Annotated in this window: 52 protein-coding genes, 4 tRNA genes, 1 pseudogene and 1 riboswitch (2 of these 58 only partly in view); of the genes and pseudogenes, 15 read left to right on the top strand and 42 right to left on the bottom strand. The window is 63.6% G+C overall.

Going from position 1 to position 56,673, the window contains the following annotated elements; genetic code table 11:
- The 4 genes from CTEST_RS01935 to CTEST_RS01920 all read left to right on the top strand — a co-directional run.
- A protein-coding gene (locus tag CTEST_RS01935) for an alpha/beta fold hydrolase (protein ID WP_236686118.1) crosses the window boundary here: on the top strand, window positions 1–343 show its final stretch. 722 nt of this gene lie to the left of the window's left edge; 343 of the gene's 1,065 nt are visible here — the last part of the coding sequence; its start codon lies off the left edge, out of view; it ends in the stop codon at window positions 341–343.
- Window positions 344–499: 156 nt separating this feature from the next.
- Entirely contained in the window at window positions 500–2,275 is a 1,776-nt protein-coding gene (locus CTEST_RS01930; RefSeq protein WP_236686117.1) for a ribonucleoside triphosphate reductase, read from the top strand.
- Window positions 2,250–2,912, top strand: coding sequence for an anaerobic ribonucleoside-triphosphate reductase activating protein (locus CTEST_RS01925; RefSeq protein WP_047252297.1), 663 nt, complete (start codon window positions 2,250–2,252; stop codon window positions 2,910–2,912). The genes CTEST_RS01930 and CTEST_RS01925 overlap by 26 nt, the downstream gene beginning before the upstream one ends.
- A complete protein-coding gene (locus tag CTEST_RS01920; protein ID WP_047252296.1) occupies window positions 2,909–3,550 on the top strand; it encodes a DUF1707 SHOCT-like domain-containing protein in 642 nt (213 codons plus the stop codon). Before CTEST_RS01925 ends, CTEST_RS01920 begins: the two co-directional genes overlap by 4 nt.
- A 277-nt stretch (window positions 3,551–3,827) precedes the next feature.
- Here the strand turns inward: CTEST_RS01920 and CTEST_RS01915 are convergent, their stop codons facing one another.
- The 3 genes from CTEST_RS01915 to CTEST_RS01905 all read right to left on the bottom strand — a co-directional run bounded on the left by CTEST_RS01915 (window position 3,828) and on the right by CTEST_RS01905 (window position 12,635).
- A complete protein-coding gene (locus CTEST_RS01915; RefSeq protein ID WP_047252295.1) occupies window positions 3,828–7,838 on the bottom strand; it encodes a DNA-directed RNA polymerase subunit beta' in 4,011 nt (1,336 codons plus the stop codon).
- A 63-nt stretch (window positions 7,839–7,901) separates the two neighbouring features.
- Entirely contained in the window at window positions 7,902–11,405 is a 3,504-nt protein-coding gene (gene rpoB / locus CTEST_RS01910; protein ID WP_201774826.1) for a DNA-directed RNA polymerase subunit beta, read from the bottom strand.
- 213 nt (window positions 11,406–11,618) lie between these two features.
- Window positions 11,619–12,635, bottom strand: a complete 1,017-nt coding sequence (locus tag CTEST_RS01905) for a DUF3068 domain-containing protein (protein WP_047252293.1) — start codon at window positions 12,633–12,635, stop codon at window positions 11,619–11,621.
- 578 nt (window positions 12,636–13,213) lie between these two features.
- On the opposite strand from CTEST_RS01905, the gene CTEST_RS01895 reads away from it, so the two are divergent.
- A protein-coding gene (locus CTEST_RS01895; protein WP_407919233.1) for an IS3 family transposase occupies window positions 13,214–14,406 on the top strand; the annotation gives its coding sequence in 2 pieces (ribosomal slippage) (window positions 13,214–13,498 and window positions 13,501–14,406; 1,191 coding nt in all).
- Window positions 14,407–14,438: 32 nt separating this feature from the next.
- Window positions 14,439–15,296, top strand: a pseudogene (locus CTEST_RS01890) (IS3 family transposase); the annotation flags it as partial.
- 32 nt (window positions 15,297–15,328) lie between these two features.
- Here the strand turns inward: CTEST_RS01890 and CTEST_RS01885 are convergent.
- From CTEST_RS01885 to rplJ, 4 genes are all read right to left on the bottom strand, one after another.
- Entirely contained in the window at window positions 15,329–15,628 is a 300-nt protein-coding gene (locus CTEST_RS01885; protein ID WP_047252292.1) for a hypothetical protein, read from the bottom strand.
- Between the two features lie 923 nt (window positions 15,629–16,551).
- On the bottom strand, window positions 16,552–16,740 hold the full coding sequence (locus CTEST_RS01875; RefSeq protein ID WP_047252291.1) for a hypothetical protein: 189 nt from the start codon (window positions 16,738–16,740) through the stop codon (window positions 16,552–16,554).
- Between the two features lie 268 nt (window positions 16,741–17,008).
- A complete protein-coding gene (rplL, locus tag CTEST_RS01870) occupies window positions 17,009–17,395 on the bottom strand; it encodes a 50S ribosomal protein L7/L12 (RefSeq protein WP_047254151.1) in 387 nt (128 codons plus the stop codon).
- 75 nt (window positions 17,396–17,470) lie between these two features.
- Window positions 17,471–17,986, bottom strand: a complete 516-nt coding sequence (gene rplJ, locus CTEST_RS01865; protein ID WP_047252290.1) for a 50S ribosomal protein L10 — start codon at window positions 17,984–17,986, stop codon at window positions 17,471–17,473.
- 431 nt (window positions 17,987–18,417) lie between these two features.
- On the opposite strand from rplJ, the gene CTEST_RS01860 reads away from it, so the two are divergent.
- Together CTEST_RS01860 and CTEST_RS01855 are read left to right on the top strand one after the other, a co-directional pair.
- Entirely contained in the window at window positions 18,418–20,064 is a 1,647-nt protein-coding gene (locus tag CTEST_RS01860) for an alpha,alpha-phosphotrehalase (RefSeq protein ID WP_047252289.1), read from the top strand.
- Window positions 20,061–22,079, top strand: a complete 2,019-nt coding sequence (locus CTEST_RS01855; protein WP_047252288.1) for a glucose PTS transporter subunit IIA — start codon at window positions 20,061–20,063, stop codon at window positions 22,077–22,079. The genes CTEST_RS01860 and CTEST_RS01855 overlap by 4 nt, the downstream gene beginning before the upstream one ends.
- Window positions 22,080–22,133: 54 nt before the next feature.
- On the opposite strand, the gene CTEST_RS01850 is transcribed toward CTEST_RS01855, so the two are convergent.
- From CTEST_RS01850 to CTEST_RS01800, 11 genes are all read right to left on the bottom strand, one after another.
- On the bottom strand, window positions 22,134–23,348 hold the full coding sequence (locus CTEST_RS01850) for an RtcB family protein (RefSeq protein WP_047252287.1): 1,215 nt from the start codon (window positions 23,346–23,348) through the stop codon (window positions 22,134–22,136).
- A 369-nt stretch (window positions 23,349–23,717) separates the two neighbouring features.
- Window positions 23,718–24,428 (bottom strand): 50S ribosomal protein L1, encoded by a 711-nt coding sequence (rplA, locus tag CTEST_RS01845; protein ID WP_047252286.1) that lies wholly within the window; start codon window positions 24,426–24,428, stop codon window positions 23,718–23,720.
- 77 nt (window positions 24,429–24,505) lie between these two features.
- The gene (rplK, locus tag CTEST_RS01840; RefSeq protein ID WP_047252285.1) at window positions 24,506–24,940 is read right to left on the bottom strand and encodes a 50S ribosomal protein L11; all 435 of its coding nucleotides are present in this window, start codon (window positions 24,938–24,940) and stop codon (window positions 24,506–24,508) included.
- Between the two features lie 207 nt (window positions 24,941–25,147).
- Window positions 25,148–25,957, bottom strand: coding sequence for a transcription termination/antitermination protein NusG (gene nusG / locus CTEST_RS01835; RefSeq protein WP_047252284.1), 810 nt, complete (start codon window positions 25,955–25,957; stop codon window positions 25,148–25,150).
- A gap of 109 nt (window positions 25,958–26,066) precedes the next feature.
- Window positions 26,067–26,405, bottom strand: a complete 339-nt coding sequence (gene secE, locus CTEST_RS01830; RefSeq protein WP_047252283.1) for a preprotein translocase subunit SecE — start codon at window positions 26,403–26,405, stop codon at window positions 26,067–26,069.
- 137 nt (window positions 26,406–26,542) lie between these two features.
- Window positions 26,543–26,615: transfer RNA gene (locus tag CTEST_RS01825), tRNA-Trp, on the bottom strand.
- A gap of 79 nt (window positions 26,616–26,694) precedes the next feature.
- Window positions 26,695–26,769 (bottom strand) — tRNA-Met (locus tag CTEST_RS01820).
- Between the two features lie 60 nt (window positions 26,770–26,829).
- A tRNA-Thr gene (locus CTEST_RS01815) sits at window positions 26,830–26,902 on the bottom strand.
- Window positions 26,903–27,038: 136 nt separating this feature from the next.
- A complete protein-coding gene (locus CTEST_RS01810; protein WP_047254150.1) occupies window positions 27,039–27,449 on the bottom strand; it encodes a VOC family protein in 411 nt (136 codons plus the stop codon).
- Between the two features lie 406 nt (window positions 27,450–27,855).
- Window positions 27,856–27,940, bottom strand: a tRNA-Tyr gene (locus tag CTEST_RS01805).
- An 83-nt stretch (window positions 27,941–28,023) separates the two neighbouring features.
- Entirely contained in the window at window positions 28,024–29,040 is a 1,017-nt protein-coding gene (locus CTEST_RS01800) for a polyprenyl synthetase family protein (RefSeq protein ID WP_047252282.1), read from the bottom strand.
- A 104-nt stretch (window positions 29,041–29,144) separates the two neighbouring features.
- Between CTEST_RS01800 and CTEST_RS01795 the strand changes: the two genes are divergently transcribed.
- On the top strand, window positions 29,145–30,410 hold the full coding sequence (locus CTEST_RS01795; protein ID WP_047252281.1) for a geranylgeranyl reductase family protein: 1,266 nt from the start codon (window positions 29,145–29,147) through the stop codon (window positions 30,408–30,410).
- Window positions 30,411–30,688: 278 nt separating this feature from the next.
- On the opposite strand, the gene CTEST_RS01790 is transcribed toward CTEST_RS01795, so the two are convergent.
- From CTEST_RS01790 to CTEST_RS01765, 6 genes are read right to left on the bottom strand one after another with little or no spacing between them, the layout of a single operon-like run.
- Complete coding sequence (locus CTEST_RS01790; RefSeq protein WP_047252280.1) at window positions 30,689–31,390, bottom strand: demethylmenaquinone methyltransferase; 702 nt, start codon at window positions 31,388–31,390, stop codon at window positions 30,689–30,691.
- Between the two features lie 26 nt (window positions 31,391–31,416).
- A complete protein-coding gene (locus CTEST_RS01785; RefSeq protein ID WP_047252279.1) occupies window positions 31,417–32,616 on the bottom strand; it encodes a glycosyltransferase family 4 protein in 1,200 nt (399 codons plus the stop codon).
- 57 nt (window positions 32,617–32,673) lie between these two features.
- On the bottom strand, window positions 32,674–33,063 hold the full coding sequence (locus tag CTEST_RS01780; protein ID WP_047254149.1) for a DUF3592 domain-containing protein: 390 nt from the start codon (window positions 33,061–33,063) through the stop codon (window positions 32,674–32,676).
- A 35-nt stretch (window positions 33,064–33,098) separates the two neighbouring features.
- A complete protein-coding gene (menD, locus tag CTEST_RS01775) occupies window positions 33,099–34,724 on the bottom strand; it encodes a 2-succinyl-5-enolpyruvyl-6-hydroxy-3-cyclohexene-1-carboxylic-acid synthase (protein ID WP_047254148.1) in 1,626 nt (541 codons plus the stop codon).
- An 11-nt stretch (window positions 34,725–34,735) separates the two neighbouring features.
- Window positions 34,736–35,197, bottom strand: a complete 462-nt coding sequence (locus CTEST_RS12990) for a hypothetical protein (RefSeq protein WP_052844266.1) — start codon at window positions 35,195–35,197, stop codon at window positions 34,736–34,738.
- A gap of 9 nt (window positions 35,198–35,206) precedes the next feature.
- Entirely contained in the window at window positions 35,207–36,205 is a 999-nt protein-coding gene (locus CTEST_RS01765; protein ID WP_047252278.1) for an o-succinylbenzoate synthase, read from the bottom strand.
- Window positions 36,206–36,242: 37 nt separating this feature from the next.
- On the opposite strand from CTEST_RS01765, the gene CTEST_RS01760 reads away from it, so the two are divergent.
- The 3 genes from CTEST_RS01760 (at window position 36,243) to menE (ending at window position 38,900) form a co-directional block, all read left to right on the top strand.
- Entirely contained in the window at window positions 36,243–37,178 is a 936-nt protein-coding gene (locus tag CTEST_RS01760; RefSeq protein ID WP_047252277.1) for a 1,4-dihydroxy-2-naphthoyl-CoA synthase, read from the top strand.
- Window positions 37,178–37,708, top strand: coding sequence for a uridine kinase family protein (locus tag CTEST_RS01755; RefSeq protein ID WP_047252276.1), 531 nt, complete (start codon window positions 37,178–37,180; stop codon window positions 37,706–37,708). Before CTEST_RS01760 ends, CTEST_RS01755 begins: the two co-directional genes overlap by 1 nt.
- A 73-nt stretch (window positions 37,709–37,781) precedes the next feature.
- A complete protein-coding gene (gene menE / locus CTEST_RS01750; protein ID WP_083985391.1) occupies window positions 37,782–38,900 on the top strand; it encodes an o-succinylbenzoate--CoA ligase in 1,119 nt (372 codons plus the stop codon).
- Here menE and CTEST_RS01745 read toward each other — a convergent pair.
- Window positions 38,897–39,763 (bottom strand): hypothetical protein, encoded by an 867-nt coding sequence (locus CTEST_RS01745; protein WP_047252274.1) that lies wholly within the window; start codon window positions 39,761–39,763, stop codon window positions 38,897–38,899. The genes menE and CTEST_RS01745 overlap by 4 nt on opposite strands.
- Window positions 39,764–39,882: 119 nt before the next feature.
- Here CTEST_RS01745 and CTEST_RS01740 point away from each other — a divergent pair, with 119 nt between their 5' ends.
- Together CTEST_RS01740 and CTEST_RS01735 are read left to right on the top strand one after the other, a co-directional pair.
- Window positions 39,883–40,788, top strand: coding sequence for a 1,4-dihydroxy-2-naphthoate polyprenyltransferase (locus CTEST_RS01740; protein WP_083985390.1), 906 nt, complete (start codon window positions 39,883–39,885; stop codon window positions 40,786–40,788).
- The gene (locus CTEST_RS01735; protein WP_047252272.1) at window positions 40,788–41,723 is read left to right on the top strand and encodes an AEC family transporter; all 936 of its coding nucleotides are present in this window, start codon (window positions 40,788–40,790) and stop codon (window positions 41,721–41,723) included. Before CTEST_RS01740 ends, CTEST_RS01735 begins: the two co-directional genes overlap by 1 nt.
- Here the strand turns inward: CTEST_RS01735 and CTEST_RS01730 are convergent.
- Complete coding sequence (locus CTEST_RS01730; RefSeq protein ID WP_236686157.1) at window positions 41,720–41,977, bottom strand: DUF4229 domain-containing protein; 258 nt, start codon at window positions 41,975–41,977, stop codon at window positions 41,720–41,722. The genes CTEST_RS01735 and CTEST_RS01730 overlap by 4 nt on opposite strands.
- A 152-nt stretch (window positions 41,978–42,129) precedes the next feature.
- Between CTEST_RS01730 and CTEST_RS01725 the strand changes: the two genes are divergently transcribed.
- Window positions 42,130–42,453 (top strand): hypothetical protein, encoded by a 324-nt coding sequence (locus CTEST_RS01725; protein ID WP_047252270.1) that lies wholly within the window; start codon window positions 42,130–42,132, stop codon window positions 42,451–42,453.
- 6 nt (window positions 42,454–42,459) lie between these two features.
- Here CTEST_RS01725 and CTEST_RS01720 read toward each other — a convergent pair whose 3' ends face one another.
- The 16 genes from CTEST_RS01720 to hemB form a co-directional block, all read right to left on the bottom strand.
- The gene (locus CTEST_RS01720) at window positions 42,460–42,744 is read right to left on the bottom strand and encodes a helix-turn-helix domain-containing protein (protein WP_047252269.1); all 285 of its coding nucleotides are present in this window, start codon (window positions 42,742–42,744) and stop codon (window positions 42,460–42,462) included.
- A gap of 134 nt (window positions 42,745–42,878) precedes the next feature.
- Window positions 42,879–43,241 carry a DUF488 domain-containing protein gene (locus tag CTEST_RS01715; protein ID WP_047252268.1) on the bottom strand — a complete coding sequence of 121 codons (363 nt, stop codon included), beginning with the start codon at window positions 43,239–43,241 and terminating at the stop codon, window positions 42,879–42,881.
- A 9-nt stretch (window positions 43,242–43,250) separates the two neighbouring features.
- Window positions 43,251–43,619, bottom strand: a complete 369-nt coding sequence (locus CTEST_RS01710) for a VOC family protein (protein ID WP_047252267.1) — start codon at window positions 43,617–43,619, stop codon at window positions 43,251–43,253.
- A 74-nt stretch (window positions 43,620–43,693) separates the two neighbouring features.
- A complete protein-coding gene (gene ccsB / locus CTEST_RS01705; protein ID WP_047252266.1) occupies window positions 43,694–44,710 on the bottom strand; it encodes a c-type cytochrome biogenesis protein CcsB in 1,017 nt (338 codons plus the stop codon).
- A gap of 106 nt (window positions 44,711–44,816) precedes the next feature.
- The gene (locus CTEST_RS01700) at window positions 44,817–46,463 is read right to left on the bottom strand and encodes a cytochrome c biogenesis protein ResB (protein ID WP_047252265.1); all 1,647 of its coding nucleotides are present in this window, start codon (window positions 46,461–46,463) and stop codon (window positions 44,817–44,819) included.
- Window positions 46,464–46,508: 45 nt separating this feature from the next.
- A complete protein-coding gene (locus tag CTEST_RS01695) occupies window positions 46,509–47,321 on the bottom strand; it encodes a cytochrome c biogenesis CcdA family protein (protein ID WP_047252264.1) in 813 nt (270 codons plus the stop codon).
- On the bottom strand, window positions 47,321–47,914 hold the full coding sequence (locus CTEST_RS01690; RefSeq protein WP_047252263.1) for a TlpA family protein disulfide reductase: 594 nt from the start codon (window positions 47,912–47,914) through the stop codon (window positions 47,321–47,323). Before CTEST_RS01690 ends, CTEST_RS01695 begins: the two co-directional genes overlap by 1 nt.
- Before the next feature lie 5 nt (window positions 47,915–47,919).
- A complete protein-coding gene (locus CTEST_RS01685) occupies window positions 47,920–48,522 on the bottom strand; it encodes a histidine phosphatase family protein (RefSeq protein WP_047252262.1) in 603 nt (200 codons plus the stop codon).
- An 11-nt stretch (window positions 48,523–48,533) separates the two neighbouring features.
- A complete protein-coding gene (gene hemL, locus CTEST_RS01680) occupies window positions 48,534–49,850 on the bottom strand; it encodes a glutamate-1-semialdehyde 2,1-aminomutase (RefSeq protein ID WP_047252261.1) in 1,317 nt (438 codons plus the stop codon).
- A gap of 47 nt (window positions 49,851–49,897) precedes the next feature.
- A complete protein-coding gene (locus tag CTEST_RS01675) occupies window positions 49,898–50,212 on the bottom strand; it encodes a DMT family transporter (RefSeq protein WP_047252260.1) in 315 nt (104 codons plus the stop codon).
- Window positions 50,213–50,229: 17 nt separating this feature from the next.
- A riboswitch (guanidine-III (ykkC-III) riboswitch) is annotated at window positions 50,230–50,294 on the bottom strand.
- 12 nt (window positions 50,295–50,306) lie between these two features.
- Window positions 50,307–51,692 carry a protoporphyrinogen oxidase gene (locus CTEST_RS01670; protein ID WP_047252259.1) on the bottom strand — a complete coding sequence of 462 codons (1,386 nt, stop codon included), beginning with the start codon at window positions 51,690–51,692 and terminating at the stop codon, window positions 50,307–50,309.
- Entirely contained in the window at window positions 51,692–52,756 is a 1,065-nt protein-coding gene (gene hemE, locus CTEST_RS01665; RefSeq protein WP_162488750.1) for a uroporphyrinogen decarboxylase, read from the bottom strand. The genes CTEST_RS01670 and hemE overlap by 1 nt, the downstream gene beginning before the upstream one ends.
- Before the next feature lie 54 nt (window positions 52,757–52,810).
- Window positions 52,811–55,438 carry a heavy metal translocating P-type ATPase gene (locus CTEST_RS01660; RefSeq protein WP_047252257.1) on the bottom strand — a complete coding sequence of 876 codons (2,628 nt, stop codon included), beginning with the start codon at window positions 55,436–55,438 and terminating at the stop codon, window positions 52,811–52,813.
- 23 nt (window positions 55,439–55,461) lie between these two features.
- Window positions 55,462–55,962: a hypothetical protein gene (locus tag CTEST_RS01655; RefSeq protein ID WP_144413196.1), complete on the bottom strand. Its 501-nt coding sequence runs from the start codon at window positions 55,960–55,962 to the stop codon at window positions 55,462–55,464.
- Window positions 55,963–55,971: 9 nt separating this feature from the next.
- Complete coding sequence (locus CTEST_RS01650) at window positions 55,972–56,508, bottom strand: hypothetical protein (protein WP_052844264.1); 537 nt, start codon at window positions 56,506–56,508, stop codon at window positions 55,972–55,974.
- A protein-coding gene (gene hemB / locus CTEST_RS01645; RefSeq protein ID WP_260452726.1) for a porphobilinogen synthase crosses the window boundary here: on the bottom strand, window positions 56,501–56,673 show its final stretch. The gene runs 829 nt beyond the window's last position; only the last 173 of its 1,002 coding nucleotides appear in the window; its start codon lies beyond the right edge, outside the window; it ends in the stop codon at window positions 56,501–56,503. The genes CTEST_RS01650 and hemB overlap by 8 nt, the downstream gene beginning before the upstream one ends.

Here is a 56,673-nt window from a genome sequence, read left to right as displayed (position 1 = left end):
CTTGGCCACGTATGAGGCCGCGGCCGCTTCGGCCGACCCGGCCAGCCGTATCGACCTGTCCGGCTTCTCGGGGCACGGCCTGCTTTTCGCCGGCGATCAGGACGCCATGTGGCAGGCAGCGACAGCCGCCCGCAACCTCGAGGCCACCAATCCCCGGCTGGAGGCAGTGGTCTACCCGGGCGCGGGCCACCTATTCTCCGAGGATGTGGCCGCCGCGATCGGCCCCAGTTGGAAAACTATGCTGGGCGGCACCATCGAAGGTAACCGGCAAGCTAGCCGAGAATCGGGTGCTTTGTTGCGTGAGCGCCTTGCCGAATGGCACCCCTCCCCCACTCAGGGGTAAGACGCGAACGCGCAAGATACTCCTCCCTTCCCCCTAGACACCACCCCGCCACCCACAACATGTTGTGGTTCGGCAGACCACCATGGGCAGATGTTGCGCCTATCGCCGCGGTCACATTTACTTACAGGTCTGTAATTCCAACTTATGGTTGATGCCGTGACTTCCCACCGCATCGACCCATCCGCTCTCATCGAGAACTACCTCGACCGCTCCGATTGGCGAGTCAACGCCAACGCCAACCAGGACTATTCCCTCGGCGGAATGATCCTCAACTCCGCCGGCGCCATCACCGCGAACTACTGGTTGGACAATGTCTTCTCCCCCGCCGCTGGTCGCGCACACCGCGACGGGGACCTCCACATCCATGACCTCGACATGCTCTCGGGCTACTGCGCCGGTTGGTCCCTGCGCCAGCTACTGGAGGAAGGCTTCGGCGGTGTCCCCGGCACCACGTCCTCGCTCCCGCCCCGGCACTTTTCTTCTGTCTGCGGGCAGATTGTCAATTTCTTCGGCACCCTGCAAAACGAGTGGGCTGGTGCGCAGGCGTTTTCCTCCTTCGATACCTATCTCGCACCTTTCGTCCGTCTCGATTCCTTGACGTTCGACCAGGTGCGCCAGTACCTCCAGGAGTTCGTGTTCAACCTCAACGTCCCTTCCCGCTGGGGCACGCAGACCCCCTTCACCAACCTCACCTTCGATTGGGTCTGCCCGGCTGATCTCCGCGATCAGGTCCCCTTCATCGGCAATGAACCCGTCGACTTTACTTACGGGGACCTGCAGGCCGAGATGGACCTCATCAACCGGGCATTCATCGAGGTCATGGGTGACGGCGACGCCGAGGGCCGCCCGTTCACCTTCCCCATCCCCACCTACAACATCACGCCCGATTTCGATTGGGATAGCCCCAATGCGCAGGCGCTCTTTGACATGACCGCCCGCTACGGTCTGCCCTACTTCCAGAATTTCCTCAACTCCGACCTCGATCCCGGCATGATCCGCTCGATGTGCTGCCGCCTCCAACTCGACCTGCGTGAGCTGCTCAAGCGCGGCAACGGGCTCTTCGGTTCCGCCGAGCTCACGGGTTCCATCGGGGTGGTCACCCTCAACTGCGCCCGCCTGGGCTACGTCCACGCGGGGGACGAAGCCGCCTTGTTGGCGGCTGCAACGGAGCTGGTGCGACTGGGCGTCGATACGCTGGAGCGACGACGGGCTTTCGTAGCCGGGGCCCTCGACCGCGGTCTCTACCCATACACGAAGCGCTGGCTGCCCAACCTGGACAATCATTTCTCCACCATTGGCGTCAATGGCTGCAATGAGATGATCCGCAACTTCACCCGCGGGGCTTACGACCTCACCGATCCGCAGGGTCACGCGCAGGTCGCGCGCTTGCTCGATCACCTCAACGCCCTGTTGGTGGCGGCCCAGGAGGAGACCGGCCACCTCTACAACCTGGAGGCCACCCCCGCCGAGGGCGCGACCTACCGCCTGGCCAAGGAGGACCGCAAGCGCTTCCCCGACATCATTCAGGCTGGGTCGGACGAGGAGCCCTATTACACCAACTCCTCCCAGCTGCCCGTGGCGCACACCCCGGATCCCTTCGCCGCGCTCGCCGCCCAGGAGGACCTGCAGGCCAAGTACACCGGCGGCACCGTGCTCCATCTCTACATGGGCGCCGCGATGAGCTCGGGCGAGGCGTGTGCGGCGTTGGTGCGGCGCTCCTTGGAGACGTTCCGCCTGCCCTACCTCACCATCACGCCGACGTTTAGCATTTGCCAGGACCACGGCTACCTCTCCGGCGAGCACCCCACCTGCCCCTTGTGCGGTGAGCCCACCGAGATGTGGACCCGCGTGATGGGTTACTTCCGGCCAGTCCAGAGCTTCAATATTGGCAAGAAAGGCGAGTTCCGTGAGCGCGTCTATTTCCGCGAATGACCTGCCCATCGCCGGCCTCATCCCCTTCTCCGCCACCGATTGGCCCGGCCGCCTCACGGCGACAGTATTCACCCAAGGGTGCCCACTGCGCTGCACCTACTGCCACAATCCACAGCTTCAGCAGTTTCGTCCCGGCACCGTCTCCTGGCACGAGGTCACCCAGCTTATCGACGCCCGCCGTGGCCTCCTCGACGCCCTCGTCATCTCGGGTGGCGAGCCCGTGAGTTCCCCAGCGTTGCCCGCCGCCATCCGCGCCGCGCATGCGCTGGGCTTCCCGGTCGGCCTGCACACCAGTGGCTACGCACCCCACCGCCTGCGACGTCTTCTGGCGGACCCGGAGACCAGGCCCGACTGGATCGGCCTGGACATTAAGGGGCTTCCGCTCGATCTGCCACCGGTGGTCGGCTGCACTCCGCGGGTGGCGGAAGCAATGTGGGAGTCCCTGGCGGCGGTAGTAGCGTCGGGCGTCGAAACGCAGGTCCGGACCACGGTCTGGCCGGGGTCTGCGCTGGAAGCGCATCTGCCGTACCTGCAGGAACGCGTCGCCGACTACGGTGCATCTCTCGTCGTGCAATCCGCCCGCGGCTGCGATGCCTCCGGTTTCTACCTAAACAAGACCGTAGTATCGAGGGCATGACCGACAATCCTCACATCCGCGCCAGCGACGACGAGCGCAACCGGGTCATTGCCGCGCTTTCCGAGGCTTTCGCCCAAGGCCGCATCGATTACGCGGAGCTCGACGAACGCACCGAGCAGGTGTGGCGCTGCCGGTATCGCGAGGAATTGATCACCCCTCTGGAGGATCTCTTCCCCGATCCCACGGTGGTCCTCGATACTGCTGTGCCCGCCGTCATCCCCCACCGCGCCGTCTCCCCGGCATCCACCCAGGTCACCGGCGAATCCGGTGGCAGCGAGATGTCCCTGTCCATGATGGGCGGCAACGAAAAGTCCGGTGACTGGCTCTGCGCGCCGCGGCACACCTCCCTCACCGTCATGGGCGGCAACTACCTCGATCTGCGTTCCGCGCGCCTGACCTCCCGGGAAACTGAGATCGTCGCGGTCGCCGTGATGGGCGGCATCGAGATCGTCGTTCCCGAGGATGTCCGCGTCGTCAGCAGCGGCCTGGGCATCATGGGCGGATTTGGCATCACCACTGGCAAACGAGTCACCACCCGGATGAACGATCTCCCCGCCGACGCCCCCGTCATCCGTGTTTCCGGCGTGGGCCTCATGGGCTCGGTAACGGTCGTCCGCAAGCCCCGGAAGGCCACGTAGCTCCTTCCCCCCTCTTGGCGTGATATCACCCTGTCGAGATGGCCCCGATTCGTCCCGCGAGGACAGTTGAAAGGTGCCCTTTCTACAGGGTGATATCACGCCTACAGGCGAGCAGCCCACAACCCGCACTTCCACAACGGCCAAGTTGTTAAGAAGTGCGGGTTTCGCCGACTCAGTGGGCACGCAACGACAAGGCCCCACGGCCCGCTCCCGAAGGAGTGGAACCGTGGGGCCTTAAGCAGACCGAATGCAGGCTATGCCAGAAGCCTGCGACTTCCTAGAGCTGGAAGTCCTCGTCCAGCGGCACGGATGCGCCGGTGAACTCGGCGTAGCCGTCGTCGCCGTAGATCGAGTCCCCGTAGGTGGGGATCGAGTAGGCGGCGTTGCGGGCGGCCTCGGTCGGCTTGACGGAGATGTTGCGGTAGCGGGAGATGCCGGTACCGGCCGGGATCAGCTTACCGATGATCACGTTCTCCTTCAGGCCGATGAGCTGGTCAGAGCGACGGTTGATCGCAGCATCGGTCAGGACACGAGTGGTCTCCTGGAACGATGCGGCGGACAGCCAGGACTCGGTAGCCAGCGAGGCCTTGGTGATGCCCATGATCTGGTCGCGCAGCTCGGCGGGCTGGCCGCCTTCGGCGCGGATCGCGGCGTTGACGCGACGTGCCTCGGACAGGTCAACCAGGGTGCCCGGCAGGAAGTCGGTGGAGCCGGCTTCGATGACGGTACCGCGGCGCAGCATCTGGCGGATGATGATCTCGATGTGCTTGTCGTGGATGGCCACACCCTGGGTGCGGTAGACGGCTTGCACTTCGTCGATAAGGTGCTTTTCGACGCCGCGACGACGCAGCACCCGCAGCACATCGTGCGGGTCGGCGGGTCCGCGCAGGATGCGCTCGCCCAGCTTGAGGTGGTCACCGTCGCGCAGGGTGCGCTCGATGAACACGCCAGCGTTGTTCTCCATGGCGACGCGGATCTGGGCGAGGCCCTGTCGCTTGGACAGCTTCTCGTAGACCTTCTCCTCGGAGCCATCGTCGGAGGTCAGCGTCAACCGGTAGAAGTTGCCGTCGTCCTCGAGGTGAACGGTGCCGTCGAACTCCGCGATCGGGGAGGCGTTCTTGGGCACGCGGGCCTCGAACAGCTCCTGGACACGCGGGAGGCCGCCGGTGATGTCGCCACCGACACCACCCTGGTGGAAGGTACGCATGGTCAGCTGGGTACCGGGCTCACCGATCGACTGAGCAGCGACAATGCCGACTGCCTCGCCGATGTCAACGAGCTGGCCCGATGCCATGGACTTGCCGTAGCACTTGGCGCAGACGCCGGTGGGCGTCTGGCAAGTGAGGACGGAGCGGACCTTGACTTCGGTGACACCGTTGAGCACGAGCTCGTCGATACGCGATTCAGTGAGCTCGTCGCCAGCGGCGTAGAGCTGCTCACCGTCGGCACCATTGATCTCGGTAGCCAAGACTCGGCCGGAGACAGACGTCTCGACCAAGGGGTGGCGGGCGAAGCCGGTGACGGTGCCTTCGGCGTCCTTGACCTCGATGGCGACGGGGACGCGAACGCCCTGACGGGTGCCACAGTCGTCCTCGCGGACGATGACGTCCTGGGCCACGTCGACGAGACGACGGGTCAGGTAGCCGGAGTCAGCGGTACGCAGCGCGGTATCGGCCAGGCCCTTACGGGAACCGTGCGAGTTGTTGAAGTACTCGAGAACGGAGAGGCCTTCGCGGAAGGAGGTCTTGATCGGTCGGGTGATGTAGTCACCCTTGGAGTTCACGACCATGCCCTTCATACCAGCCAGGGTCCAGATCTGACGCATGTTGCCGGCAGCGCCGGACTTCACGATCATCGGGATCGGGTTGTCGTCGGGGTAGAGCTCCTCGACGGCCTTACCCACCTGGTTGGTAGCGTCCTGCCACAGCTCGACCAGACGGTCGTAGCGGTCGCGCTCACGCAGCGCACCCTTGACCCAGTACTTGTCTTCGATGTCACGGGCCTCGGCCTCGTAACGCTCGAGGATCTCCTCCTTGTTGGGGAGGACCAAAACGTCGGACATGGCGATGGTGACGCCGGAACGGGTGGCCCAGTAGAAGCCAGCGTCCTTCATCTTGTCCATCGTCTGAGCGACGGTGATCATCGGGTAGGTGGCTGCGAGGTCGTTGATGACGTCGCCGAGCAGAATGTTGCCAGCGCCGCCACCCTTACGGACCATGACGCCCTCCAGGTACGGGTAGTTCCACGGCAGCAGCTCGTTGAACATGACGCGACCAAGGGTGGTCTCCGCCATCCAGGTCTGACCCTGCTCCCAACCGTCGGGGAACTGCTCAGCCTCGATGTCAGCCGGGGGACGCAGGTGCGAAATCCGGACGTGGATCGGGGCCTGCAGACCCAGAACACCCAGATCGCGAGCCATGATGGCCTCGGCGTAGGACGAGTAGACGCCCTGCTCCGGACCGTTCTCATCGGCCGGCTTGTAGGCGCCCTGGCCACCAATCTCGTTCTCGGACTTACCCATAGTCAGGAAGTACAGACCCGTGACCATGTCCAGGCGCGGCATAGCCAACGGCTTGCCGGAGGCCGGGGACAGGATGTTGTTCGAGGCGAGCATGAGCACGCGAGCTTCGGCCTGAGCCTCGGCGGACAGCGGCAGGTGGACTGCCATCTGGTCACCGTCGAAGTCGGCGTTGAAGGCTTCACACGCGAGCGGGTGCAGCTGAATGGCCTTACCCTCGACGAGCTTCGGCTCGAAGGCCTGGATACCCAGGCGGTGCAGGGTAGGTGCACGGTTGAGCATGACCGGGTGCTCGGAGATAGCCTCCTCGAGCACGTCCCACACCTCGGGACGCTGACGCTCGACCATGCGCTTAGCGGACTTGATGTTCTGCGCGTACTCGTTTTCCACCAGTCGCTTCATCACGAACGGCTTGAACAGCTCGAGAGCCATGAGCTTCGGCAGACCACACTCGTGCAGCTTGAGCTGCGGGCCGACGATAATGACCGAACGGCCAGAGTAGTCGACTCGCTTACCCAGCAGGTTCTGACGGAAACGACCCTGCTTGCCCTTGAGCAGGTCAGACAGCGACTTCAGCGGGCGGTTGCCCGGTCCGGTGACCGGGCGGCCGCGACGACCGTTGTCGAAGAGAGCGTCGACAGATTCCTGCAGCATGCGCTTCTCGTTGTTCACGATGATCTCGGGGGCACCGAGATCGATCATGCGCTTGAGGCGGTTGTTGCGGTTGATCACACGACGGTAGAGGTCGTTGAGGTCGGAGGTGGCGAAGCGGCCACCATCAAGCTGGACCATCGGGCGCAGCTCCGGCGGGATCACCGGAACGCAGTCGAGGACCATGCCAGCGGGGTCGTTGCCGGAACGCTGGAACGCGGCAACCACCTTGAGGCGCTTGAGAGCGCGCATCTTCTTCTGACCCTTGCCCTCATTGATGATGGTGCGCAGGATCTCGGCCTCGGCGTCGAGGTCGAAGTTGCGGATAAGCGTCTGAATTGCTTCAGCGCCCATGCCGCCGGTGAAGTACTCCTCGTAGCGGTCGACGAGTTCTTCGTACACGGTCTCATCAATGATCATCTGCTTGGGAGCAAGCTTGATGAAGGTCTGCCAGATCTCCTCCAGGCGGTCGATCTCGCGCTCCGCGCGCTCGCGGATGTGCTGCATCTCCTTGTCGGCGGCGGACTGCACCTTGCGACGGGCGTCGGCCTTAGCGCCGGCAGCCTCGAGCTCAGCGAGGTCCTCCTCCAACTTGGCAGCGCGCTCAGCGATCTCAGCCTCGGCGTCAGCCTCGACGTCCTTCTTCTCCAGCAGCATGTCTGCTTCGAGGGTGGACTGATCGTTGTGGCGAGCTTCCTCATCAACAGAGGTGATGATGTTGGCAGCGAAGTAGATGATTCGCTCCAGGTCCTTCGGAGCCAGGTCCAGAAGGTAGCCAAGACGCGACGGAACACCCTTGAAGTACCAGATGTGGGTGACTGGGGCGGCCAGCTCGATGTGGCCCATGCGCTCACGGCGGACCTTGGACTTGGTCACCTCGACGCCACAGCGCTCACAGATGATGCCCTTGTAACGGACCCGCTTGTACTTGCCGCAGGCACACTCCCAGTCGCGGGTAGGGCCGAAGATGCGCTCGCAGAAGAGGCCGTCCTTCTCCGGCTTGAGGGTGCGATAGTTAATGGTCTCCGGCTTCTTGACCTCGCCCTTGGACCAACGGCGAATGTCGTCGGCAGTGGCCAGGCCGATGCGGAGCTCTTCGAAGAGGTTTACGTCGAACACGTAACTCCCTTTCCCCTCCCGGCTGGGAGGGATTGAATGGCGAATATCGTCGATTGTGGTCTGTTAGCTGACGTCAGCGTCGGAGCGCTCGTCGTGGGACAGGTTGATGCCCAGCGAGGATCCAGCGGAGTCGAGCTCGTCGTCATCAGAACCAGACAGTTCCATCGGGGTGCCGTCGGCGGAGAGAACCTCCACGTTGAGGCACAGGGACTGCAGCTCCTTGAGGAGAACCTTGAAGGACTCGGGGATACCCGGGTCCGGGATGTTCTCGCCCTTAACGATTGCCTCGTAGACCTTGACACGGCCGACGACGTCATCGGACTTGATGGTCAGAAGCTCCTGCAGCGTGTAGGCAGCACCATATGCCTGCATTGCCCACACCTCCATCTCACCGAAGCGCTGGCCACCGAACTGGGCCTTACCGCCGAGCGGCTGCTGGGTGATCATGGAGTACGGGCCGGTAGAGCGGGCGTGGATCTTCTCGTCCACCAGGTGGTGGAGCTTGAGGAGGTACATGTAGCCCACCGAAACGGGGTACGGGAACGGCTCGCCAGAGCGACCGTCGAGGAGCATCGTCTTGCCGGTCTCGTCGACCATGACGTCGCCGTCACGGTTCGGGCGGGAGTTAGCCAGCAGGCCGGAGAGCTCTTCGTTGGTGGCACCGTCGAAGACGGGGGTCGCGGTGAGCGACCCGGCGGGGACGTCGTAAAGCTCCTCGGGGAGGGTCTTGATGAGCTCAGCGTTCTTCGGATCCTCCGGATCCACGGACCAGCCGGCTGCTGCCAGCCAACCGAGGTGGATCTCCAGGACCTGGCCGATGTTCATACGACGCGGGACACCGTGGGTGTTCAAGATGATGTCGACGGGAGTTCCGTCGGCCATGAACGGCATATCCTCCGGCGGGAGGATCTTGCCCACGACGCCCTTGTTGCCGTGGCGGCCGGCGAGCTTGTCGCCGTCCTGGATCTTGCGCTTCTGAGCCACGTAGACGCGGATCATCTCGTTCACGCCGGGAGCCAGATCGTCGTCGTCCTCGCGGGCGAAGCGACGAACACCAATGACCTTGCCGTTTTCGCCGTGCGGCACCTTCATGGAGGTGTCGCGGACCTCGCGGGCCTTCTCGCCGAAGATGGCGCGCAGCAAACGCTCCTCCGGGGTCAGCTCGGTCTCGCCCTTCGGGGTGACCTTGCCGACGAGGATGTCGCCAGCGCGGACGTCGGCGCCGATGCGGACAATGCCGCGGTCGTCGAGGTCGCGCAGGACATCTTCGGAGACGTTCGGGATCTCACGAGTGATTTCCTCGGCACCGAGCTTGGTGTCGCGGGCATCGATCTCGTGCTCCTCGATGTGGATGGAGGTGAGGATGTCCTCTTCCACCACACGCTGGTTGAGGATGATCGCGTCCTCGTAGTTGTGGCCTTCCCACGGCATGAACGCAACCAGGAGGTTACGGCCGAGGGACATTTCACCGTTGTGAGTACCGGGGCCGTCGGCGATAACCTGACCAGCCTCGACGCGCTCGCCCATGTTGACCAGCGGGGTCTGGTTGTAGCTCGTGCCCTGGTTGGTGCGCTCGAACTTGCGCAGCAGGTAGGTGTCGCGGATGCCCTCATCGTCCATGATGGTGATGACGTCAGCCGAGACATTTTCCACCACACCAGCCTTCGGGGTGATGACCATATCGCCAGCATCGTAAGCAGCGCGCTTTTCCATGCCGGTGCCCACGTACGGAGCTTCAGCGCGGACCAGCGGCACAGCCTGACGCTGCATGTTCGCGCCCATGAGGGCACGGTTTGCATCGTCGTGCTCGAGGAACGGAATCATCGCGGTAGCGACAGAGACCATCTGGCGCGGGGATACGTCGATGTAGTCCACACCGTAACCGTCGGTGACCACGCCGATAGCGCCGTCCTTGAGGCGAACCTCAATGCGGTCAGCGGTGATGACGCCGTCAGCGTCGCGCTCGATAGAGGCCTGCGCAATGGCGTAGCGATCCTCCTCGTCGGCGGTGAGGTACTCGACGATGTCGGTCACTCGGCCTTCAACGACCTTGAGGTACGGGGTCTCAATGAATCCGAAAGCATTCACCCGAGCGTAAGACGCGAGCGAACCGATGAGGCCAATGTTCGGGCCTTCCGGGGTCTCAATCGGGCACATGCGGCCGTAGTGAGACGGGTGAACGTCGCGGACCTCAATGCCAGCGCGCTCACGGGACAGGCCACCCGGGCCCAGTGCGGACAGACGACGCTTGTGGGTCAGACCCGACAGCGAGTTGTTCTGGTCCATGAACTGGGACAGCTGGGAGGTACCGAAGAACTCACGGATCGCGGCCGAGACCGGACGGACGTTGATCAGCGAGGTCGGGGTGATCGACTCAGCATCCTGCGTGGTCATGCGCTCGCGGACGACGCGCTCCATGCGGGACAGGCCAACGCGGACCTGGTTTTGAATCAGCTCACCGACGGTGCGCAGACGACGGTTACCAAAGTGGTCGATGTCGTCGGTCTCCACCGGAATGATCTCACCGGTCGGGGAGGTCATGGAACGCTCACCAACGTGCAGGCGAACGAGGTATTCCAGGGTGGTGGCAATGTCCTCTTCGGTCAGCGTCATCAGACCGTCGTGGTCGCCGCCCAGGCCGAGCTTGCGGTTGACCTTGTAGCGGCCCACCTTAGCCAGGTCGTAGCGCTTCGCACGGAAGAACGAGTTGTCCAGCAGGGAACGAGCAAGGTCGCGCGTGGGCTGCTCGCCCGGACGCTGCTTGCGGTAGATCTCCAGCAAAGCCTCATCGGTGTTGGCCACACCATCAGACTCGAGGGTGGACATCATGATCTCAGAGAAGCCGAATCGCTCCTGAATCTGCTCGGTGGTCCAACCAAGGGCCTTGAGCAGCACCGTCACCGGCTGGCGACGCTTACGGTCAATGCGGACACCTACGGTGTCTCGCTTATCGACGTCGAATTCGAGCCACGCACCGCGGGAAGGAATCACCTTCACCGAGTGCAGGGGTCGCTCCGTAGACTTGTCGATCGTCTGGTCAAAGTAGACGCCCGGGGAACGGACGAGCTGAGAGACCACGACACGCTCCGTGCCGTTGACGATGAACGTGCCCTTCGGCGTCATCATCGGGAAATCACCAATGAACACCGTCTGAGACTTGATCTCTTGGGTTTCATTGTTAATGAACTCTGCCGTCACATACAGCGGCGCAGAGTAGTTAATGTCTTTGTCCTTGCACTCATCAATAGAGTTCTTCACCGGCTCAAAGCGCGGCTCGGACAGCGACAACGACATGTTCTCGGAGTAGTCCTGAATCGGCGACAACTCATCGAGAATATCCTCGAGTCCACTGGTCACGCGGGCTTCCGGCCCACGCTCCTCCTGATGGCGGGCACGCCACTCGGGCGTACCGATCAGCCACGCGAAGGATTCACGCTGCAGGTCAAGAAGACCCGGAACTTCGATGGGCGCGGAGATCTTAGCGAAAGAGTATCGCTTCGGGGCTCCGGGGATGTCGGTCACTGACTTGGTCTGGCGGGAGACTGCCAAGATGGGTCCTTCCAGCACCTCACGCGGGTGGCGATTGCTCTGGCTAACAATCGTCGAATCCGCTGGTAAAATTAGCATTCGGTCTGCTGTGGAATGTGCGCCCCCAGGTAGCACAAAATCACCTTGTCAAATCGACTTTTTCAAGCGATCCGATCAAGGTTGAGATGCCTACCAGAGACGAATTCCAGCGCAACAAAGTAGCCTATACCATCATCCGCGACTTGTAAAGCCCTAATTTTTACGCGTGTCGTCAGGGTCGTGGGAAGAATTCAGCGGGGACTCTAGCAGAGCCCGCCGTTCAACACGAGCCGGGGACCGGAACGACCCCAGCAACCCAGCGAGCGCCAGAAGAGCACCCACCCCGACGACACCCCAGCGAATAGCCGCGGCGAAGCCGCGGTCAGGGACCTTGCTCGCCTCGGCGAGGTGAGAGTCGATCTGTGCTTGGGACATGCGGCCGTCGAAAAGCAAGACCTGCTCCCGCTTCTCACCATCGACGGTTCCGTAATAATCATCAACATCCTCCCGGATCTCCACGACCAACCCAGAGACCATATCCACAAAGAAGTCCCGCGTCACCGAGTGAAAAAGGTAGCCGCGCGGATCCTCGCCCTCCCCGTCAAAAGTGGTGGTATTCAACGGCGAAGCGAACGACTGCGCCACCATCTCCCGCTCGATGTCCTGGCGATAGCGATACACCGTGCGCCCATCCATCTCCAGCTCCTCAACGAAAGCTGCCGGACGAGTCGCGCGAAGAGTCGGATCAAAAACCTCGTAGGTCGTCTCCTTCGCCTGAGAAGGGAACTTCAACCAATAGCCATCAATCGTGACCTCACTGACCGGACTAGCCAACTGATCACTGAGCACCGCCGGCCCCTCCACCGCGCCAGTGAGACGATCCACACTCAACGTCCACACCTCCGCACTGATCAGCCGATCAAGATCCCCCTGCTGGCTATCACGCATGAGCGTCTCCCCCACCCGCAGCGACGCCTTCTCATTATCAGAAGGATTCTGAATATCCATGTGCAACTGACGACTCACCGGCGCATCCACCACCCGCCCCTCCGGGTCCCCCACCAGCCTCGACTGCGCCGACTCATCCGTCAACGTCCACGTACTACTACCCGAATCCAACGACATCCGCGCATCCAAATGAATAAACCGCGGCGCAATCAACCCAGCCACGACCAGGGCAACGCCCAAGCCAAACAGCAGGACCGAGACAAGACGCGATTTCGCAAGCATGCCCGCTAGGTTACCCGGCAGGCCACGGGCAGCGAGCACTCTCCGTGTCGGTCGTGTTGATATGGAGGCTTGAGAAGCCGATGCGATGGTGACACCACCGTTGCGAATGGTCACGGAAACCAAGCGACCGCTGGAAACCGACGTCGCAACACTGACACCAACTGGATACTCCGCGCTGAGCAGACGCAGGCGCATTTCTCCATCGTCCCCACCAACAGAGACCTGTTTGGGGAATTCGCAGAACACCAGGTCAACACTCCGTGAGCTGCCTGTCTTGACTCTCTTGGCTTAAGCCGTCGGACCATACGTGCGAGAACGTCTTCGTGGCCCAGGCGCACGTGGACCTGGCCTAGGTCAAAACTTCCTAGCCAACTCCAAAGGGATAAAATAAATCATCAACGACTTAGCCAGAAACTACCGAAAGCGCAATCAGTCGCCGCAGTATAAATGAAAAACCCGCTATCACCACTCCGGTTGAACAAATGGGAATCAGTAGTCCGAGCAAGTAGGGGTCTGCTGCACGATCAGGTGACAACCGAGCAGCCTAATCAGATGGTTGGGCTGGAAGGATGTACACCGTGACCAAGCCCTATCCCAAAGAGTTCCGCGATGACGTTGTCCGTGTCGCACGGAATCGTGAGCCCGGTGTCGAGCTCTCCCAGATCGCCAAGGACTTCGGGGTCCACTTCACTACCCTGTACTCGTGGCTGAAGAAGGCTGACCTCGAGGACGGTGAAGTGTTGGGCTCGACTCAGGTTCAGTCGGCTGAACTGCGCGACGCCAAGAAGAGGATCCGTCTCTTGGAGCAGGAGAACGAGGTCCTCCGCCGTGCCGCGGCGTATCTCTCGCAGGCCAATCTGCCGGGAAAATGATGTACCCGCTCGTTCGTGAGTTGGCCGTGGACGGTGTCCCCGTCACGGTGACGTGTCGGGTGCTCAATCTTGCTCGCCAGCCCTACTACCGGTGGCTGGCGGACCCGATCACCGATGCAGAGCTGAATGAGGCTTACCGTGCCAATGCCTTGTTCGACGCCCACCGGGATGATCCCGAGTTCGGCTACCGCTATTTGGTGGATGAGGCCCGCGATCTCGGTCAACCGATGGCAGCGCGCACTGCGTGGCGGATCTGCTCAGACAACCGCTGGTGGTCGGTGTTCGGGAAGAAACGCGGCAAGAACGGTAAGAAGCCCGGTCCACCGGTCCACGATGACCTCTGCGCCGTCACCGATGAGGAGGGCAGAACCCGGCACGAGTTCAAGGCCGATGGCGCGAACGAATTGTGGATCGGCGATATCACCGAGCACTGGACCAATGAGGGCAAGCTCTACCTCTGTGCGTTCAAGGATGTCTACTCCAACCGGATCGTGGGGTACTCGATCGATTCGCGGATGAAGTCCCGCCTAGCCGTGGCTGCCCTCAACAACGCGGTCGCCCGCCGCGGCGACGTGGCCGGCTGCGTGGTCCACACCGACCGCGGGTCTCAGTTCCGTAGCCGGAAATTCGTGCGCGCTCTGGGCATTCACGACATGACCGGATCCATGGGCCGCGTCGGTGCGTGCGGGGACAACGCAGCCATGGAGAGCTTCTTCGCACTCCTGCAGAAGAACGTCCTCGACCGCCGCGCATGGGCCAGCCGAGAAGAGCTCCGGATCGCCATCGTTACCTGGATCGAGAGGACCTACCACCGACGCCGCAGACAGGACCGCCTAGGCCGCTTGACCCCGATCGAGTTCGAGACAATCATGACCACACCAGCCGATCAGGCTGCGTGACTAACCACTGTCACCTGATCGTGCAGCAGACCCTCACGGTGACGTGTCGGGTGCTCAATCTTGCTCGCCAGCCCTACTACCGGTGGCTGGCGGACCCGATCACCGATGCAGAGCTGAATGAGGCTTACCGTGCCAATGCCTTGTTCGACGCCCACCGGGATGATCCCGAGTTCGGCTACCGCTATTTGGTGGATGAGGCCCGCGATCTCGGTCAACCGATGGCAGCGCGCACTGCGTGGCGGATCTGCTCAGACAACCGCTGGTGGTCGGTGTTCGGGAAGAAACGCGGCAAGAACGGTAAGAAGCCCGGTCCACCGGTCCACGATGACCTCTGCGCCGTCACCGATGAGGAGGGCAGAACCCGGCACGAGTTCAAGGCCGATGGCGCGAACGAATTGTGGATCGGCGATATCACCGAGCACTGGACCAATGAGGGCAAGCTCTACCTCTGTGCGTTCAAGGATGTCTACTCCAACCGGATCGTGGGGTACTCGATCGATTCGCGGATGAAGTCCCGCCTAGCCGTGGCTGCCCTCAACAACGCGGTCGCCCGCCGCGGCGACGTGGCCGGCTGCGTGGTCCACACCGACCGCGGGTCTCAGTTCCGTAGCCGGAAATTCGTGCGCGCTCTGGGCATTCACGACATGACCGGATCCATGGGCCGCGTCGGTGCGTGCGGGGACAACGCAGCCATGGAGAGCTTCTTCGCACTCCTGCAGAAGAACGTCCTCGACCGCCGCGCATGGGCCAGCCGAGAAGAGCTCCGGATCGCCATCGTTACCTGGATCGAGAGGACCTACCACCGACGCCGCAGACAGGACCGCCTAGGCCGCTTGACCCCGATCGAGTTCGAGACAATCATGACCACACCAGCCGATCAGGCTGCGTGACTAACCACTGTCACCTGATCGTGCAGCAGACCCTAGGAACCATCCATGAACGACATAGTGTAAAAGAAGACCGAAAAGCCCACAATTATGTATGCCACGTCGAACCAAAATACCTTAATTGGCACCAACAGGAGTGGCAGTCCCATGATAGGCCCAGTCATCCCACCCACTGCCAGAAAGAATGCAACGCGCCCCACGCCTGGCACACCTTCGGCCCCGAAGATATACATCGCCACCCCGATCAGAAACGCACACAGCTCAGGAAGCGGAAGATTCAATCCGAATATTTTAGAAATGGGATCGGATGGACCTACACCATTTTTATCTACCATCGCTAACTCCAATGCGACTAGATACTATCTCGGCCGATCCGATTGGACCATTCCGGGAGAAGGTCTCTCCCGTTCTGCGTACCACATAGAAGACTGTGGAGTTTTGACTTACTCCGAACATCAATAGTCGAAGTATCTACCTCACATGGGGAGATGCGGAGCAGCATCGATAAGCTGTAATACTTTTCAGGTTGATAGTACCCTGACGCAGGACAATTTGGTGCGCTCCTGGCCGCGCCATGAGACCGAGGCCTTCAGTACACCGCGCACACCATCAGGCACCTGCGGTTGAGCTCGAGCAACCCGCCCACCGCCGTCGTCGTCACTACCACCGTCGGATGCACGCGAATGGATGCCAGCATGGACAGCGGGTATGCGGTCTCGCAACTGATCGGTGCCGCAGACCTTGCACTGGCATGCCGAATGTCGCTTGCCCTCAACTTGCAGCCATGGGTGCTGTTGGACGAGCTATCAAATTTCCAGACTCTACAAAGCCCGGGGGTTGACAGACCTCGTCCTCGCCACTTTCTTCACGTGGCGATCTATCAACACAGCCAGCTCGGCCAGAACAACCCCTACCCCTAGCGGAATGAGCGCGGGAGTGAGGATGCCATCGGGAGTTTCAATGCGATAGTAAATTCCGACAGCGGCAGTAACCACTCCGACGCATATCAGCCCCACCAAAAGCCAGGCCGGAGCCCTGAACGTCAGGACGCTTGCGACGGTGGCAACCCCGAAGAGAGCAAGAAAAATGATCGCCAACGCCAACGTGACGGCATTGATCAGTCCGAAGGTGTCAGGTCCACGCCAATACAACTGAAGCAAACCAGTGTGTAAGAAACACCCGAGCGGGAAAATTCTTACGCCCACCTGCAAGAGGATCCCCTGTCAATTGCCCACCGAACTTCCTAGCTCCGTGCGGGTTAACGAGCTTCCGCGCGGCGACCAACCATGTAGACGAGCCATGCGACGACGAAGCCGACGATGAGGAAGCCAACAAATGAGGGCCAACTGTCATAGCGCAGGCCAAGGAAGATGCCATTGGCTAACCCGAGGAAGAACACGATCAGGGCTTTGATTAGTGGTCCGTTTGATGTCTGTTTGTCGGCCATGGTGGGCTCCTCGAATAGTTACGCTGTCGATGTAGGGCGGAGTCTTTGCACCATAATGGCACAGAATCACTCGTGATCGCGACGCCCTCCTCGCGACTTTTAGGTCGCCCGAGAAATCTGACCTGGTCTTTCACCGCCGCTGCAGCCTCGAAATGGCGTTCCGGTCGGGATCAGGGGGTCGGGGTCAGGGGGGGGACGCAGGGCAGGCAACGCGAAACCCCCGTGCGCTGCTGTGAAGCAGTGCACGGGGGCGTCGAAAAGCAAGGAATTACTTGAGGGTGACCTTTGCGCCAGCCTCTTCCAGCTTTGCCTTGGCAGCGTCAGCGTCTTCCTTGGAAGCGCCTTCGAGGACAGCCTTCGGTGCGCCCTCGACGAGCTCCTTAGCTTCCTTCAGGCCCAGGCCGGAGACGAGCTCGCGGACAGCCTTGATGACGCCGATCTTCTTGGCGCCGGCATCCTCGAGGATGACGTCGAACTCGGACTGCTCTTCAGCAGCGGCAGCCTCGCCGCCAGCGGCACCTGCAGCAGCAACGGCGACCGGTGCAGCAGCGGTGACCTCGAAGACCTCTTCGAACTCCTTGACGAACTCGGAGAGCTCGATCAGGGTCATCTCCTTGAAAGCCTCAATGAGCTCGTCCTTGGTGAGCTTAGCCATGATGGCCATCCTTTCTGTGAACCCTTCCGGGTCCGATAAAAATTGTGGGGTTGTGGGTGCGCAGGAACCTGCGACTTAAGCTTCCTTCTTCTCTGCGAGCGCAGCGCCGAGGCGTGCGACCTGAGAAGCGGGAGCGTTGAACAGGCCTGCGGCCTTTGCCAGGTTGCCCTTCATGGCACCAGCCAGCTTCGCGAGAGTGGTCTCGCGGTTGTCCAGCTCGGCGATGGCCTTCACCTGGTCGGCAGACAGTGCGTTGCCGTCCATGTAGCCACCCTTGACGATGAACGCCTTGTTCTCATCGGCGAACTTCTTCATCACCTTTGCGGCGTCGACTGCCTCGCCCTTGATAAAGGCAACGGCGGTCGGGCCGGTGAGTTGATCGTCAAGACCCTCGATGCCCTTTTCCTGGGCAGCGAGCTTGATCAGGGTGTTCTTGGCGACGGAGTACTGGACGTCGAAGCCGAGAGCGCCGCGCAGTTCAGAGATCTGCGCAACGGTCAGGCCACGGTACTCGGTGAGGACCACAGAGGATGCCTCGTCGAACTTAGCCTTGAGCTCTGCGAGCTCGGCCTGGTTCTTAGCGTTTGCCATTACTTCGCCTCCTTCCAATTACGTGTCGTGTTGATCCGCCGGAGCTTCATCCCTGGGCTAACCACACTGGGCTAACCATGGAAAAAGCCCCGTGCAAGAGCACAGGGCGCGTCTTCCCCACGAGGAGGTAAGAGGCTCAAAAGTGTCTCCTGCGTAGGCCGTCCCAGTCGCCTGGGCTCCTTCGATCCTTTCGGATGACCGACGGTCTTCGGTGAAACTTGAGCTCGGCTTTTAGGGCCGTTCAAACTTCGGAAGGTTATGTTAGCGGACTGCCCGCGGTTGTCCAAATCGCCGTGCGGTGCCGGACACGTTTCGGGGGATTGTGCATATTTGCCCTTACATTGCGTTGGCAATCTTATTACGGTGAAAGGGAAGGCTTGTCGCGCGGTTGGGGCGGCAGTAGACGGATCTGAAAGGGTTTCCCCTGCACTATGTCATTTCGTAACAAAGTGGTCTACCAGATTTATCCGAAGTCCTTTCAGGACTCCGATGGCGATGGGGTCGGTGACCTGCGCGGATTGATCCAGCGCGTCCCCTACATCGCCGAGCTGGGCCCGGACATGGTCTGGTTCAACCCCTTCTTCGTCTCACCCCAGCGCGACAATGGCTACGACGTCGCAGACTACCGGGCGATCGACCCGAGCATGGGGACGATGGAGGACCTCGAGGAGCTTATCGCCGCCCTAGCGTCCCACAACATCGGGGTCATGTTCGACATGGTGCTCAACCACTCCTCCACCGAGCACGAGTGGTTCCAGCGCGCTCTGGCGGGCGAGCAGAAGTACCGCGATTACTACTTCATTCGCCCGCCCGGCCCTGATGGTGGTCTGCCCAACAACTGGGAGTCGAAGTTTGGTGGCGATGCGTGGGCCCCGTTCGGCGATACCGGCGACTACTACCTGCACCTTTTCGATGTCACTCAGGCCGACCTCAATTGGCGTAACCCAGAGGTGCGGAGGGAAATGGCGGACATCGTCAATTTCTGGGCGGATAAGGGGGTCACGGGTTTCCGCTTCGACGTGATTAACCTCATTTCCAAAGACGAGGACTTGGGTTCCTCCCCGGCGGGCGTGGATCCCCGCGTCATGTACACCGACGGCGAGCACGTCGACGAATGGCTCCACGAGCTCAATGAGGCGTCCTTCGGATCAATCCCGGAGCACATCACCGTCGGCGAGATGTCGTCGACGACCATCGACCGCTGTGTGTCCTACTCGCGCCCCGATAACCGCGAGCTGGACATGGTCTTCAGCTTCCACCACCTCAAGGTGGACTACCCCGAGGGCCAGAAGTGGGCGCTGGCCCCCTTCGAGCCGATGGCTTTGGCGCACAAGCTCAACGAGTGGGCCGAAGGGATGCAAGATGGCGGCGGCTGGAACGCCCTGTTCCTCAACAATCATGATCAGCCCCGCGCCCTCGACCGCTTCGGTGACGCACACACGTGGCGCGTCGAATCCGCCACCATGCTGGCCACGATGATCAACCTCCTGCGCGGCACGCCCTTCATTTACATGGGCGAGGAGATCGGCATGACCGATCCCGAATACGCCGGCATTGGGTCCTACGTTGATGTCGAGGCCCGCAATGCGTTCAGCTTGCTTGTCGACGCCGGTGCTACCTCCGACGATGCCTTCGCCATCGTCGCCGCCCGCGCGCGCGACAACTCGCGCACCCCCATGCAGTGGGATGATTCCCCCGGCGCCGGCTTCACCACCGGCACTCCGTGGCTCATGCCCACCAACCAGGACCGCATTAACGTGCGCGACGAGCTGGCTGAGGGCCGGATTTTCCGCCACTACCAAGAACTTTTCCGCCTCCGGCGCGAGATTCCCGATATCGCTGACGGCTCCTATCAGGCCTGGAATCTGGACCACGACCACGTCTACGCCTACCTGCGTGACTCCGTGTTTGTGGCCTGCAACCTCACCCAGGAGCCGACGAGCATCGAACTACCCGCAGATTTCCTTCATTCCCGCATCCTCATCAACAACTACCCCGGAGACCTATCCACACCCGACTCCCCGACCTTGAATTTACTGCCCTACCAGGCACTGGCCTTGATTAAAGGAGAATCATGAGCGAGACAGTTTCAGTCCTGTCCCCCATTAAGGGAACGATCATTCCCATTGAAGATGTCCCTGATCCCGTTTTCGCTAAGAAGACGATGGGTGAGGGCTTCGGCATCGCCGATACCCCCGGCGGGGACGTTGTCGCTCCCATTAGCGGAACCGTCGTCATGGTGGCCAAGACCGGCCACGCCATCGGCTTCAAGACTGCCGACGGAATGCAGTTCCTCGTCCACCTCGGCATCGACACCGTTGAGCTGGAGGGCCGCCCCTTCACTATCGACGTCGCCAAGGGCGATGAGGTCACCGCCGGCGACAAGGTCGCCACCATGGACGTGGACACCATCGTCGAGGCTGGCAAGTCCACGACCACCGTCGTCATCGTCACCAACACGAAGAAGAAGCTCGACCACCTCGACGTGACCACCGGCCCCGCCGAGCTCGGCGCCGAAGTGGCGCAGGCTTTCCCCCTCGCGGCGGAGGCCGCCGCACCGGCGGCGACGGACGTGGCAACGCAGGGTAACGCGGACGTCGATACGCAACGACCCGCCAACCTCACCGGATTCGACGCCACCGCCTGGGACATCATCGACGGAATCGGCGGAGCCGAGAACGTCCGCAGCGTGACGCACTGCATCACCCGCGTGCGCTTCTACCTCAAGGACGAATCCAAGGCCGACGACGCCCACGTGGCCGACCTCGACGGCGTCATCGACGTGGTCAAGGCCGGCGGCCAGTACCAAGTGGTCATCGGCCCCGACGTCGAAGACGTCTACAACGCCATCACCGCACAGATCGGCGGCGGTGACGCCCCCATCGACGACGGCGGCGAGGAACGGGAAAAGCCCACCACCGCGGTCGGCTGGATCAAGTACGGGTTCTCCGAGCTCATCGGCGTGATCACCGGCTCGATGATCCCCATCATCGGCCTGCTGGCAGCCTCCGGCATCATCAAGGGCATCCTGTCCCTGCTGCTCACCTTCGATGTCATCACCAACACGTCGAACACCTTCCAGATCATCAACGCGATGAGCGACGCGGTGTTCTTCTTCCTCCCGATCTTCGTCGGCTTCACCGCCGCCCGCAGACTCGGGGCGGACCCCATCATCGTCTCCATCATCGGCGGTGTGCTCTGTTACCCAGCACTGGTCGAGATGGCTTCCACCGAGGGCGAAAACTCCATCCTCGGCATGTCGCTCAACTCCGACTTCTTCGGCATCCCGCTGCACATGGCGAGCTACACCTACTCGATCTTCCCGATCATCGTCGCCGCATGGCTGGCCAGCATCGTCGAACCCTGGCTGCGCAAGGTCATCCCGAATACGGTCCGCATGATCTTCCTGCCGCTGGCCGAGGTCATCATCGTCTCCCTGGCCATCATCTTGGTCCTGGGCCCCATCGTCATGTTCATCTCCACCGGCATCGCGAACCTCATCCAGGGGCTCTACGATCTCTCCCCGACCATCTCCGGCACCTTCATCGGCGCCTTCTACCAGTCGCTGGTCATCTTCGGCCTCCACTGGGCCGTCATCCCACTCGTCGCCCAGGACATCGCCTCCCAGGGCAACTCCTACCTCAACGCCATCATCTCCGCGACGATGGTCGCCCAGGGTGGCGCGGTCCTCGCCGTGTTCCTCAAGACCAAGCTGGACAAGATCAAGGCCATCTCCGGCCCGGCCGCCATCTCCGCGTTCTGTGGTGTCACCGAGCCCGCCATGTACGGTGTCAACCTCAAGTATGGCCGCGTGTTCATCATGGCCTCCATCGGCGGCGCCTGCGGTGGTCTGCTCACCGGCCTGTTCAACGTCAACATGTGGGGCTTCACCGGCTCGCTCATCGGGTTCACGTCCTTCGTTAACCCCGACGGCCTGGACTTCAGCTTCTGGGGCTTCCTCATCGCCTCGAGTGTGGCGCTGGGCGTGTCCTTCGTCCTCACCTGGTTCTTCGGCTTCAAGGATTCCGACGTCGAGGCCGTCCGCGAGGTGAAGAAGGTCCGCCTCGGACGCCGCGACCCCGTGGCCAAGTAACAGTAATCTGCCTCCAGGGCCGGCTCCGCGGAGCCGGCCCTTCGGCGATTCTTTTTACGTCCCCTTGACGTTGAGCACCTGGCGCAGCCGGTGCCGCACCTTCACCAGGGGCTCGGCATCCACCATGACCTGGTCGATGTCCTTGTAGGCATCGGGGATCTCATCCACCCAGGCATTACCCGGGCGGTAGACGATACCCGTCATCCGCTCCGCCAAGTCCTCGGCGGTGTACGCAGCCCGCGCCTGCGTCCGGGACAACCGACGCCCCGCCCCGTGCGGCGCGCTCGCCAAGGAAGGCGGGTAGCCGCGACCGTCGACGACGTAGGAGGCGGTGCCCATCGATCCGGGGATCAACGCAGAGTCACCTTCCGCGGCCCGGACCGCACCCTTGCGCGTGACCCACACGTTGCGGCCATAGTGGTCCTCTTTGACGGTGTAGTTGTGGTGGCAGTTGATGCGTTCCTGCTCCACGACCTCCGCGCCGAGGAAATCGGCCAGCGCCGCGCGGAAGCGATCCATCATTTCCTCCCGGTTGAGCCAGGCGAAGCGCTGCGCCCACGCCAGGTCCGCCAGGTAGGAATCGAACTCGGGAGTGCCGGCTACGAGGTAGGCCAGGTCCGCGTTCGGCAGGCGGATCCAGTGCTTGGCGCAATGCTCCTGAGCGGCCCGGATGTGCTGCTGAGCGATCTTGTTGCCCACGCCGCGGGAGCCGGAATGCAGGAACATCCACACGGTGTCCTCCTCGTCGAGGCAGAGCTCGATGAAGTGGTTGCCGCCGCCCAAAGATCCGAGCTGCTGGCGCCACTTCGGGGAGTGCGACAGGTCGACGCCCGTCGCCTCCGCCAAGGTGGACAGCTCCCGGGTACGCACGTCAGCGGTCGTGCCCGCCAGGGCCCAATCGTTGTAGTTGCCCGGGGACAGCGGGATGGAGGCCTCGATGGCGTCGCGCAGTTGGGTGAGGTCACGTCCCTCCAGGTCGGCGGCCGTGAACGTCGTGCGGACGCCGATCATTCCGCAGCCGATGTCCACGCCGACCGCCGCCGGGATGACGGCGTCGATCGTGCCGAACACGGTGCCCACCGCGGAGCCCATGCCGACGTGCGCGTCGGGCATGAGAGCAACGTGCGGGTACACGAAGGGAAGAGAAGCCAGGGCCTTGGCCTGGTCAATGGTGCCCTGCTCGATCACCGTCGCGAAGATCTCAACCTTCGGACGACGGGTGTGCAGATTGCGCAGGGTCGGCGCCTTGGAGCGCCTTCGGGGAGACATAGTGCTCCTCCTTGTCATGTCTGAAAAATGGGACAGAGCGGACAAGGCGAGAGCCATAAAAAAAGGCCACCGCGATACGAGTGTCCGCCCTGCATGGTCAGGGCCGGCGAACATCCTCGCTATCGGGGGCTAATAGAAGCCGCGGAGAACTCAATCACCGATAGGAGGGCTCGCCTGTTGAGACTGCAAAAAAATCATGCGGTCATATGACACGGTGGCTCCTCCTTCGGTTTCTTGGTCGTTGTTGTTCGGGCCTGAGAAAAGACCTTAAAGTAGCCAACGAGAGCCTGTCAAGGCTCACAAGCAAAAAGAAAACCCCGTGGGTACCGCACAGCGGTACCCACGGGGTCGTCGAAAAGCAGCAGGCGATTAGGCCTCGCCGGTCCAGTTCTTCTGCACCGACGGATCAACCGGGATGCCCGGGCCGGAGGTGGAAGACAGGGTGATCTTCTTCATGTAGATACCCTTCGCGGAGGACGGCTTGATGCGCTGCAGCTCCTCGATGAGGGCGCCGTAGTTCTCAGCCAGAGCCTTCTCATCGAAGGAAGCCTTACCGATGGCGGCGTGCAAGTTAGCAGCCTTATCCACGCGGAAGGAGATCTTGCCGCCCTTGACCTCAGAGATTGCCTTAGCAACATCGTTGGTGACGGTACCGGTCTTCGGGTTCGGCATGAGACCACGAGGGCCGAGGACGCGAGCCACGCGGCCAACCTTGGCCATCTGATCCGGGGTGGCGATAGCGACATCGAAGTTGATGTTGCCGTCGTTGATCTGCTCGATCAGCTCATCGGTGCCAACAACGTCAGCGCCAGCAGCCTCAGCCTCAGTAGCCTTCTCGCCAGCAGCGAAAACGGCAACGCGGACAGTCTTACCCGTGCCGTGCGGCAGAGAGACGGTGCCACGAACCAGCTGATCAGCCTTGCGGGGATCAACGCCGAGGCGGATAGCAACCTCAACCGAAGCATCGTAGTTCTTGGAGGAGGTCTCCTTGACCAGCGTGGTGGCGTCGATCGGAGCGTAGAGACGACCCTTGTCGACCAGCTCAGCGGCTGCCTTGTACGCCTTAGACTTCTTGCTCATTGTGCAATTCCTGTTCTTTAAGGAGTTGGGTGGTCAACGGGCCGGAGCTGGCCCTGCCACGTGTATTGAGTGAGGGACTAACCCTCGACCTCGATGCCCATGGAACGGGCGGTACCAGCGACGATCTTGGCAGCAGCCTCGATGTCACGAGCGTTGAGGTCTTCCTTCTTGGTCTCCGCGATCTCCTTGACCTGAGCCATGGTGACCTTGCCCACCTTCTGGGTGTGCGGAACGCCGGAGCCCTTCTGCAGGCCAGCAGCCTTGAGCAGCAGCTTGGCAGCAGGCGGGGTCTTCAGCTTGAAATCGAAGCTGCGATCCTCGTAGACAGTGATCTCGACGGGGACAACGTTGCCACGCTGGGACTCAGTCGCAGCGTTGTACGCCTTGCAGAACTCCATGATGTTGACACCATGAGCACCAAGGGCCGGGCCGACCGGAGGAGCCGGGTTAGCAGCACCTGCATCGATCTGCAGCTTGATCAGGCCAGTGACCTTCTTCTTCTTGGGAGCCATCGAATTACCTTCTTCCGTGTTACCGGGACAACCGCCACGATGATGACAGTTCCCGTCCGGATGCCGAGCCCCGCTACCAGCTTCTAACGCACTGGGTCTTCGCGTATCTCGGCCACCGGGGATTATGAGTTAATGGGCGTGCGACAATCGTGCGGCACACGCGGACGCCAATCATACGGCACCCGAGGTCAGCAACTCAAATCCAGGTCAGTTGACCTTCTCAATCTGATCGGCGGTCAACTCCACCGGGGTCTCACGGCCAAAGATCGACACCAGAGCCTGGATCTTGCCGGTCGAATGATCGATCTCAGAAATCGTCGCGGACACCGAGGCCAACGCGCCAGTAAGAATCGTGACGGCCTCGCCCACCTCGAAGTCAATGGAGTGCGCCGGCTTCGCCTGCTCCTCCGGCATCGCGATGACCATCTCGCCATCAGCGTTGGCGGTGGCCACCTCACCCTCCAGGGTCGGCTCCTTCGGCATCAAGAACTTTGCGACGTCCCGGTGCTTCACCGGAGTCGCGTTCCCCTCGTTGCCCACGAAGCTGGTCACACCCGGGGTATCGCGAACCACCGACCATGCGGCGTCATTGAGCTCCATGCGGACCAGCACGTAACCCGGCAACAGCTTGCGCTTCACCGTCTTACGCTTGCCATCCTTGATCTCCACGACCTGCTCGATCGGAACAACAACGTCGTAGATGAACTCCTCGACCTCCAGGGTCTGAGCGCGCATATCAAGGTTCGTCTTCACCTTGTTCTCATACCCCGAGTAGCACTGAATGATGTACCACTGACCCGGCTGCTTCTTCAGCTCACGCGTGTACTCACGCAGACGCGTCTTGTACGCAGCCTCCGCGTCCTCCTCATCGGTATCACCCAACGCAGCCGCCGCCGCAGCAAGAGTTTCCTCCTCCTGCTGCGCAGCCGCCTGCTCAGCCTCCGACTGCTCGACCTCAGCGGTCGACTCAGTGAAATCCGTCGGCTCCAGAGCCTCAGTGTTGTTCTCGTCGCTCATTCTTATACTCCCAGGTTGAGGATGATCCACTTGCGGCCATCCTAACGAATAATCCCGCCTTACCCTGGCGGGTCCGGCGGGAAGAAAAGCTTGATAGAAGTGACTGTACCTAAGGGGAGAGAATCTTCTCAACTCCGGCCCCGGCCAGGAAGTCCACGCTCGACACCAGCGCCGTCACCACAATGAGGAAAGCAAACACCACGAGGGTGTACGTCACCATCTGGCGAGCCGTCGGCCAAATGACCTTGCGCACCTCAGAGACAACCTCCGGAAGGAACGCCGCAACGCCGCCACCCGGCTTGCCGCTATCATCCGTCGCCGGCTTGGCAACATTCTTCGCCTCGAAAGAAGAAGTAGTCGTCGTCCCAGCACCGCTGCCGGTCAGCTGACGCTTGCCCGTCGGGCGGGCTGCCCCAGCGCCGGTCGGGTTCGACAGTTCTTCAGCCACAGCTCTCCTCGAAAAATACTTCACTGGTGTTTCTGGTGATTAAGACCTTCCAGAGCCTACCAGAGACCCCGAAATTAAGAACTAACGCAGATGGGCCGGCTCTGAGAAAACCTCAGAACCGGCCCACCTTCCAAGTGCAGGGGCGACAGGACTCGAACCTGCAACCTACGGTTTTGGAGACCGTTGCTCTACCAATTGAACTACGCCCCTTGGACGGCTGCCTTGTCAGCAGCACGGTTGTGACCTTACCAGAACGCAAATTCCGGCGTGATCGTGGGAGTGATCTCCCTGGTAGCGATGGCGAGAATTGAACTCGCGACACAGCGATTATGAGTCGCTTGCTCTACCACTGAGCTACACCGCCAGATGGCCGTCGCTTCCACCCCTGTGCCACAGGCGGACAACCGCGGGATAAAAACAACAGAGCCCCCTGTCAGAATCGAACTGACGACCTTTTCCTTACCATGGAAACGCTCTGCCGACTGAGCTAAGGGGGCACAGCCTCTGTGGAATTGTGGGCCAGATTTCTCTTGCCCCGCTCCGTTGAAGCCTCACAAAGGTTAACCCGATCGACAATAGTTACACAAATCGCCAGCTTAAGGCCGGTTTTTGCTAGTTCATTGTCGGGTACTTTTAAAGCACTTCATCGGTGCTCCCAGCGCCATAGTGCGCCACCTCGATGAGGTTGCCATCTGGATCACGGGCATACAAGGACGTGATCGGCCCCAGTGCCCCAGAGCGCTGGATAGGACCCTCGTGGATCTCAATCCCGGCCGCCTCCCACGCCGCCAGCGACTCCTCCACCGTCAGCTCCGTAACAAAGCAGATATCGAGGGTGCCAGGAGCGTCCACCTTCGCCGTTCCCCAATTGGTGGCCCCTGTGGTCCGCAGGTTGATCTTTTGCCCGCCGAACACCAGAGCAGTCCGCCCCTCGCCGTACTGCTGGACCTGCATTCCCAGCGCCCTCTGGAACCAAGCGGCCGTCACGGCAACATCGGCGCAATTGAGAACGAGGTGGTCGATCCTGCTGACGTTGACGGGCATGTCCACACGATACGTGCGCTGTGTGATCGCGACGCCCTCCTCGCGACTTTTGGCCGCTCCCACAATTGCGACCTGGGCTTTTGGCGCCGCCACTGCCCTGAAATGGCGTTCCGGTCGCGATCAGGGCGTCGCGATCACGAGTTAAGTAGCAAAGGTGTCCGATTCCCTCGTCACCACGCCTGCGCACAGCGACGAGAAACCCAAAACCAGCACTTCCTAACAACTCCGGGGTAAATCGCCCCTCCAACTCCCCCGAGTTGTTAGGAAGTGCGGGTTTTCATCGACTCAGTGGGTATCCAACAGAGATGACCCGTGCGGCACGCCGGGGCCAGACACATTGTGGTACCTACCCGGCACGCAGCAGAAAACCCACCGCCCAGAATTATCTGGATGATGGGTTTTCTTGTGGTGCCAGGTAGAAGATTCGAACTTCTGTAGGCAATGCCGACGGATTTACAGTCCGCTCCCTTTGGCCGCTCGGGCAACCTGGCGCGCACCAGAAGGTGCGTTGAATACTCTACTATGCCGCACCACTCCCGAGGCAAATCGGCAGCTCAGCTACCAATTCCGGGCGCTATCCTACTCGTCGCATGGTGTAGGCGGTGAGCAATTTGAGGGCTTCGGTGGCACGCCCCTCGGGTAGGCGGGCGATCTGTGTCTCGGCCTCCGTGAGGTAGCGCTGAACTTCCGCTAGAGCTCGCGCGCGTCCGGTGGACTGCTCCAGCAATTCCAATGCCAGGGCGACGTCTTCGTCGGTGGTCAGCGGGCCGACGAGCAGCGCGCGCAGCTGGTCGCCCACGGGGCTGTCCTCGGCGAGCGCGTAGAGCACCGGGAGGGTGAATACGCCCTCGCGCAGGTCGGTGCCGGGGGTTTTTCCGGATTCGGCGGGGTCGGAGAAGATATCGATGATGTCGTCGACGATCTGGAAAATCATGCCGATCGCACCACCGAGCCTGGTCAGCGCATCGACGTGTTCTGCAGATGCCCCACCGTGGACGGCTCCCAAATGCCCAGCCGAGGCGATGAGCACGCCGGTCTTTTCGTGGATGACCTTCATGTAGTGCTCGATCGGGTCACCGTCTTCGGCGCCGATGGTCTCGCGCATTTGTCCGGTGACCAGGTCCTGGAATGTCTGCGCGAAGTGGGCGACGGTGGCCACGTCAAGCTCGCTCATGAGGCGGGAGGCGTGGGCGAAGAGGATATCTCCGGCGAGGATTGCCACCGAGTTGGTCCAGCGGGCATTCGCCGAGGGCACGCCTCGTCGCAGGTCAGCCTCGTCCATGACGTCGTCGTGGTAGAGGGTGGCCAGGTGAACCAGTTCGAGGACGGTGGCGGCCTTGACCACGTTTTCCGAGCCTGCGTGCGGCCCGTATTCGGAGGCCAGCAGCGCCATCATCGGTCGGAAGCGTTTGCCACCGGCTTTGGTCAGGTGCATGACCTTATCGACGAGGAAGTCCTCGCCCTTCGCCAGCTCGACGTCCAACAGCTCCTCCACAGCCCCCAGGCCGACGGAGATGCGCTGGTTGAGCTCGGCGTCACCCAGGTCCACGTGCCCGGCGGTACGGGGCTGATGGGTAGTGCCGTGGGTCATTGTCGAGTGTCCTTGCGCGCGTGTAAGAGGGTGATAAATAATCGCATTCAACCGTAGTCCAAAGATGCCTCCCACCACACTCCGGGGTCGGGCGACATGCCACAATGGGGTGCGTGATTGACTGTGATGTCCTCGTTATCGGCGCGGGCCCGGCGGGTTCCGCGGCCGCGATTCACGCCGCAGAGGCAGGCCATGAGGTCCTCCTCATCGACTCCGCCTCCTTCCCCCGCGACAAAACCTGCGGCGATGGGCTCACTCCCCGCGCGATCCATCAGCTCACCCGACTCGGCCTATCCGAGCAGGTCACCGGCAATTATCACAACAAGGGCCTCAAGTTGCACGGCTTCGGCGGTTCCGTCACCGCACCGTGGCCCGCGGGCCACTTCGGCACCGTCGGTTCCGCCATGCCCCGTCAGCTTTTCGACGCCCTCCTCGCCCGCACCGCCGTCCAACGCGGCGCCCACCTGTGGGAGGGTGCCACGGCGGTCGCCGCCCAACGGGCGGCCGACGGTGCGGTAGAGATGGTGACGGTGAGTCACGGGGGCGTCGATAAGCATGTCCACCCACGGTGGATCATCGTCGCCGATGGCGTGCGCTCCACCTTCGGCAAACTCCTCGGCCGCCAATGGCACAAAGGCGAGGTCTACGGCATCGCAGCACGCTCCTACTGCGACACCCCCCACTCCACCGAACCGTGGATCCACTCCCACGTCGAACTCCGCGACGAAACCGGCGAAGTCCAGCCCGGATACGGCTGGATCTTCCCGCTCGGCGACGGCCGCGTCAACCTCGGCGCCGGCGCCCTCTCCACCGATGCGCGCCCCGCCAAAGTGAACACCAAAAAACTCCTCGCCCACTACGCCGCCCAACAGCGCGACACCTGGCAACTCGGCCCCGAACAATCCGTCGCCTCCGCCCTCCTCCCACTCGGCGGGGCCGTCTCCAACGTCGCCGGACCCAACTGGATACTCATCGGCGACGCCGCTGCCTGCGTCAACCCCCTCAACGGCGAAGGAATCGACTACGGCCTCGAAACCGCCGAACTCGCCATCAACCTCCTCGGCCCCGCCCCACTCACGCACGCCTGGCCCGCCCTGCTCCGCGAACAATACGGCGAAGCCTTCCTCCTCGCCCGAACCGCCGCCCGCCTACTGACCTACCCCCGATTCCTCCCCCTCGTCGGCCCGCTCGGCCTGCGTGGACCCATCGGCGCGCTGATCATGCCCGCGGCGGCTCGCCTCATGGGCAACCTCGTCACTGACGACGACCGCGACCTCATCGCCCGCGCCTGGCGCCTCGCCGGCTGGGGAGTGTCCAAGGTGCGTCGCGATACGCCGCTGTGGGCCGGGGCCGAAACCCGCGTTGGCTAACAACTCCGACTCCTCGCGACACCCCCAGAGCCTCGAGTTGTTAGGAAGTGCAGGTTTGCCCTTCGAAACCCGCGTTGGCTAACAACTCTGACTCCTCGCGACACCCCCGGAGCCTCGAGTTGTTAGGAAGTGCAGGTTTGCCCTTCGAAACCCGCGTTGGCTAACAACTCTGACTCCTCGCGACACCCCCGGAGCCTCGAGTTGTTAGGAAGTGCGGGTTTGCCCTCCGAAACCCGCGTTGGCTAACAACTCCGACTCCTCGCGACACCCCCAGAACCCTAAGTTGTTAGCGAATGCGGCTTTAGCGCCGAGTGCATCGCCACGATGCCGAGGCTTAGGTTCTGCCACCCCGCCTCCGACCAGCCGTTGGCATTGATGCGCCGGGCGAGTTCTTCCTGTCCCGGCCAGGCCCGGATGGATTCCGCCAGGTAGATGTAGGCCTCCGGGTTGGAGGAGACTGCTCGCGCCATCGGCGGAATGAGGCGCATGAGGTATTCCTTGTAGACCGTGGAAAACACCGGGACGACCGGGGTGGAGAACTCCGCGATGGTGAGTCGCCCTCCGGGCTTGGTCACGCGGGCCATTTCTCGCAAGGCGGCCTCGTGGTCGTGGATGTTGCGCAGGCCGTACGAGATGGTGACGGCGTCGAAGGAATTGTCCTCGAAGGGTAGGTTCATGCCATCGCCGACGACCTTGGGCACGTTCCGATCGCGCCCTGCCGCCAGCATGCCTTGGGAGAAGTCGCAGGCCACGCACCAGGCGCCGGATTTGGAGAGCTCGACGGTCGAGACAGCTGTGCCGGCCGCGAGGTCCAGGACCTTTTCTCCTGGTTTGAGGTTGAGTCGCTCGCGGGTGCGGCGGCGCCACCGGCGGTCTTGTCCGAAGGAGAGGACGGTGTTGGTGAGGTCGTACTTTTCCCCGACGGCGTCGAACATCGAGGCCACGTCGAAGGGATTTTTGTCTAGGTCTGCCTTAGCCACACTGTGAGTCTAGGCGAGAGCTTGCTTTAAGCCACTCGCGCGCCCAGGGCCTTCGCGGCCCAGAGGGGAAGTTCGGGGCGGGGGCCGAAGAAGGTCAGCGGGACGCGCTGGGATTCCTCGAGTACGTCTGTGTAGTAGCCCATGAGCTGGTCGCAGAGAGATTCCCAGGTCTTGGAGCGCACGGAGGTGCGGGCGTTGGTTCGAAGTTGTGCGTGTCGCTGTGGGTTGAGGAGCCATTCGGCGGCGGCGGGTAGGTTGGCGGTGAACGTATCGACGTCGAGGAGCAGGCCGTTGTAGCGTTCCTGGATGAGGTCGACGGGGCCGCCGGCTCGGGGGCCGATGGTGGGAACGCCGGAGGCCTGGGCTTCTTGGATCGTCTGGCAGAACGTTTCGAATTCGCCGGTGTGCACGAAGAGGTCGAGGGAGGCGTAGGCCTGGGCTAGCTCCTCGCCCTCGAGGGCTCCGGTGAAGACGGCGGAGGGCATGAGCGATTCCAGTTCTTCGCGGGAGGGTCCGTCGCCGATGATCACGAGTTGGATGTCGCGTCGGTTGGCGAGGCTGACCAGGCGGTGGACGCCCTTTTCGGAGGCCAGGCGCCCCACGAAGCCGACGATGTTTCGGCGTCCGCTGGGGTCCCATGCGCGGCGTAGCCGGTTGGATCGCTTCTTTGGGTCAAAGCGAACGGCATCGACGCCGCGCCCCCAGTGGCGGACGTGGTGGATGCCGTGTTTGCGCAGCTCCGCGATGGTGAGGGATGAGGGGGCGAGGGTGCGTTGGCAGGTGTTGTGGATGGTGCGGGTCCAGTCCCATGCGGCGGTGGCGAGGGGGGTGAGGTGGTATTTGGTGGCGAAGCCGGCGATGTCGGTTTGGTAGACGGCCACGGCCGGGACGCGGAGTTGGCGGGCGGCAAAGGCTCCGGCGGCCCCGAGGACGAAGGGGCTGGCGAGGTGGACGATGTCGGGTTGGAAAGCGCGGAGTTCGTCGGCGACGGTGGTGTTGGGGATCCCGATGGGCAGGGAATCGATGAGGGGGATGCGGACGGTGGGTACGCGGATGATCTCGAAGCCGAGGTAGTCGCCGATTTCTTCTTGGAATTCTCGGGCGCCGGGGGCGATGACAACGGCGTCGTGGCCTTCCCGGTGGAGGTGTTCTAGGACCCGGAGGACGGAGTTGGTGACTCCGTTGACGTTGGGGAGGAAGGACTCGGCAACTATCGCAACTCGCATGCGGGCAATGGTTCCTTCCTCAGGCAACGTGGCATTGATCGGGGAGTTTATTCTTGGCTAACTTTCGGTGAACCGGGGTCGGGTGAAGAAGCTCACTGCCCACCACAATAGTCCGGCGATGATGACCGATACCACGGCCAGGCTGAGGGCGGGGATGATGGCGAGGGTCCATGCGCGGCCTTCCACTTTGACCAGGTCAGGGTCCGCGGTGGAGTAGTTGACCCAGACGCGCTGGCCTTCGCCGAGGCCGGTGGGATAGAGCAGTCCGGTTGGTGGGGAGTGGTAGATGCCGTCGCTGTCGCGGAAGTCGACGGTTGTGCGGAAGGTGGAGATTCCGGTGACGGTGGCCAGGGCGCGGCCGGGGTTGTCGTCGATGGCGCGGTCGTTGAGCCAGGCGCCCGTGATGAGGCTGGCGCAGCCGAGCATGGCGGCGATGAACAGCGCCATGACGAGTTGGCGCAGCCGTCGGCGAAGGGTGGCCCTCACAGTCCGACCTGGAGCGCGGCGTGCAGGGCGCGCCGGGAGGCGCGCGTGGTGCGGGCCTCGATGACGCTCAACCCGGCGGGGGTGTCGGTGGTGTCCAGGAGGGCGTCGATAAGCTCTTGGGTGGTGGTGGCCAGCTGGTGGTTGACGCCGTAACCGGCGCACAGATCGCTTATCGACGCCCCGTGGGGCGTACCGAAGGCACGTTCAAAGGAGGCGCGGAACGGCTCAGCGCCGATTTCCAAGGTTTCGAAGATGCCGCCGCCATCGTCGTTGGCCACGACGATGGTGAGGTTTTCCGGGTGCGGCTCGTTGGGGCCGATGAGGAGACCGCCGACGTCGTGAAGAAAGGTGACGTCGCCGATCAGGGCGATGGTGCGGGGGGCGCGGGGCTCATCGGGGTGGGCGGCCTGTGTGGCCAGGGCGACGCCGATGGCTTGGGAGACGGTGCCGTCGATGCCGGCGGCGCCACGGGGGGCGTAGGTGGTGACCCCGTCGAAGGGCAGGCCCACGAAGGACGCATCGCGGACCGGGTTGGACGCGCCGAGCAGCAGGTAGTCATCGGTGCCGAGCGTGTCAGCGACGGCGGCGGCCGCGTGCAGCCCCGTGAAGCCGTGCTCGGGGTCCTCCAGCGCGGTGCGGACGGCGTCGGCGGCGAGATCGGAGGCGGCCTCGCAGATCTTCAACCACTGCTTGCTGGGTTGGCCGGAGGCCTTCACGGTGGTGCCGCGCCGGGAAGTGGGGCGCGGATCGGTGAAATCCGGGGTGCGGCTCAAGGTGATGAGCTCGATGTCCGGGTCGCTCATCAGCGCCAACACATCGCGGTGCATGGTCGGGTGACCCACCACGATGACTTGCTCGGGCTTGGTCTGCACGACGTAGTCGTTGGCGCTGACCTGGGTCTTGCGGAAGATGGCGGCCGCGAGCGGGTGGATGGGGCGGTAGGGGGCGGGGGCGGTCGGCTCGGCAAAGGTGGGGATGTCCTCGAGTCCGTCGACGGCCCAGGCCTCATCGCCAGCGATGACGAGCGTGTTCCGGCTGAGGTCCACCGCCACCTCCCCGTGGTTAACCGGGGAGGGCAATGGGGCGCGGTGCAGGGTGCGGCTCTGGGCGGGCTCGGGGAGCTGCTCGCCCACCAATGGATTGTCCAGCTCGACGTTGAGGTGGACCTGGCCCTGCGAGGTAAAGGCCGAAGCGATCTCGGGGACGTCCTCGCCCTGCGCGACGGTGACGGTCGGAGCATAGACACCGAAGAGGCCGACCTGGTCGATGGTCTGGCTCGCCCCGGTCCCCTGGAGGCGGCGGGGGCGATCGGCACTGATCACCGCGAGCGGGACGTGGGCGTAGTGGGCTTCGATCATCGCGGGCAGAGCGTTGGCCACGGCGGTCCCGGAGGTCATGACCACGCCGACGTGACGTCCCTGCACTCGGGCCATCCCGAGCGCCAGGAACGCGGCCGAGCGCTCGTCCAGACGGACGTGGACCCTGATGTCCGGGCGCGCTAGCAGGGCCAGGCTGAGCGGGGAGTTCCTCGATCCGGGGCAGATCACCACGTCACTGAGGTGACGGGATAGTTGCTCTGCGACCCGCTGGGCCAGTTCCATGGACGGAGGATTGATCGACATGGTGGTCAAGTCTACTGAGCGGGCGCTGGCTCGGCCTCCCCGCCGGTGAGCGAATCGAGCCAGCCGCCGATGTCGGGGAGCTGGGAGGGGATGGCGGTGGGCAGCACGCGTGAGGTTTCCGTGACGGTGGACGTTTGAGTCTGGGTGACCACGCTGGTCACCGTCACCGGTGGCGGGGTGGTGGGGACGGTGGCGCGCTCCTCGGCGAGGTTTCCGGCTGCGGAGCGCCACAGGAAGAAAAACGCCACGGCGGCGAGGACGGCGATGCCGAAGAGGATGCCCAGGAGCATGGAGAAGCCGCCCGATTGTTTCTCCTCGACCAACGGTGCAGGAGGAACAGGTGGAGCAGGTGGCTCGTAGCGGTACTCCGGATCGTTCTCGCCGGGGAAGTACTGGCGCGGTCGCTCCGGCCGAGGGGAGGAGCCGGTGGGGCCCAGGTAGCGGGTCTCGTCGTCGGGGTTGCGCGGAGTCATGCGGCCAGGTTACAGGTACTGGTGAGCCTCCCGGAGGTGCTCGAACCACCAGTCGCGGCGGGTCACAGGGACTGCCAAGGCTGCCAGGCGGTCGTTGTCAGGGTGGACGAGGGCGACGGACAGGTGGCCGTCGATGATGGAGCGGGGTGGGGCGACGTCCTCGACGAAGAGTTGTTGGGTGGCCAGGCCGGCGGCGGCGGGTGGGACGTCCATCTCATCGTCGTCGTTGAGGAGGGGTAGCGCGGCGACGGCTGCTAGGCCAGCGTTCATGCCCACGGCGGTGTCGAGGGCGGAGGCGACGGTGATGTCCATGTGTCGGGCGCGCAGATCTCGAGCCAGGTCGAGCACCCGGCGCACTCCGCCGAGCGGAGCGACTTTCACCACCGCGACGTCCGCAGCCTGCAGCGAGGCCACGCGGTAGGGGTCGTCGGCGCGGCGGATGGATTCGTCGGCGGCGACGCGGGCGAAGATCCCGGAGCGCATGAGTTCGCGGCGCACCTGGGCGAGTTCTTCCACCGTGGCGCAGGGTTGTTCGAGGTAGTCGAGGGGGCCAAGTGCTCGGGCGGCCTCGATGGCTTGGGTCACGCTCCAGCCGCGGTTGGCGTCGACGCGGATGACGGCGCCGGGCCGGGCGTCGCGGACGGCGGCCACGCGGGCGACATCATCAGCCAGCGTCTGCCCGGGCTCGGCAACTTTGACCTTGACCACGCGGCAGCCGGGGAAGCGTTCGAGCACCGCCGCCACCTCCCCGGCCGGCACCGCGGGGATGGTTGCGTTGACTTCCACCGACGAGCGCACGGGCGCGGGGAAGCCGTCGTAGGCGGCTTCCAGCCCGGCGCGCAGCCACGCGGCGGACTCTTGGGGGCCGTAGTCGAGGAAGGGGGCGAACTCGCCCCAGCCTGCGGGGCCGTCGATAAGCAGTGCTTCCCGAGTGTCTACCCCGCGGAATCGCACTGCCATGGGCAGGGCGACGACGTGGGCGCGGTCGAGGATGTCATCGATGTGCATGGCTTAAGAGTAGGTGGACGGGCCGTAGGCTAGGGGCATGGCTTACAGCACAGACAATCCTTTCGACGCCGCGCAGTGGGAGCCCCTCGAGGGCTTCGAGGACTTAAGCGACATTACGTATCACCGGCACGTGGGCGGGGAACGCAAAGATGGCATCGTGCGGATCGCTTTCGATCGGCCTGAGGTGCGCAATGCGTTCCGGCCGCACACGGTGGATGAGCTCTACCGCACGCTCGATCACGCGAGGCGGACTCCGGATGTGGGCGTGGTGCTCATCACCGGCAATGGGCCGAGCGTGAAGGACGGCGGGTGGGCGTTTTGTTCGGGGGGTGACCAGCGGATTCGGGGCCGGTCGGGGTACCGGTACGCATCCGGGGAGACGGCCGATACCGTCGATGAGGCCCGCACGAAGGTGGAGGGTGGGCGGCTGCACATCCTTGAGGTGCAGCGGCTCATCCGCACGATGCCGAAGGTGGTCATCGCCGTGGTTAATGGGTGGGCGGCCGGTGGCGGGCATTCGCTGCATGTGATTTGTGATCTCACCATCGCGTCCCGCCAGGAGGCCCGCTTCAAGCAGACTGATGCCGATGTGGGGTCTTTCGATGCCGGTTATGGCTCCGCCTACCTCGCCAAGCAGGTAGGCCAGAAGTTCGCGCGGGAGATCTTCTTCCTCGGCCGGACCTACGATGCGGAGACGATGCAGCGGATGGGCGCGGTCAACATCGTCGCCGATCATGCTGACCTGGAGAAGGAGGCCATCCAGGTCGCGCGGGAGATCAACGGCAAGTCCCCGACAGCGCAGCGCATGCTCAAGTTCGCCTTCAACCTCACCGACGATGGTCTCATGGGCCAGCAGGTGTTCGCGGGTGAGGCCACCCGCTTGGCGTACATGACCGACGAGGCCGTCGAGGGCAAGGAGGCTTTCCTGCACAAGCGCGACCCGGACTGGGACCAGTTCCCCTTCTATTACTGATGCTGACCCGTCTATCCCTCCCTCCCCGCGCCGTGCTAGCGATTGACGGCCACGGGGCCAGCGGCAAGACCACGCTGGCCCGTCAGCTGGCCACCAAACATGGCGCGGCATGCGTGGTGGGCACCGATGATCTCGCCTGGCACCACTCATTCTTCGACTGGGCTGACCTGCTTATCGACGCCATCCTTATCCCCTACCGCGCCGGCCACGCGGTGTCCTACCGCCCACCGGGATGGGTAACTATGGACAGGGCAGGGTCGATCGAGGTCCCGGCAGATACTCAACTGCTCATCGTCGAGGGCACCGGGGCAGGCCGCCTCGAGGCCGCCGAGTACGTCGACGCGCTCATCTGGGTGGACGTCGACCTGGATGTCGCCCGCGAGCGCGGCCTGGCGCGAGATGTCGACAGCGGTGTCAACGGCACCCGGGAGGAGGCCGAACGCTTCTGGGACGAGTGGATGGCTGAGGAGATCCCCTTCCTGAACCAGCACCGGCCCTGGGATCGCGCCGATCTCATTGTAGGCCGATGACTGAGGAGATTTCGGAGATGTCAGAGATGTCCCTGCCCAGGTGGTCACAGGTTTCCCGCTAGTATCAACGCACGTGACCCACCGCCTGGAACCCCTCGTCGTCGATCCGCGCGACCCCCGCGCCATTCTGCCGTCGCTGGAGGCGGCTATCGCCGGGCAGCGCACCCTTTTGCCGGTGCCCGCCGATGATCCGGCTCGGGCCGCGCTGCTCCAGGATTCGCAGCGGGCGGGCCGCCCCATTTCCCCGGACATCGCCGTGGTGGTGGCCACGTCCGGGTCGACGGGCACCCCGAAGGGCGCGCAGCTTAGCCCCCTCAACCTCGTGGCCAGCGCCGATGCCACGCACCAATTCTTGGGCGGTGAGGGCCAGTGGATGTTGGCGATGCCGGCCCACCACATCGCGGGTCTGCAGGTGCTGATGCGTTCGCTCGTCGCCGGGTGGGATCCCATTTGTGTAGATCTGAGCACCGGGTTCCACATCGGCGGCTTCGCCCGGGCGGCCGCTCAGGTGCGGGGACGGGCCTACACGGCGCTCACTCCCCTGCAGCTGGCCAAGGCGATGGATTCTCTGCAGGGCATCGAGGCACTGCGGGTCTTCGACGCAATCCTCATCGGCGGTGCGCCGCTCAACCCGCAGTTGGCGAAGGCGGCGGCCGACATGCAGATCACGCTGGTGACCACGTATGGCTCCTCGGAGACCTCGGGCGGTTGCGTCTACGATGGCCGCCCGCTGCCCGGCGCGCAGGTCCGCGTCACGCAGGGTCGAATCCACCTCGGCGGGCCGACGATCGCCCGCGGCTACCGCAATCACCCGCAGCACCCGGCATTCGCGGAGGAGGGCTGGTTCGCCACCTCCGATACTGGGATGCTTATCGACGGCCGGCTCACCGTCACCGGTCGCCTCGACACCGTCATCGATTCCGGTGGTTTAAAACTCCACCCGGAGGTGCTGGAGCAGGCGATGCTGCGGATCCCCGGGGTGTCGGGGGCCTGTGTCGTCGGGGTCCCGCACCCCCGCCTGGGGCAGGCCATCGTGGCGGCATACTCCGGGACGGCGACGGTGGCCGAGGTCCTTGAGGGGCTGGATGACCTGCCCCGCTGGCAGGTGCCGAAGGAACTTCGGCATGTTGCGGACCTGCCGCTGGCGGGGCCGGGGAAGGTGGACCGGCGGGGCGTCGAAAAGCTGTTTTAATCCTCTTCCGCCGAGGCAGCCACCAACCGGGCGATGTCCTCGGGCGTGTACACCCGGGCGATCTGCTCATCGTTGCCGCCCATGAGGGTATTGCCGATGACGAGCGCGCCGCCCTGCGTGCTGGGCACGACCGCAAAGTTGCGGGGATGCGCATAGACCTGCCGGATGGGGTGGCCTGAGCGCAGCGCGCACACATGCAACCACACATCATCGGCGCGGGGCGTGAGCTGCTGGAACTGATCCCCCTGCTCAACGACGTAGGAAATGTAGGAGCTGGGGTAGAGCACGCCGGAGACACCCGTGGCGAAGTGGAGGAAAGACGCCCGGCTGGTATCGGCGGCGCTCCACTTAACGTAGGGCAGCAGGCGACCGTGCCGAAGCTCGATGCGATGCGCGCGATAGGCGATGACCACATCGTTGCGCAGCTCGCCGATAAACAACAGTCGCTGGAGGAACCACTCCGGGTAGATCATGTCGTCATCGACGGTGACCACGCGGGTGGTGGTGCCAGCGACCGCGCGGAACTGATTCCAATACTTGGTGTGCGGCCCGTAATTGCCATCCGAACACCGCACCTGCAAGCCCCGCCTGACCAGCCGTTTCAGGCCAGCGGGCAGCTCTTTGTCGAAGTCCCCCTGGTCCAACCACAACACGATCGGCGCCCGGGCATCGCCGCGGGCAATGGATTCCACCGTGAAGTGCGCGCGCTTCAGGCGATCCCCATGCGACGTCAGGGAGATAACGACGTCTCCGCTGTGGGGAATGGGATCCCGAGAAAAGCGATTACGCCACGTCAACGGGATCATCCGCAGCAGGGTGAACAGGAAGCTCACCACCTGGCCCAACACGTACGTCAACCACATCCCTGCGCTCAACCCTTCTACTTCGGTGCTCAGACTGGTCCCAACCCTACGTCCGGAGCGGCCCCTGCGCCTGCCGAGCCCAGGCACCCGGATAGGAAAAGCTCGGCCCATGAAGGACAATGGGGCGCATGCTCGAAGATCATTCCTCGCCAACAGCCACGCCGCGGGATTGGTGGCAGGCCGCCCGCCCGCACACCTGGCCCAACGCCTTCGCCCCCGTCATCGTGGGCTCGGGTGCTGCAGCCTACGCCGGTGGTTTTTCGTGGTGGCGAGCCTCCCTGGCGCTCATCGTGGCGTGGGCGCTCATCGTGGGCGTCAACTACGCCAACGACTATTCCGACGGCATCCGCGGCACCGATGAGGACCGGACCGGGCCGACCCGCCTCACGGGTGGGCGCCTGGCGAAGCCGCAGCACGTCAAGATGGCCGCGTTCCTCGCCTTCGGCGTCGCGGGCGTGGCCGGCATCGCGCTATCGCTGTCCAGCGCCTGGTGGCTCATCCTCGTTGGCGCGCTCTGCATCGCGGGAGCGTGGTTTTACACCGGTGGGAAAAACCCCTACGGCTACCAGGGTCTCGGCGAGGTGGCGGTGTTCATCTTCTTCGGCCTGGTCGCTGTGCTGGGCACCGAGTACACCCAATCCGGCTCCGTGAGCTGGATCGGCCTGGCTTGCGCGATATCCATTGGGGCGATCTCCTCCTCCGTGAACCTGGCCAACAACCTGCGCGATATCCCCACCGATACGGCGTCCGGAAAGATCACCCTGGCGGTGCGCCTCGGTGATCGAACAACCCGCTACCTTTACTCCGCGTTGGCCCTCACCCCGTTTGTCATGTCCCTGGTCATGGCCGCGGAACTGCTTCCCCTCCTCCTGGCCATCCTCGCCCTCCCTCTGGCGCTGAGCGGAGTTGTCCTCGCGCTGCGCGGGGCGCGCGGAATGGAGCTCATTCCGCTCATCAAAACCACCGGCCAGGCCATGCTCATGTGGGCCGTCATCACCGCCGTCGTCCTGGCTTTGAATTCCTAATGACGGGCGTGATCACGGGCTTCGCCATCATCCTGGCGGTCATTGCCACCGGCATGCTGCTCGCGCGCTTCGGCGTGATCAAGGACGACCGGGAGCGCCTGGTGCTCAATCGGGTGGCGTTCTACGCCGCCTCCCCGGCGCTGCTGTTCACCTCGGTGGCCAACTCCGATGCATCGACACTGGTGTCACCGGTCATTGCGGTCATCGGCTTATCGACGCTCGCGACATCCGCCGTCTATCTCGCCGCTTCAGCGGCGTTCTTCCGGCAGGATGTGCCGACGACGACGATGGGCGCGGCGTCGGCAAGCTATTTTAATTCCGTCAACATCGGCCTGCCCGTGAGCGTGTACGTCCTCGGGGAGGCGACCTACGTGGTGCCGGTGTTGGTGCTGCAGATGGTGGTGTTTACCCCGTTCGTGCTCGCCGGGCTGGGGTCCGCGGATGCCGGCGGCCGATCCTTAGCGGCAAAGATCGGGGCGTCGATGCGCTCGGCGCTGCTCTCCCCCATCGTGCTCGGTTCCCTGCTGGGCCTCATCGTGGCGGTGGCGGACATCAACATCCCAACCCCGGTGATGACTCCCCTGGTGATCCTCGGCGGGGCATCCATCCCCATGATCCTCATCAGCTTCGGTGCCTCCCTGCGCAATACGGCACCCCTGGCATCACCGGCGGATCGACCGGGCACCGTCGTGGCTACGAGCCTCAAGCTCTTAGGGATGCCCGTGCTCGCCTGGCTCATCGGACTTGGCCTCGGGCTGGATGACACGCAGCTCTACGCCGCCGTCATCCTCGCCGCGCTACCGACCGCCCAGAACGTCTACAACTACGCGGCAACCTACCAACGCGGAATGATCATGGCGCGCGACACCGTCTTCCTCACCACCTTCGGGTCCTTGCCCGTGATGCTGGCCATCGCGCTACTCTTCGGGCGCTAGCGGGATTCGAGCTCCCGCTTCACCCACTCCTTCCGAGCCTTCCGCTCCTGCGACCGCGCCGCCACCGACGCCGTCGCCTCAATGCGCAGATTCTTGAACACGAGCATGGACAGCGGGAACGCCACCAACAACGCCAACAACGCCGACATCATGAGCGGCACCGGGGCATCAATCGCCACCGCCGCCAGCTGAATGAGCACCGTGAGGCCCAAAAACAGCAACAAGCGCGCCCCACCGTACTTAAGCAGGGCCATATTGGCGCGGCGCGAAACCTCCGGGTCGAGGGCTGGAGGCTGGTTCGAGTTGTCCTGGTCAGTCACACCCATGAGCTTACTCAACGATCCTGGGGCGGCAGGCAGCCAACTGTCGTGGCACCGTAGAGTGGAGAACAAAGAAGGAGGAACTCATGGGACGTCTACTACTGCTCCTGCTCATCGTTGCCGCTGTCATTTTGGTGTGGCGGGCCTTCCGACCCTCCACCTGGAACCGCAACCAAGTCGCCGCGCCGCCCCGCCAGATCAAGGGCCCGGACGATGACGAAGAGTTCTTGTGGAACATCGAGAAAAACCGCTTCAAACGCCGCCGCGCCCAAGAGGCCGCCTCCAAAGAGGAAGAAGAGCGGATGAAGCGCGCCCGGGAACGCTACCTCGAGCACGAGGACGATTCACCCGACCCCAAGCCGGACAGCGACAGCAGCGATGAACCCAGCGACAACTCGGGAGAAAAATAGCCTGGACTAATTGGACGTTGGCTGGCCGTTGACAGCGCCATTGTCAACGAAGGTGAGGCGCAGACCAAGAGCGTGCGCCACGGCGGACACAATCTCCCAGCGGACGCCCGCGCCGCCGTGCTCAATCGTGTGCAGGGTCGACCGCGATACCCCAGCCGACTTGGCCACTTCCTGCTGGAGCCGACCCGAAGCACGTCGCTTCTCCGCCAGAACGGCACCCAGGGCGATGAGTTCCGGGTCATCGCCCGCAGGCTTGCCAATCTTCTTCCGGGGGACGGATTTTCCAGTCATTCGCTCCTCCTTAGAGGTAGACATGCTTCGACGAGCTGATGGCCAGCGAAGATTCGCCACACAACGTGGAGACCTTTGATACCTCCGAGCGTAGACCGCTCTACTAGTTTTTGCCTGAAAAGTTCTAGGGCGTTCTATGTAGCCGTACTGCTGGCCGCCTCTAGGGCCGCCAACAAAACCGGGATGTGGCTGTGCTCCTCGTCCGACACGGCGGTCAACAGTGTCACGGTTGCGGCGCTGAGGCCAGCGACGAAATTCTCCGCAGCGTGGGACGCCTTGAGCTCCTGCCGATAACGATGAGCAAACTCCTCATAGGTGATCTCCCCATGATGAAAAGACGACCGTAGTTCGCTTGAGGGAGTCAGCTCCTTCTCCCATAGAACCAGATGGGCCCGCACCTTGGACATCCCCCGCGGCCACAACCGATCCACCAACACGCGTAACCCGTCGTCGGCGCTGGGGGCTTCGTAGATTCTCTTGACGCGGAAATCAGTCATAGGGCCATGTTAACGATCACGCGAGGAAAGAACACAGAACTCATTTCCCTCCGGGTCCGCCAGCACCGTCCACGTCACGGCCTCTTCGTCCTGACCAACATTGACCCGCGTGGCCCCCAACCGAAGCAGCCGATCAATCTCCGCCTCCCGATCCTGCGAGACGTGCGCCGCAAGATCGAGGTGAAGACGATTCTTGACGGCCTTGGGCTCTGGGACGGGCACAAACACCCAGGCCTGGGCTCGCTCCCGCCAGATGGCCACATCCTCGACCGGCTCTTCGCTCACGTGGGGCGGGAGGATGACTGCCTCCTCAGGTGTGTCATAGACCAACGCCCACTCCAGAGCCTCAGCCCACCAACGAGCAAGCGCCTGCGGAATATTTGCGGGATTTCGGACCTAGATCCGCGCCGGGCAGCGTGCTGGTTGCTACCGCTTACCTGTCCTGACCTGGCCTAATTCAGCCCGGCGTAAGAGTGCAGGCCAGAGACCACCATGTTGATGAAGAAAAGGTTGAAGATCATCGTGGCCAGGGCCAGGATGTTGATCCAAGCGGCCTTGTAGTCGCGCCAACCGGCCGTAGCGCGGGCATGGAGGTAGGCGGCGTAGAGGATCCAGGTGATGAAGGAGACCGTTTCCTTGGGGTCCCAGCCCCAGAACCGACCCCAGGCGGCTTCGGCCCAGATCGCGCCGAGGACGACACCAAGTCCGAAGATGGGGAGGGTGAAGATGGCGGACTTGTAGGCCAGGGCGTCGAGCTTCTTGGCGCTGGGGAGTGGCTTAGCCAGGGCGCCGAAGAATCCACGTTCTTGGCCACGCGGCTGCCAAATGCGCAGCAGGTACAGCAGGGAGGCGATGCCGGAGAGCATGCCGATCGAGGCGCCGATGGAGACGGTGGACACGTGGATCGGGAACCAGAAGGACTGGAGGGCTGGCACGACGGGGGCAGCGTCGGAGTAGAGCTTGGTGCCGCCGAAGAACATGAGGGCCAAGACCGGGACCAGCAGCCAGGGCCAGACGATGCGCCATTCTTTGCGTTGGATAACGATGGCGGCGCCGACCATGGTGAAGCCGGTGATGACGAGGACGTACTCGTAAAGGTTGCCGAAGGGGAAACGATCGGTGGCCAGACCGCGCATGACCGCGGAGGCCACGTGGACCACGACGCCGAGCCACACGAGAGATTGGGTCATGCCGCCCCACTTGTTGGCGGAGGCTTCGCGGCGATGGAGCTCGTCCTCGGTGATGGCCTCAGTAGCAACCTCGGCGCTTTCCTCGGCGGAGTCCGAGCTCCCCGCACCGACGGTGACCAGCTGCTTGGATTCGACATCACTCAGTGCCCGGCGGGCGTCAACGACCCCGAGCATCTTGACGTAGTAGACCATGGACAGCACGAGGGCGGCCAGGTAGATGATGAGCGCCGTGATGAACGCGGTGTCGGAAAAACTGGCGAGAGTCTGATTGACAGGCATGGACTCTTAAACACCCTCACAGTCGGTGGAGCTAGGCAGATACCTTTGTGAGGCTACCCCACGCTACCGGCCGCTTCCAACTTTTGATGGATGAGATCAGCGGGGATTAATCGCGGTCATCGTACAGCCCATCTTCGTCGTCCAACTCGTCGGGATCGGGCAGGCCGAGGAGCTCCCGGTGGATCGCCTCGAACTCGCTGCCCCATCCGGCGCGGTCGGTCCGGGCGAGGCCACCGAGCTCGACGAGCGTGGTGCCATCGTCAGCCGGGCGCAGGCGCACCCAGATGCGGCGGCGCTTGATCACCAGGGACCCAACGAGGGAGGCCAACATGATTGTTGCGGTGACCAGCACCCACGGTTGGAAGGGGTCGCGGGAGATTTGGTAGTTGGCGAATTCGCTGGCGCCGTCGAAGGTGACCACGGTGCCGTCATCGAGGGTGACGGAATCGCCCTGGCTGAGGTTGACTCTTTCGATTTTTTGCAGCTGACCGGAGTGCATGAGCGAGGGGTCGAGGCTGAAGATGGACTGGGCGCGGCCGGTATCCAGGCCGGCATCGCCGCGGTAGATGTCGATGGCCACGGCCGGGTCGCGCATCGCCGGGTACTGGGAGGTGAGCAGCTCGCCTTGTTCGCCATCCCACTGCGCCGTGGGGGCAAACAGGCCCTGGATGGCGATTTGGTTCTGGCGGCGCTCATAGAGGTCGGGGTACATGCCGGCGGGGGGATCGAAACGCATGACGCCGGAGGAGAGGAAGAAGGTCGGATCGTCGGGGCGCCACTGGATGGTCTGGGTGCGGGATTCGCCGTCCGGCCAGGTGACGGTGAAGCTCGGGGCGTAGCCGTGGCCTTGGAGGTAGATGCGGTCACCCTCGATGCGCAGCGGGTGGTTGACCTTGAGCTGGTAGTCCTCCCACTGGTCCTTCGGCGTGAGGATGTCATCCCCGGCCGCCCAGGAAATGTTCGAGGTGAACATCTCGGCCTGGCCGTTGGGGAGGTAGTCCGCGGAGAAGTCGTGGGCGTCGAAGCAGAAGGTGGTGAGCCCGGTGCCGTCGAACAGCGCCCCGGCGCGGAAGGAGTCGAAGTTAGCGGTGGAGGTGTTGCAGAACTCCGTGTTTTGGGTGATCTCCGGGGTCTCATAGTTGCCGGACTCGGTCACGACGATGACCTGGCCTTCGTAGTAGACCAGGCGGCCGGCGGCGATGGTGATGAGCATGCCCACCAACCCGAGGTGGAAGAGGAGGTTGGCTACCTCCCGGCCGTAGCCTCGTTCGGCGGCGAGGGAGAAGGCGCCCGCCCGGTCCTCCGACGGCTGGTACTCCGAAACGTGCCACTTCTTTAACAGGCGGCGGGCATCGGTGGCCACCTCGTCGAGGGGCTTGTCGGAAACACCGGTGGCGTGCAGTGGCAGGCGGTGAAGGTTTTTCGGCGCCCGGGTGGGCGGGGTGTTCATTGCTTTCCAATGATCCCAGGTGCGCGGAAGGATGCAGCCGACGAGGGAGATGGTGAGGAGGACGAAGATGGCGACGAACCAGACGGAGGAGAAGACGTCGAAAAGCTGTAGTTTGTCGTAGATCTCAGCGAGACGGCCATTGTTGGCGATGTACTCGGTGACGTTTTCTTCGTTGAGGCTGCGCTGCGGCAGCAGGGCGCCGGGGATGGCGGCGATGGCCAGGAGGAACAGCAAGACGAGGGCGGTGCGCATGCTGGTGAGCCAGTGCCAGGCCTTGTTGAGGTAGGTGACTACGATCCGCATCGGGTTGTGTTCCATTCCTAGATTGATTGTTGATCCGCCATCCGGCTAGATCAAGGTTGCACCGTACTCCACGGTCCACTGTCGCACCCAGTTGATGAACTCCGCCCAGGCGCCGGTGACCAGGGCCAGGCCGACGAGGATCATGAGCACTCCGCCGGTGATCTGGATGGCGCGGGAGTGCTTGCTCATCCATCCGACGGTGCGCATCGCTCGGGCTGAGCCCAGCGCCACGAGCAGGAAGGGCAATCCCAATCCGAGGCAGTAGCCGACGATGAGGATGACTCCTCGGGCCGCGGTCATGCCTTGCGTACCGGCGGATACCGAGATGATGGCGGCCAGCGTCGGCCCGAGGCACGGGGTCCAGCCGAGGGCGAAGACTCCGCCGAGGAGTGGGGCCCCGAGCCAGGTGGTCCAGCGTTTCGGGGCCATGCGGGTATCGCGCTGGAGCATGGGCACCATTCCCATGAACACGATCCCCATGAGGATGGTGATGACTCCGCCGACCCGCATGAGGGTCTCGGCGTTGAGCGTCAGCGCGCTGATCGCCCCGAACACCGTGACCGTGGCCAGGACGAACACCACGGTGAAGCCGAGGATGAACAACAATGCGGCACTGGCCACCGCCCATTGCCTTTTCTTAGCGACGACCGGCCCATGCTTGCTGTCCATGGTCATCTCACCGCCGACGATGCCCGCCAGGTACGACATGTACCCCGGCACGAGGGGGACGACGCAGGGGGAGGCGAACGACACCAATCCCGCCGCTGCGGCGGCGAGGATGCCCAACAACAGTGGGCCGGAGGCGGCGGCGTCGGCAAATTGTTGTCCCACTCCCTGGGCCAGTACAACCTCCACCATTAGGCCTCCTGGGCCAGGGGTAGCGCGACATCGAGAATGTCGCTGGAGGTGACCTCCCGGAGGAAGACGGCCGCCGGGCGATGCTGCTTATCCAACACAATCGTCGTCGGGATGACTGAGGCCGGTACGCCACCGAGGACAGCGGCGGTCCTAAACGGCGGGTCATAGATCGACGGGTAGGTCAGGCCGTTGTCGGTGAGGAAGTCCTGCGCGATCGTCTGGTTGTAATCGCGCACGTTGATGCCCAGGACGGTGCCGCCCACCTTCTGCAGCTCCTCGTGGGCGATCTGCAAATCATCGGCCTCGGAACGGCACGGTGCGCACCACTGCCCCCACGCGTTGAGGACCACGACTTCCCCGGCGTAATCGTCGAGGCTGATCTCTTGGCCCTCCTCCGTCAGGGAGGCACCAGTGAAGGTGGGCAGCGGGGCGCGCTCGGACTCCGGGTAGAAGATCTCTACCTGGCCGCCCGGGGAGTGGAATTGGAAGGTCCCCCCGACGGCGACGGCATTCTTCGCAGCGTCACTATCAGCGGTGCAGGCGCTCAGGGTCAAAGCCGCGGCGATCACCACGGACACGGTTTTCAGGCGCATCCTCGTCAGATTTCCTTCGCGGGTGTGGAGTAGAAAATGTCAGTGAGCTGGTCACCATCGAACACCAAGGAGGTGACGGAGGCGAGGTCGCATTCCCGCCCGGCGTGCGCCAACGGCAGGTCACGCGCACTGCGTTGAACCATGACGATGGGCAGCTGGTGGCTGATGAGGATGGCCTCGTGCCCCTCGGCCTGGGCCCGCGCCCGCTCGACGGCCTTCATCATGCGATCAGCGATGTCGACGTAAGCCTCCCCCCAACTCGGTTCAATGGGGTTGAGCATGAGCGGCCACCGCACCGGGTTCCACAACTGGGAACGCCAGCCTTTGGTGCGCAGGCCCTCGAAGCGGTTGCCCGCCTCGACGATGTCCTCGACCGTGTCTACCTCGAGCCCGGTGATCTCAGCGAAGGGCTCGGAGGTCTCCTGCGCCCGCTGCAGGGGCGAAGCACCCAGGTAGGTGACGTCGTGGCCCTCAAAGGAACGGGCCGTGCGGGCAGCCTGGGAACGCCCCCGCGAGGACAGGTGATAGCCGGGGATCGTTCCGTACAGGATCTTCTCGGGATTATGGACCTCGCCGTGACGGACAAGGTGGACGATCGTGGTGCTCATGGAGGGGTTCCTTAGGCAGTTGCTGCGGCGGCGGCCTGCGAGGCGGGGACGAGGGCGCTCTCAATCCTCTTGAAATCATCGTCGGTCAGGGCGGTGGACACAAACCAGGTTTCAAACACGCTCGGCGGGGCGTAGACCCCGTGGTCCAGCAGCGCGTGGAAGAAGGGCGGGAAGCGGAACGTGTCCGCTGCCTTCATCTCATCGAAGTTATGCCCCGGCCCTTCGGCGAAACGGATGGAGAACATCGTGGCGGCGCGCTGGATGTGGTGGGCCACGCCCTCCTTGTCCAACGCGCTGGAGATGAGCCCCGCCAGGCGGTCAGCGTTGGCGTTGAGCACCGGGTAGATGTCCTCGCTGGCCAGGCGTAGCGAAGCCATTCCGGCGGCCATCGCCACCGGGTTCCCGGAGAGGGTGCCGGCCTGGTAGACGGGGCCGTTGGGAGCGAGGTGCTCCATGATGTCGCGCCGGCCACCAAACGCTGCGGCGGGTAGGCCACCGGAGACGACTTTGCCAAAGGTGGTGAGGTCACCGGCCACACCATCGACGCCGAACCAACCAGAGTACGAGGTACGGAAGCCGGTCATCACCTCATCGAGGATGAGCAGGGCGCCGTTGGCATGGGCCAACTCCTTGAGCGCGGCATTGAAGCCGTCCTGCGGGGCGACCGTCCCCATGTTGCCGGCGGAGGCTTCCGTGATGATGCAGGCGATCTCACCCGGGTGGTCATCGAAGGCGCGTTGCACGGCCGCGAGGTCGTTGTAAGGCACAACGATGGTGTCCGCCGCCGATGCCCCGGTGACGCCCGGGGAGTCGGGCAGCGCGAAGGTCGCGACCCCGGAGCCCGCGGAAGCGAGGAGCGCATCAACGTGCCCGTGATAGCAGCCATCAAACTTGATGATCTTGGCCCGGCCGGTAAAGCCGCGCGCCAGGCGCACGGCCGACATGGTGGCCTCGGTGCCGGAGTTGACCAACCGCACCTCCTCGACGCTGGTGCGATCGACGATCATCTGCGCCAATTCGGTTTCAGCGTTGGTGGGCGCGCCGAAGGACAGCCCCTTGGTCACGGCCTGCTGCACGGCTTCCACCACCTCCGGGTGGGCGTTGCCGTGGATCATCGGGCCCCACGAGCACACCAGATCCACGTACTCGTTGCCGTCAACATCCCGTAGGCGGGACCCCGAGGCGGACTCAATGAACCGGGTTTGGCCGCCGACGGAACCGAAGGCCCGCACCGGGGAGTTCACGCCGCCGGGGATGAGGGCGCGGGCGCGCTCAAAAGACTGGGCAGACGCGGTGGTGTGGGCTGAGGTCACATCGGCGGTAGTCATGGGTACTCATTGTAGGGGGTAAGGCGGGGTAATCCATATGGTGGGGGCTACCCCACCACCTTGAGGCCGATGATGCCGCCTACGACCATGAGCAGGAAGAGCACCTTGAGCACGCTGACAGCCTCCTGGCCAGTGGCAAAGGAGTAAACGACCGCGAGTGTGGCGCCGACGCCGACCCACACCGCGTACGCGGTGCCCAGGGGGAGGGTCTTGAGGGCCCACGCGAGCCCGCCCATGGAAATCACCAGGGCAACAACGAACACGAGGGACGGCCCAAGGCGACTGAAACCAGCCGACCTGTCCAGGGCGATGGCCCAGACAGCCTCGAAGGCACCGGAGACGAGCAGAATGATCCAGGACATAGTCACGACAACATCTTTCTGGCCGTCTTGTCGCGACTCCGGGTACGGCTCCCTCGTCCGGGCCCCACCATGGTGGCGAGGCTGTGGTATCAGATCAGCCTAGCAAACGGGCGACGGCAGCGCGGGCGTCCGCAATAACGGCCGGAACTCCCACTCCCCCGGCCCAGGCCCCGGTGACCTCAACCCCCGGCACTGAGGCGAGCTCGGAGCGCACCGCCTCCACGGTGGCCAGGTGGGTCTCGTCGTAGCGGGGTAGCCCGCCGAACCAGCGCTGGACGTAGATTTCCGCCAGCCCGGCCTCCCGGCCGTCGAACCCAGTGACCGTCTGCAAGTCATCGAGGGCCCAATCAACCAGGTCATCTTCGTCGGCGCGCACGATCTCGTCCTCGCCGAAGCGACCGAAGCTGGCGCGCACGAGGGCTCCGCCACGCTCCCCGAGGTGGGGCCACTTTTTCGACGACAACGTGAAGGCCTTCGCCCGCACATCCGGCTCATCGGCCGCGACGAGCACGCCGGAGTTATCCGGCAGTCCTGCGGAAGAATCGAACTTCATGCCCACGACGACGGACGAAGCCAGCTTGATGGACTTCAACGCAACCGAGGCCTCTGGGGATAACGAACGCAGGAGCATCGCGGTCGTCGGGGCCGGGGTGGCAAAGACAACGCGGTCGTAGGTTCCCTCGCCCGCCCCGGTGATGGTGAAGCCGCCGACCCCGCGGGTCACGCCGGAGACGAAAGCATCGAGGTGAATGTCGGCGCCGGATGCCTCCGCGAGGGCCTCGTAGACCACGGCGTACCCGCCGTCGAAGGAGGCGAACACCGGCTTCGGATCGCCGCTGGGAGCCGGTCGCTGCGACTCCACCCGCGCCACCGCCCCGGACAAGGTGACCTTCTCCCCCGCCGTGGCCAGCGCATCAAAGGCCGCCGCCAGCTGCGGCACCGTCGCGCGCACGCCGAGGTCATCGGCCAGGCAGGAGTACACGCCACCGAGGAGGGAGGACACGACGCGGTCAACGACCTCATCCCCGTAGCGTTCGCGCACCAAGGCGCCGAGGTTGAGGTCCCCACCGACGGGCCAGGCGATGGTGTCCTGGTCCCCCTCGGCGTCGATACGCGCGGCGGACTCGGCGGACACGAGGTGCGCGACCGGCTCCGAGCTCGACGGAATACCCATGACGCCCACGGCGGGCAGGGGGTGCGTCTGGCCGCCGGAGTACACCAGCGAGCGCAACCCCGAGGGATAGCGCAGCAGCTCGCCCAGCCCCAGCTCCTCAAAGTAGGCGGTCGCGTCCGCCCGGAAAGCGAGGTAGGCCTCCGCGCCCATGTCCGTCGGCCCGGAGGCGAAGGGCACGGTGAACAGCTTGCCGCCAATGCGGTCGTCGGCTTCGAAGACGTCGATCGTGGCGTCAGCGTCCGCGCGGCGGATCTCAGTAGCAGTGACGAGGCCGGCCAAGCCGGCTCCGATGATGGCGTAGCGCACTAGTTTTCTCCGTGAACGATGGCGACGGCCTCGGTGATGGCCTCCGCCGGGGTGTTGGGCAGGACGCCGTGGCCGAGATTGAAAATGTGGCCGGTGGCATGACCGGCAGCAATGGCGGCGGCGGCTTCGGACGTGATGCGCGCGACCTCCTGCTCCACCACGCTACGCCCGGCAAAGAGCATCGCCGGATCGAGGTTGCCCTGCAGCACCTTCGGCCCGCTCACGGCGTTGATCCGCGCGGCAGCGGTGTCTAGCGGGACGCGCCAATCCACGCCCATGACCTCGGAACCGGCCTCGCTCATCGCGCCGAGCAGCTCGCCGGTGCCCACCCCGAAGTGGATGCGGGGAATGCCGGCGTCCTCGATAGCGCCAAGAATCTCCGTCGAATAGGGCAGCACAAACTCGCGGTAATCGCGCTCGGTGAGGAACCCCGCCCAGGAATCGAACAGCTGCATGGCGTCAATACCGGCGTCGATCTGCAGCTGCAGGAAGCGAATAATCGTCGGCGTCAGCCGCTGCATGAGGGCGTGCCACGTCTCGGGCTCGCCGTGCATCATGGCTTTCGTCTTCTCGTGGTTCTTGCTCGGCCCACCCTCCACCAGGTAGCTGGCCAGCGTAAACGGCGCGCCCACGAATCCGATGAGCGCCTGCGAATCAGTCAACTCATCAAGGATGATCTCAATGCCAGCGGTCACTTCCGGCACGTCCGACTCCAGGATTGCCAGCTTATCGACGTCCGCCCGACTCCGGATGGCTTCATCCATCACCGGTCCGCGCCCGGCCACAATCTCCACTCCGACGCCGGCCGCTTTCAGCGGCACGACGATGTCGGAGAACAAGATCGCGGCGTCAACATCGTGGCGGCGCACCGGCTGCATGGTGATCTCCGCCAACAGTTCCGGCATGAAACAGGAATCGAGCATGTCGATCCCTTCCCTCACCTGCCGGTACTCCGGCAGGGAGCGGCCGGCCTGGCGCATGAACCAGACGGGCGTGCGGGAGGGGGTGCGGCCGGGGACAGCGGCGTCGAGAAGCGGGGCGTCGTTGAGGGTGCGGCGAGTCATACCGTCCATTGTGGTCCATAAGTTGGATGGGGCCTAAACGGAAGCGGGCACGACCTAGCGGCGGAAGACTCGCGCCCGGTTGGAGCGGGCCTCGATGATGAGCGAGGAACCAAGCATGAGCACCGTCGCCGCCATCGGATGCAGCACGCCCGCGATCGACGCCAGCACTGCCAAGCCGTTATACGTCCAGGCGAAGACGATATTGCGGTCAATGATCCGGCAGATGCGGCGACAGTGGACGATGAGCTGTGGGACTCCCGTGACGTCCGGGCGCAACACGATGGCATCAACGTCCGGGTGCTCCGAATGGGCGATCCGATCAACCTGCGAGTCAGTGCCCATGAGGATGCCCACATCGGCTACCCGCAGGGAACTGAGCACCGACACATCACCGACCATGCCGACAGTCGCCCCGCGAGTATGCACCGAGCGCACCGCCTGGGCCTTCTTGCCGGGGGCGATGCCCGCAAGAACGTGATCGATGCCGATGCGGTCGGCGATCCGACGCGCAACGGGATAGGTGTCGCGGGAAAGCATCATCGTTTCCACGCCCATGTCACTGAGCTCCTGGATCGCAATCTCCGCATCATCCTTGACCGTATCGCGCAGGGTGATCACTCCCCGATCGCGGCCCTTCCAGCGCACGACCAGTGGCGTACCGCCCGAAATGGCTGCCGCCGCCAACCGGCCGTGGAGCTGAGACATGTTGAGCGGGCGCCACAACCGGGCCTCCATCTGCTGCATGCTCACGTGCCCGTTGTCGTCGGTGACCGGCAGCTCGATGAGGCCCCGGAAGTCGCCCTCCGGGCCGATCTCGAAGTGGCTGACATCGATCCAATGGGGAACTTCTTCGCCACCGGTACCAAAGTCGCGGGCCTCGCGGGCCGCTTTGACCAGGGCGCGGGAGACCGGGTGATCCGACTCCATGGCGAGGGCACCCGCCACCCGCAGCACCAGTTCGGGGTTCTCCCCCCGGTCGGCCGTCACCGTCTCAATTGCCATGGCCGTCTCCGCGAGGGTGCCCACGCGATTGAAAATCACCGTATCGATGTTTTCGATCACCCGCACGATGCTGCCATCACGAATGAGCACACCGTTACGAGCCGCGGATTCAATACCATTGCGGATCGCCAACGCCGGCGACAACGCGATCGCCACCGGCGCAACGGAGGCGAGCACCGCCAACGACGTGGCAAACGCGGCGTTGAAGTTACCGGCGATAAGCGTCCACAACATGAAGTCCAGGATGGCGATACCAAACGCCGCGGGGATGAGCATTGCGGCCGTGCGAGTAGACAGCAGCGTTGACTGGATCTGCTTCTGGTTCGCGGCGGACACCCAGCGACGGATCGCGGTGAGGCGCGTGCCGTGCCCGGTGTAGGCGGCCCGAACTTTGATGCGCCCCTGCAGGTTCTTCGTGCCGGCGTAGACGTAGGAATTGACCTTGACGTCCTGAACATCTTCGGGCCCCGAGCCGAACAATCCGGGCGAGGCCATGCACGACCCGCCCACTACCTGGCCGTCGACGGGAACGATCTGCCCCTGCTCAATCATGATGTCGTCGCCGACATTGACCTCCTGCAGCGGAATCTTCTCCCTTGACCCGCCTCCGGGTTCGCCGCCGGAGCCCTTCTTCTGCACCACTTCGACCAGCTCGTGGGGGCTGGGTCGGCGGGCGTCCAGCTCATCCAGCAGGCTGACGCGGCTGCGCATGGTGAGCAGTCGGCCCACCAGCAGCAGCACCGTCATGCCGCAGGCGACGTCGAGGAACAACTCGCCGTCGACAATGCGGTTTTGGTTGAACGCAAACCACGATGGTGTTGTCTGCCAGCCAAGATCCCCGGCTGGGGTGAAGATGAGCATCATCAACGACCAGATGGTGGCAGCAATAATCGCGACAGAGCTGGCCGCATCAAGCGCGGTGAGCCCGCGGCGCACACCTCCGACCATCGCCCGGTGGAAGGGCCACGCCCCCCACGTCACCACCGGCAACGCCAAGCCGAGGGTCAGCCACTGCCAACCGTCGAATTGCAACGACTGAAAATAGGTGAGCGCCAGCACCGGCACGGTGAGCACGATGGTGATGATCAACCGGGTGGGGGTGAGCAGGTCTCGCGCGGTGAACAGGATGTCTTGGCGCCCCCGGGCATCGGGGTCCCGCAGGCTTTCGGGGGAATTGTTCAAAAACCCGGCGAGACGGGCCCGCTCCTGAATCCTGGCTTCCTCCTCCAGGTGGCGGCGGAACTTCCACGACATTGAAGAGCGTCGGCGCGTGGGACGAAGTTCCGGTCGCTGCGTCAGCGGCCCCTCCCCCGAGTGGGAGTGCATGATTCGGCGGCGCAGGGAGCCATCGGTGAGGACCGCGCCGATGTCAAAACCCTCGATGACGCGCACGAGGTCGTTCGGATCGACGGTGTCGGGGGCAGTGACCCAGGCGGTGGCGTTGGGATACACCAGGCGGGCCCGCACCCCGGGGATCTGTTCCAGGGCGGCCTCGATGTTTGCGATGTCAGGGGCGTTGTCTAATCCGGTGAGGTCGAAGGCGTAGGAGACCTTGGGGCGCTCAGAAGGGTCGGTGGGGCGGGTGCGCTCGTCATCGATGTCGTTGAACCCGGCTGCGCGGGCAGCGGTCCGTGCCTCGGCGATCGCCGAGGAAACGTCATCGTCATAGCGGTTGTTCATGATTCGAAGACTAGTAGGCTCGGCTAGTTTCGGCCGTTGGCGCGGGCAAAGTAGCGATTGGCGGCCGGGCGGAAAACCAAGAACGCGGCCACGGCGAGGAGGATAACGATGAGGATCATGGCCAATCCGCCGACCTGAATGGCAAAGGCCGCCACGTTGCAGAACACGGCCAGGGCGATGACCACGATAAGTACCCGGCGCGAGATGAGTCCCCCGGATTTCAGCTGCGCGGCCAGCGCCGCGACGAGCACGCCGGCGACGATGTTGAAGATGGCGACGAAGCGGACGTTGCGGTGGAAAGCCTCGATGACCTCCGGCGCAGCTCCCACCCGATCCCCATCTGGCACGGCGACCATCACCAGGCCGGAGAAGATCATGAGGATCGCCGCCGCGACGCATACCCAGTAGCCCCAGCGCAGCACCGACGGCCAGGATCCATCAGCCGGATCGGAGGCGTCGCCGCCACGCAGGCGCCGGTTGGGGTCATCCGGCGAACGGTACATTCCGGGGAACATGCTGGGCATGGTCGTGTCTCAGCTCCTGTCTTTAGCCGTGGGCAACTCGCGGGTCCACGTGAGCGTGTCTTCCTTGAATGTCAGGAACACTCCCATGACGGCGGCGACACCGACGAGGATCTGCACGATGCCATCTACGACATACAGTGCCACGGGTACGTCCGTTCCGCCCGGTGTGACCAAAAACAGCATCATGACGCGGAAGCCGAAGTAGAAGCCGAAGACCAGCAGCATGCGGCGGGCGGTGGCGGCGAAGCGGGATTGGCGCCAGAGGGCAAAGATCATCCACACGAGCAGGCCCATGATGCCCAGGCTTACCGCGCCCATGAGCAGCACCGAGCCATACGCCGCGACGCGCACGCCGGTGTCCCCGATCGTTTCGAGTTGCTGGGGGTCCATCCGGTCCTTGGCGGTGGCGATGAGCGCCGAGGGGTCGATGAAGGTGATGATGACGGTGAGGATCTGGTGGAGCACTTCCCCGCCGACGGCGAAGGAAAACAGCCACACCATGAGCCGCACGGACTCTGGTTGGGTGGGCTTATCGGCGTCAGACATGAAGCACCTTAGCGGCGTCGGTGGCGAAGTAGGTGAGGATCTGGTTCGCCCCGGCCCGCTTGATGGAGGTCAGTGATTCCATCATCACGGCGTCGAGGTCGATCCACCCGTTGCGGCCAGCGGCCTGGATCATCGCGTATTCACCGGAGACTTGATAGGCGGCGA

The sequence above is a fragment of the Corynebacterium testudinoris genome (assembly GCF_001021045.1).
In the GTDB taxonomy this organism is placed as follows: Bacteria; Actinomycetota; Actinomycetes; order Mycobacteriales; family Mycobacteriaceae; genus Corynebacterium; species Corynebacterium testudinoris.
The sequence above is the reverse complement of the archived record's forward strand: the minus strand, read 5'-3'. Positions and strand labels throughout refer to the sequence as shown.

What these genes read in the sequence shown, in the direction of transcription:
- CTEST_RS01675 (WP_047252260.1), bottom strand. Translation starts at nt 50,212, where the DNA reads ATGTCCTGGATCATTCTGCTCGTCTCCGGTGCCTTCGAGGCTGTCTGG.
- CTEST_RS01720 (WP_047252269.1), bottom strand. Translation starts at nt 42,744, where the DNA reads ATGACTGGAAAATCCGTCCCCCGGAAGAAGATTGGCAAGCCTGCGGGC.
- CTEST_RS01920 (WP_047252296.1), top strand. Translation starts at nt 2,909, where the DNA reads ATGACCGACAATCCTCACATCCGCGCCAGCGACGACGAGCGCAACCGG.
- CTEST_RS01855 (WP_047252288.1), top strand. Translation starts at nt 20,061, where the DNA reads ATGAGCGAGACAGTTTCAGTCCTGTCCCCCATTAAGGGAACGATCATT.
- CTEST_RS01760 (WP_047252277.1), top strand. Translation starts at nt 36,243, where the DNA reads ATGGCTTACAGCACAGACAATCCTTTCGACGCCGCGCAGTGGGAGCCC.
- CTEST_RS01745 (WP_047252274.1), bottom strand. Translation starts at nt 39,763, where the DNA reads ATGTGGTTGACGTACGTGTTGGGCCAGGTGGTGAGCTTCCTGTTCACC.
- hemE (WP_162488750.1), bottom strand. Translation starts at nt 52,756, where the DNA reads ATGACTCGCCGCACCCTCAACGACGCCCCGCTTCTCGACGCCGCTGTC.
- CTEST_RS01685 (WP_047252262.1), bottom strand. Translation starts at nt 48,522, where the DNA reads ATGAGCACCACGATCGTCCACCTTGTCCGTCACGGCGAGGTCCATAAT.
- CTEST_RS01725 (WP_047252270.1), top strand. Translation starts at nt 42,130, where the DNA reads ATGGGACGTCTACTACTGCTCCTGCTCATCGTTGCCGCTGTCATTTTG.
- CTEST_RS01690 (WP_047252263.1), bottom strand. Translation starts at nt 47,914, where the DNA reads ATGCGCCTGAAAACCGTGTCCGTGGTGATCGCCGCGGCTTTGACCCTG.
- CTEST_RS01755 (WP_047252276.1), top strand. Translation starts at nt 37,178, where the DNA reads ATGCTGACCCGTCTATCCCTCCCTCCCCGCGCCGTGCTAGCGATTGAC.
- CTEST_RS01875 (WP_047252291.1), bottom strand. Translation starts at nt 16,740, where the DNA reads ATGGCCGACAAACAGACATCAAACGGACCACTAATCAAAGCCCTGATC.
- CTEST_RS01795 (WP_047252281.1), top strand. Translation starts at nt 29,145, where the DNA reads ATGGGGTGCGTGATTGACTGTGATGTCCTCGTTATCGGCGCGGGCCCG.
- CTEST_RS01740 (WP_083985390.1), top strand. Translation starts at nt 39,883, where the DNA reads ATGGGGCGCATGCTCGAAGATCATTCCTCGCCAACAGCCACGCCGCGG.
- rplA (WP_047252286.1), bottom strand. Translation starts at nt 24,428, where the DNA reads ATGAGCAAGAAGTCTAAGGCGTACAAGGCAGCCGCTGAGCTGGTCGAC.
- CTEST_RS01735 (WP_047252272.1), top strand. Translation starts at nt 40,788, where the DNA reads ATGACGGGCGTGATCACGGGCTTCGCCATCATCCTGGCGGTCATTGCC.
- CTEST_RS01885 (WP_047252292.1), bottom strand. Translation starts at nt 15,628, where the DNA reads ATGGTAGATAAAAATGGTGTAGGTCCATCCGATCCCATTTCTAAAATA.
- CTEST_RS01655 (WP_144413196.1), bottom strand. Translation starts at nt 55,962, where the DNA reads ATGCCCAGCATGTTCCCCGGAATGTACCGTTCGCCGGATGACCCCAAC.
- rplK (WP_047252285.1), bottom strand. Translation starts at nt 24,940, where the DNA reads ATGGCTCCCAAGAAGAAGAAGGTCACTGGCCTGATCAAGCTGCAGATC.
- CTEST_RS01810 (WP_047254150.1), bottom strand. Translation starts at nt 27,449, where the DNA reads ATGCCCGTCAACGTCAGCAGGATCGACCACCTCGTTCTCAATTGCGCC.
- CTEST_RS01715 (WP_047252268.1), bottom strand. Translation starts at nt 43,241, where the DNA reads ATGACTGATTTCCGCGTCAAGAGAATCTACGAAGCCCCCAGCGCCGAC.
- CTEST_RS01695 (WP_047252264.1), bottom strand. Translation starts at nt 47,321, where the DNA reads ATGGTGGAGGTTGTACTGGCCCAGGGAGTGGGACAACAATTTGCCGAC.
- CTEST_RS01780 (WP_047254149.1), bottom strand. Translation starts at nt 33,063, where the DNA reads ATGGCGCTGTTCATCGCCGCCATGCTCGGCTGCGCCAGCCTCATCACG.
- rplJ (WP_047252290.1), bottom strand. Translation starts at nt 17,986, where the DNA reads ATGGCAAACGCTAAGAACCAGGCCGAGCTCGCAGAGCTCAAGGCTAAG.
- CTEST_RS12990 (WP_052844266.1), bottom strand. Translation starts at nt 35,197, where the DNA reads ATGACTCCGCGCAACCCCGACGACGAGACCCGCTACCTGGGCCCCACC.
- CTEST_RS01660 (WP_047252257.1), bottom strand. Translation starts at nt 55,438, where the DNA reads ATGAACAACCGCTATGACGATGACGTTTCCTCGGCGATCGCCGAGGCA.
- CTEST_RS01765 (WP_047252278.1), bottom strand. Translation starts at nt 36,205, where the DNA reads ATGCACATCGATGACATCCTCGACCGCGCCCACGTCGTCGCCCTGCCC.
- rplL (WP_047254151.1), bottom strand. Translation starts at nt 17,395, where the DNA reads ATGGCTAAGCTCACCAAGGACGAGCTCATTGAGGCTTTCAAGGAGATG.
- CTEST_RS01700 (WP_047252265.1), bottom strand. Translation starts at nt 46,463, where the DNA reads ATGCGGATCGTAGTCACCTACCTCAACAAGGCCTGGCACTGGCTCACC.
- CTEST_RS01800 (WP_047252282.1), bottom strand. Translation starts at nt 29,040, where the DNA reads ATGACCCACGGCACTACCCATCAGCCCCGTACCGCCGGGCACGTGGAC.
- CTEST_RS01905 (WP_047252293.1), bottom strand. Translation starts at nt 12,635, where the DNA reads ATGCTTGCGAAATCGCGTCTTGTCTCGGTCCTGCTGTTTGGCTTGGGC.
- CTEST_RS01785 (WP_047252279.1), bottom strand. Translation starts at nt 32,616, where the DNA reads ATGCGAGTTGCGATAGTTGCCGAGTCCTTCCTCCCCAACGTCAACGGA.
- CTEST_RS01730 (WP_236686157.1), bottom strand. Translation starts at nt 41,977, where the DNA reads ATGGCCCTGCTTAAGTACGGTGGGGCGCGCTTGTTGCTGTTTTTGGGC.
- menD (WP_047254148.1), bottom strand. Translation starts at nt 34,724, where the DNA reads ATGTCGATCAATCCTCCGTCCATGGAACTGGCCCAGCGGGTCGCAGAG.
- nusG (WP_047252284.1), bottom strand. Translation starts at nt 25,957, where the DNA reads ATGAGCGACGAGAACAACACTGAGGCTCTGGAGCCGACGGATTTCACT.
- ccsB (WP_047252266.1), bottom strand. Translation starts at nt 44,710, where the DNA reads ATGCCTGTCAATCAGACTCTCGCCAGTTTTTCCGACACCGCGTTCATC.
- CTEST_RS01850 (WP_047252287.1), bottom strand. Translation starts at nt 23,348, where the DNA reads ATGTCTCCCCGAAGGCGCTCCAAGGCGCCGACCCTGCGCAATCTGCAC.
- CTEST_RS01860 (WP_047252289.1), top strand. Translation starts at nt 18,418, where the DNA reads ATGTCATTTCGTAACAAAGTGGTCTACCAGATTTATCCGAAGTCCTTT.
- hemL (WP_047252261.1), bottom strand. Translation starts at nt 49,850, where the DNA reads ATGACTACCGCCGATGTGACCTCAGCCCACACCACCGCGTCTGCCCAG.
- CTEST_RS01650 (WP_052844264.1), bottom strand. Translation starts at nt 56,508, where the DNA reads ATGTCTGACGCCGATAAGCCCACCCAACCAGAGTCCGTGCGGCTCATG.